Genomic DNA, 57,459 nt, shown 5'->3' with positions numbered 1-57,459 from the left:
GTTGATTGCGCCACTGAGGGCTGCTGGGTTTGAAATTGAAGAACAGCTTGGCGGCCTGCCTACGGCGTTTCGCGCGACCTTTGACAGCGGCAAGCCGGGGCCGGTGATTTCGCTGCTGGCGGAATACGATGCGCTGGTTGATCTCGGGCATGCCTGCGGTCATAACCTGATCGGCACCGCGTCGGTCGCTGCCGCGCTGGCGCTGAAACAGGTTTCCCCCCTGCTGACCGGCAAGCTCGAAGTGGTGGGAACGCCGGCGGAAGAAGAGGGCGGCGGAAAAATCATCCTCAGTGACAAAGGATTTTTCGACCACGTTGACGCGGTGATGATGTTCCATCCGCGCGACAAAACGATGGTGGTGCGTGGCGGTCTGGCCTGCGTCGATGCGGTGTTTAAATTCTATGGCAAAGCTGCGCATGCGGCGTCGGCACCGCAAAACGGGATAAGCGCACTGGATGCTGTGATCCACACCTTCAACGGCATTAACGCCTTGCGCCAGTTATTCACCGACGACGTGCGTGTCCACGGCATTATCTCCGACGGCGGCAGCGCCACCAATATCGTTCCGGCTTACAGCGAAGCGAAGTTCCTGATGCGTGCCAGTACGGTCAGAGGGCTGAGCATCGTTAAACAAAAAGTGTTTGATGCTGCGCGGGGCGCCGCGCTGATGAGCGGAGCACGTCTGGAAATCGAAGAGGGGCTGACTTACGCCGAACGTAATAACAATCTGACGCTGGCGGATTACTTCAAACAGAATCTCGAAATTCTCGGTGTGGAAGTGGTACCACCACCGAAAAGCGGCGGTATTGGTTCTTCAGATATCGGTAACGTCAGCCAGATTACGGCGGCCATCCACCCTTATATCCGCATTGGCGATGTATTACCGCACACACCGGAATTTGCGCAGGCCGCTGGTTCCCAGGCTGGTTTGCAGGCCATGTTGCAGGCGGCAAAGGCGCTGGCGATGACGACGATAGATTTGTGTCAGGACCAGGCAAAACTGTCGGCTGTGCGGGAAGAGTTTTTAGCCTGGAAGTCTCGTTTTAACTAAACAATCAAAATAATAACTTTGGGTGAGAGGACAACATTATGATGATAACAACACTGATGAAGAAGACACTGACGGCTGCCGTTCTGGCACTGACGTTTGGCAGTGCGCTGGCGCATGCCGAAGGGGAAACTTTGCGTGTGGCGGCAGATTTAGGTTATCCGCCATTCCAGTACCGTGACGCTGCTGGTATGCCAACCGGTTTTGAAATCGACGTAACCAACGCGATTTGCAGTGAGATGAAAGTAAAATGTGAATTTGTGGTCAGCAGTTTTGATGCCGAGATCCCGTCGCTTATCGCCAAAAAAGTCGATTTTATTTCACCGCAGGGCGCGACAGAAAAACGCCGTAAAGTGATCGACTTCAGCGATTTTGTCTATCACATTCCGACCAAACTGGTGGTGGCAAAAGGCAGCCCGCTGCTGCCGACGCCGGAATCGTTGCAGGGTAAACGTATTGCCGTGCAGCAGGGCTCGATTCAGGAAATGTACGCCAATACGTTCTGGCAGCCGAAAGGCGTGGAAGTGGTGGCTTACGCCGATCAGGACACCATTTATCAGGACCTGATTGCCGGACGTCTGGATGCGGCACTGAGCCCGGCGGTTGCCGTTACTTTCGGTTTCCTCAACAAACCGGAAGGCAAGAATTTCACCCTGACCGGCCCGGAAGTGCGTGACGACAAACTGTTCAGCATCGGCTCCTCTTACGGTCTGCGTAAGGGCGACGATCACATCAAAAAACTGCTCAATGACGGTCTGGCAAAAATCATCGCCGACGGTACCTGGGATAAGATTAAGACCAAATACTTTGGTCAGCTGGATATTTCAGTACATCAGGAGAAGGCCCAATAATGCTGCTGCGTCCGCCGGTTCGTGAACATTTATTGCCGCTGATGGACGGCCTGCTGCACGAGTTTTCCTCGCTGCACCGGCTTTCCGGTTGCGAGGATGCGGAACAGGCGGCGCGGCACCTGCTGTCTTTATTACAGGAACAGGGGCTGGACGCCCGTCTGATGCATTGCCCGCTGTACCTTAGCGATCCGCTAGCCGGACGTTTACGTTTGCCGGAACATCCTCAATGGCAGTGCGAAGCCAAAACCCGTTCATTCTCGGCACACTGTCCGCAGGGCATGGAAGGGCGCGCATATTACGATGCCGGAGCCTGTGAACCGCGCACAGATCTCGAATGGAAAAGCTGGGCGCAGGACGTAAGAGGCAAAATTGTGATCGCCGGGCAGGGCTTGGAAGATTACGTGCAACGCTTATGCGCGGCGGGCGCCACGGGGCTTATCCATATCTGGGGCTCGGCGGAAACGGCGCTGCATGAAGAAACTGTCGGGCCGGTCTGGGGCACGCCGGAACCGGACGATTTTTTGCGGTATCCGCGACTGCCGGTGATTTCCGTCAATCAGCAGGACGGCGAACGCTTGCTGGCGCAGTTGCAGCAACACCCGCTAATGACGCTGGAAATTGCCACGGAACTGAATTTTCACGTCGCCGAATGCAGTATGCCGGTGGTGGATATTCCCGGCGCCACGTCGGAATTCGTGCTGCTTTCTTCGCATTACGATTCCTGGCACGAAGGCGTCACGGACAACGCCACGGGGAATGCGCTGTGTCTGGCGATGGCGATCCATTTCCATCAGCAGCCACAAAAACTGCTGCGCGGCCTGCGGATTATCTGGTGGCCTGGACATTCCAACGCCCGCTACGGCGGCTCGACGTGGTACGCCGACAATTACCGCCAGCAGCTGAAGCAGCATTGTGTGGCGCACATCAACGTCGATTCGCCCGGTTGTCTTGATGCCGTGGACGTAGTGCTCAACGCCAGCGGCGCGGAATCGCACGTGTTTCTCAATGCCGCCGTGGAAGCCGTGACCGGTGAACCGGCGAGACGTATCACGCCGCTGGGCAAAGGCGGCGATCAGTCATTCTGGGGCTGTGGTTTGCCGCTGCATTTTGCGTTTCGCGAAGTGCCGCTGGAGAAAACCAGTCAGTCGCCGGGCAGTGGCGGAGGCTGGTGGTGGCACACCGAAGCGGATACTTACGATAAAGTGGATCTGAATATTCTCTGGCGCGATACGAAGATCCACGCGCACTGGCTGGAAAGTCTGCTGACGCAGCCCGCGCTGCCGCTGGATCCGCTGGCGTATCTGAACAGCTTGCAGCAATCACTGACAGAACTGATGCGCACTATTTCCTCTGAGTTTGATCTGAGGCCTGTGGCTGAAAAATTACAGCAATTGCAGCCCCCTCTGGCAGAACTGACAGTGAACTGGCAGGCAGATCCCCTGGCGTGGCAGCCGCAGCTGAAACAGGTGGTTGCCGGTTTGCATCGCCTGAGATACAGCTCGGTGGACGATTTTCATTATGACCTGAGTTATCGCGGTGGTGCGTTTCCCGGCTTTCAGGAGCTGGCCGCCCGGCGCGAAGATACCCCTGCACAAATGTGGCTGATGATGACCACGCGGTTTTGTCGTCAGCGTGATCGTGCCCTGTCGTTACTCGAAAATGTGGCGGTTATTTGTCGCTCATGACCAGCAGATACCGGCAGGCCAGATCACCCGTATTACTGAATGTGATGGGCAGGTCGACGCCAAAAGTCAGTGCATCGCCTGCCGACAATGCGTAATGATCCGCGCCACATCGACAGCATGACCTCCTGGTTTGCCACTAAACTGACCAATAACTTTCCGGTTGTCGGGCTGGAAGACGAACAAGGGACGCTGCTGGGTTTTGCCAGTTACGGCACGTTCCGCGCCTGGCCTGCGTATAAATATTCGGTCGAACATTCCATTTATATTCATAAAGATCATCGTGGAAAAGGGCTGGGTAAAGTCCTTCTGAACGCGCTGGTGAAGGCCGCCCGTGAGCAGGGCGTGCATACGCTGATTGGCGCGATTGACGCGGCCAACAGCGGCAGTATTGCTCTGCATGAAAAAAACGGATTCAGTCATACTGGTACAATTAAGCAGGCGGCATTCAAATTTGATCGCTGGCTGGATCTGGCCATTTATCAGATGATCCTCGACACGCCGTTAAAACCGGTGGCAGGCTGAAAGTCCGGCGCTGAATGAGAAAGCAAGGGCCGGAGGGCACACGGGATAATGGCGGCTTATGCTGACAGTCATCCAGTCGGGAAATGTGAGGCAGAAAAATGTCAGGTAAAACACAAGTCATCAATAATACGGCAGCGGTAAACTCATCCTGTGTGCAGAGTCAGGATCCGCGCTGGCAGGCGGTTGTCAGCTGTGATGCGAAAGCAGATGGCAGGTTTGTCTATGCTGTAAAAACGACCGGTATTTACTGCGCACCTTCGTGCCCGTCGCGCCAACCGAATCCGGAAAACATTCTTTATTTTGATAACCCCGAATTGGCTGAGCAGGCAGGATTTCGTCCGTGTAAACGCTGCCGCCAGGGGCTGATTTCACTGGCGCAGTTTCATGCTCAGCGCGTGACGCAGGCCTGCCGGTTGCTGGAAGAATCCGCCGAAATGCTGACGCTCAATCAGCTGGCTGCCGAAGTGGGCATCAGTGCTTATCACTTTCATCGTCTGTTTAAAGCGCAAACCGGAGTGACACCCAAAGAATACCAGCAGGCACAGCGCGCACGTCGTGTCCGTGAAAAGCTGGCAGATTCTGCAACGATCACCGAGGCTATTCACGCGGCGGGATATCCTTCTGATGGCAGGTTTTACGAAACCTCCGCTGCGATGCTGGGCATGACGCCGCAGAATTTCCGTTCCGGCGGAAGATATGTACGCGTCTGGTTTGCCATCGGCAAATCATCACTTGGCGATATTCTGGTTGCCGAAAGTCAGCGTGGGATCTGCGCCATTTTGCTGGGTGACGATCCTGAAAAGCTGATCAGTGAGCTGCAAAACAGTTTTCCACAGGCGGAATTACTGGGCGGCGATCCGGATTTCGAACAGCGAATTGCCTCAATCGTCGGCTTTGTGGAAGCACCACAAATCGGGCTGGATTTGCCACTGGATATTCGTGGTACGGCCTTTCAGCAGCGCGTGTGGCAGGCTTTGCGAGATATCCCGCCGGGGGATACCGTCAGCTATGCTGAGATTGCGAATAAAATTGGCTCACCTAAATCAGTCCGTGCCGTAGCCGGAGCCTGCGCTGCAAACCTGCTGGCGGTCGCTATTCCCTGCCATCGGGTGATTAAAACCGACGGTAATATTTCCGGTTACCGCTGGGGCGTGGAACGAAAACGCAGTTTGCTGGCGCGGGAAGAGAAAGGCTGACTATACTCAGCTGACTTTATGATTTTACAAACATTTTAATGATGAGGGATGCCGTGCCAGCCTGCACTTTACGGATTGCTGAACCAAAAGATATCGACTCACTTGCCCGGTTACACGTCGCCATCTGGCGCGATACGTATCATGAACTGGCACCGCCGGAAGCCTTTGCTGCGCTTGATGTTCCGCGCCGTAAATCCTTCTGGCAGGATAAGTTTGCGCATCCCGCCGCCGGTCAGGGCATTTTTATTGCGGAAGTCGATGGGGAATTAGCCGGGTTCAGTCTGGCTTCTGCTTCCTCAAATCCTGAATTTGGCGAGATGGCCGAAATCAAATTCTTGTATGTTTCGCCGGTATTTAAGCGTCAGGGGATTGGCAGATTACTGATTGCCAAAGCCGCAGCACATCTGGCGGAAGAAGGTTTCAAAAGTGCAGGATTGGGGGTTGTTGAAGGCAACGCATCTGCAATTGGGTTCTACAGTGCTTTGGGTGGCCGCGAAGCAGGACGCTATACCGACGCAGGTCCGCTCTGGCGTTCGCCAAATATTATCTATGCATGGCCTGATATAACGGTGTTGTCTGCGCTGAATTCCTGAGCCGCTGTTATCAAGGAATAAAGTCTGCCTGCGTCAGTGAATAACGCAGGCAATATGCATTAGCGCAGTTCTTCCAGACGTTGCTTCTGCTGACCTTCCGCACTGAAATTATCTGCACTTAACCAGCGGTCAAACGCTGCCTTAGAGGCTGGCCATTCGTGGTCGAGAACCGAGTACCAGCAGGTGTCGCGGTTGTGGCCTTTGTTAATGATGGCCTGACGGAACATGCCTTCATATTCAAATCCGAAACGTTTAGCTGCCAGTTTTGACGGCTCATTCAGACTGTGGCATTTCCATTCGCAGCGGCGATATTCCAACGTATCAAACAGATAACGTTGCAGCAGGTAAATGGCTTCGGTGCCAAAACGTGTGCGTTTCATCAGCGGTGACCAGTTCACCCAGCCAATTTCGGCGACGCCATTTACTGCATCAATACGCATCAGAGAAACACTGCCCACTGCACGCTGTGTTTCGTTATCGACAACAGCAAAAAATAAAGGGTCCTGACTTTTTTCCTGCTGGGAAATAAACATGTCGCAATCTGCCTGAGTGGCAGGGCGATCGACGGCAAGATAAGTCCAGTCACGGTTGTCATCAATGCTGTGCCAGGCGTTAAATAAATCCTGACTGTGACGTTCACAGGACAGTGGCTCAAGATGACACCAGATGCCATCAAGCTGCACGTGTTCAGGGCGCTCACGGGGTTGCCAGTCGGGAAGGGCGTCACCAATGGGTTGGCCAAAGTGGTTAAGGGTGGTCATAGCAGTTTCCATTTTACTATTAATGAGGTTCCATAAAATCAGAATGGAATAGCAGCCGCAACCCGCACATTAATAAAAATCCGGAAAGCGGGCTCCGGCCCGCTTCATTAATACAGGCTGATTATAAGCGCCCGGCACTTCCGCAGATCCTGATTTTTTCTTCCACGACTTTTTGCATCGCGAGTTTCCCCGGCACGATGTATTTTCGCGGATCGTTAGCGTCCGGATGTTCTGCAAAATACTCTTTCACAGCACCTGCAAAGGCAATTTTCAGTTCGGTGGCGACATTCACTTTGCAGATGCCCAAACCGATAGCCCGGTGGATCATCTCCTCCGGAATACCTGAAGCGCCGTGTAAAACCAGTGGAATATCGACCTGCTGACGGATTTGCCCAAGACGGGTGAAATCCAGTTTAGGTTCTCCCTGATACAAACCGTGGGCTGAACCAATGGCGACCGCCAGCGAATCAATTCGAGTGGCTTCAACAAAGTGTTTCGCCACGACCGGATCGGTAAAGAAGCTGTCGCCTTCTTTCACCACCAGATCGTCTTCCTGCCCCCCCAGACGCCCTAACTCTGCTTCGACACTGACATCAAAGCCATGACAAAGCCTGACGGCTTCGCACACCTGTTTGATATTGTCTGCCAGCGGAAAATGTGAGGCGTCGATCATGACGGAGCGGATCCCAGCGCGGACTTTACCTTCAATGTCAGCATGATCCTCATGATGATCCAGATGCAGAGCCAGCGGAATACGGTACTTACGCGCGGCTTCCTGGCATATCGAGATCAGATAGTCTGTTCCTGCATAGCTGAAAGTGCCTGGCGTGCCTGCCAGAATGACTGGCGAATTCATGGCTGCTGCGGTTTCAGCCACCACTTGCACAGTTTCGAGATTGTGGACGTTGAAAGCCGGTACTGCATAGCCTTCGCGCTGAGCGGCAAGCAGCATTTCCCTGTTTGAAATCAGATACATTTTTTCAGCTCCCTGTCATATCCAGTAAAATTTTACCTGTCATCGGCTTCCCTGCGAGTGCCGTAACTTCCCTGACAAATTCTTCCGGGGCTCCAACACTTGCAATCAGCGCTTCCAGATTTATCTTTTCCTCTGCAAAAAGTTGTGTCGCTTGCTGCCATTCACTGCCCGGCCAGGGAGCAGAATAATTCATCCAGCTACCCAGCAATGTCAGTTCTTTGCGCAAGATATGGCTGAATGTAGAGACGTCCAGGGTAAGGTCTTTGTGCAATGTTCCCACAAGCGCTATCTGAGCTTTTGGGCCCGCAATATCGAGGGCAAGTGCGACCGTTTGCGGTGTACCCGCTGTTTCTATGATCAGCTGGTTAAAGCGTCGTTCCTGCGTTTTCTGACGAATATCGTCGGCGCTCAGCGTCGCGCTGTTGAAGGCATGACTGGCTCCGGTTTCCAGCGCAAGGGCCAGACGCTGAGGGTTGATATCAATGGCTGTGACCGATTTTGCACCCAGCGCACTTGCCGCCTGAATGATGAGTTGTCCGATGGTGCCTGCGCCAATCACTATGACCTCTTTGTCCTGACAACCCCCGGCCAGTTTAAGGGCATGTAAACCAACTGTGATGGGCTCCAGGAATGCACCCTGCAAAAGGGTGGCATTTTCCGGCAATTTGAATAAATTTTTGCGGGATACTACCGCATATTCAGCATGCCCTCCCTCGCGGCGGGAGCCAATAAAGTCGTAATGTTTGCACTGTGAATAGGCCGCTTTCTTGCACTCTTCACATTCAAAGCAAGGGAGTAATGGTACACAGGCCACGGCATCTCCTTCCTGCAAATCGTGAATGTCTTGTCCGATACTGACGACATGACCGCTAAATTCATGCCCAAGAGTGATGGGATAAAAATGTGAGCTGTTGGCGAATATTCGCGGGATATCTGATCCACAAAGCCCGGAATAGGCGATACGAACCAGCACATCACCGGAACCCTTGAGTGCCGGCACCGGACGTTCTTCAATCCTCATCTTCCCGCCGGTGTGTACCACAACAGATTTCATAGTCAGTTTCCTTGAGCGGGGTGATCCCCCGCTGAGATGATGTTAAGCATTGGCCTGTGCAATAACTGCCAGTTTTTCTGCCTGAGTAAACTGACGGGCACGACGCCATGTCAGGAAAACTCCAATGGCGTATATGACGCCGATGACACTCAGTCCTGCGATATTCTTCAGTGTGCAAAGCTGGATCAGCAGATAGGTGATGGGTGAACCGCCCTGATCCATAGACGCCACTCTTCCACCTGCGGTAAGCGCACCGGCATTGGCTGCCAGCTGTGTATGCAGATCGATAGTCTGAGTCGCAATCCACAACGTGATGCTCATGATGATGCAGCCGGAGATAAGGGTGCGGAACAAGTTGCCCTGATGCACGGCGACAGCAATGGCAACGAAGAAACCGATGGTGGCGAGATCCCCAAACGGCAGGACCTGATTACCGGGTACCAGTACGGCAATTAAAATGGTCAGTGGAATGAAGATCAGGCTGGCAGAAACCACCGCGGTATGACCGAGCAGAAGGGCGGGATCCAAACCAATCAGGAATTCCTGTCCGCCAAAGCGGGCTTGCAAACGGGTACGGGCATGGCGGGCGATGGGCGTTAAACCATCCATAATCGGTTTGATGACTCGTGGCATCAAGAGCATCACTGCCGCTGTCTTCACGGCCAGTTGCAGTACGCTTTTAACGTCGTAACCGGCGAGGAAACCAATAATCAGTCCCATGACAAAACCGACGGTGACCGGTTCCCCAAAGGGGCCGAAACGTTTTTGAACATCGTCAGCGCTGAAATGAATTTTGTTAAGGCCCGGGATTTTTTCGATAATCGTATCGACCAGCACAGCAATCGGGCCGAGATAGGCCGAAGAACCGTGCGGGATCGCAATGCCATCAAGATTAAAGAAATCTCTGGTATCTTTCGCAAACCAGTCGCCCAACTTGTAGACAAACGCTGCATGTACCACAACACCCATTATTCCCAGCCAGTAAGAACCGGTGGCCAGATGCAACATGGCACCCGTAAAAGTCATGTGCCAGATGTTCCAGATATCTACATTCACAACACGTGTCATGCGGGTCAGTAACATCACAATATTCACTCCGATGGCAATCGGAATGGCAACCAGCGCAATTTGTGAAGCCCAGGTCATTGGGGATGAGCCCGGCCAGCCAATATCAACCACCTGCAGGTTGATTTCAAAATGCTCAGCCATCGCTTTCGCTGCGGGCCCGATGGAGTCGAGCATCAGGCCGATCACTAATCCGATACCGACAAAACCTATGCCGATGTGAATTGCCGATTTAAAAGAATCCCCCAGTTTCATCCCCAGTATCAGAGAGAAAACGATGATGACGCCGGGCAACATCACCGTCGGCCCGAGATCGAGGATGTAGCGCATTATTTCAGTAAACATGGCTTACTCCTGTAACAGGGTCAGTATTTGCTGGCGCAATGTATCCATGCCCACACCCGAGATAAAAGGCATTCCGTGGACGACCGGAATGTTGCCGAATGTCCGGTCAACTTTGGCAGTGGTACAGATCAGATGAGCGACGTGCATATAGGTTTCGATCTCCGTTACGCGACACTGCACGAGATCCACTTGTATGCCGTGCGCTTCACACAGTTCTTTGATTTCTTCTGCTGCCAGCGTAGATGTGGCTACGGCTCCGCCACAGGCGACAATAATTTTTCGCTTCACGTTAAGGTTCCTTAATAGATTGTTTTTGATATTATTTTTTAGATAAGACGTCAGATTCAATGCTGAGAATACGTTCAGGTGCAAACTGCGGATCGCTTCTCCGGTGGTGAGATAAAGATGTGTTGTTGAAACAGTTCAGAAAGCTGCGCTTCGGGTACGGTCAGTAAGCTTTCACAAAAAACGGGATCCTGTAGCTGGCCGAATAACTGGCGTAATAACTTCAGCTGTTCGGACGGATGCGTGACTATCAGAGCAATGATCAGTGATGCCGGGATGGTTCCGTCGTCATCGGCCTGAAAAAATTCCACCGCGGTATCAGGCCGGATCAGATAAATGGCAGGGCTGCGGGCATGTGTCGCTTCGCAATGTGGAATGGCGACCGCGTGATGTTCCAGTTGGATCCCCGTTGGAAATTCCGCTTCGCGATTGAGCAGCGCTTGCGGATACGATGTTTCCACTATGCCTTCGAGAACCATTCGTTCACCGATATGCGTCAGCGCCTCGTGATGATCCGCAAAACTGATGCCTGTTTTGACGAAAATCTCGCAGTTATGCATGGCAGGAACCTTCCTGAACGGTTTGCTGAGGCGTGCAGCCAAAGTGATAGGCACGTAAAACATCCTGAATTTTATCGATGATAAGTTCGTGCGGGCAGCTGACGAGTTCGCCGCTCATCACCCGTTCAAACTGAGCAGGAAGGTACTGGCTCAGTAAGCCCAGAGGGATTGTCACTGATTGCAGGTTGGCGATTAACACCTCCATCGCCCTGTTAATGCGCGCATGAGGCCAGTAGTAGCGAATACGGTCGGACAGGCTGAAATGCAGGTCGATGATCGAGAGGCTGAATGTCGGGTGGTAATATTTTTTCCAGTAACCAGGTTCATCCAGCATGACGCTGTCGATAACCGTCAGGATTTGGCTGCGCGACTCAGGCGCAATCAGTACCTGTTCAATGTTTGCCAGTGCAAAAACGGCTTCCCGCAGTGCAAACGTCAACGCGGGACCGACTTTCAAGATGGCGAAGTGATCATTGACCAGACTTCGGTAGGAATCGCGGGTCTGGTAATCGGTGGAATGTGCCTCGTAAATTAGCGTGGTAGTCTCAATATAAGCGGACAGATCCCGGGCGAGTTCGGGCTGGTAGTGGATAACACGGCTATGATCGAACTCAACACCTGGCTGAACGACGACCGCGATGATCCTGCCAATTGCATCATCCAGTCCGAGCTCACAAAATGCCTGATGGTGCATATCGAGAGTTGCTTTGGCGTCTGCGGCTTTAGTGATATGAACATGCTCAATGGCGGAAGACTCACCGCCGGGCACCGGAACCTCTGTACCAATGACATAGGTCAGCAGCTTCTTCTGTTGTGGCGTTGCTACCCTTTCTGCAACCTGGCATAAACGCGCTGCGCGCTGAGCCACCATGAAGGGATCCAGAGGGACAGGATCGTCCGCGCAGGACATAGACGCATCCAGATGAATTTTGCTGAACCCGGCTTCGACATAGCGGGCAATCAGCACCTCGGCTTTTGCCATCGCACTTTCGGCGCTTTCGTTCTGCCAGCAGTTAGGCCCCAGATGATCCCCGCCTAAAATCAGACGATGTACCGGGAATCCCATTTTCTCGGCTATCGTGAGAACGAAATCGCGAAAATCCATCGGCAGCATGCCGGTATAACCGCCAAACTGATTGACCTGATTAGAAGTGGCTTCGATCAGCACTTTGCGATCCGTATGCAAATCTTCACGTAATGCCGCTTCAATCACCAGCGGGTGTGCAGAGCACACTGAACAGATGCCAGCCCTTTCACTTGTCTTGTGTTTAGCAATAATGTCTTTCATTTTATGCCTCCGTTTATTTTCGATGAGGATCGTACCTTTACGAAAGGCAAACAATAGCGTTTTCTGCATTATGTGATGGTGATCGAAATGTTTCGTAAGTCTATTGCATTCGTTTGCTTTCGTTTGAGGTGGCTTGTCGGAAAATGAAAAGATACAATAGGGTTCAGCAGTGCAGGGACGTCGGGAGTTGCTATGATTCACATCGCAGGGAATTTTTACTCCTCATTAAGGTGCCTTTTGTTTACACTGTGAGGAAGATGACCTTTCGGATTACTCATAATGAATACATATGAACGTCGTAATAAAATCATTGATTTAGTGAATGAGAATGGCAGTGTTCTTGTGACGGAACTTTCGAGTGCTTTCGAAGTTTCGGAAGTAACCATTCGTTCGGATCTAAGTTTGCTGGAACAAAAAGGAGCATTGAGCCGCTTTCATGGTGGTGCGGCAAAATGGACTGCGAAGGAAGCTTCCGGTCACGAAAAACAGCCGGGAGAATTGGTTTTAGAAGAGCGCTATCTTCAGGCCAGCGACCCCAAAAAACGTATCGCACAGGCCGCGGCTGCCATGGTTAAGCCCGGAGATACGGTGATCCTCGACAGCGGAAGCACAACGATGCTTCTGGCCGAAGAGCTTGTAAAATCAGGCGATATAACGGTTATCACTAATAATCTCCCCGCGGCTTTTGTTTTGTCTGAAAATCCAGACATCACACTGGTGGTTTGTGGTGGAACGCTGCGGCATAAAACCCGATCATTACATGGCAATATCACTGAATATGCGTTGCAGGGCATTGTGGCCAACCTGATGTTTGTGGGGGCTGATGGTCTGGATGCGGCCACTGGGATCACTACTTTTAACGAAGGCTACAGCATCAGCGGAATCATGGCCGATGCAGCACAGCACGTTGTCGTTGTGACGGATTCCACTAAATTTGGGCGCCGCGGTTACAACCTTGTTCTGCCGATGGAAAAAATCGACACCATCATCACAGACAGCGAAATAACGGAAGATGCTTGTACAGCTTTGAAACGGACGTCAACTAAACTCATTCTTGTATAGCCTTTTAAGCGTTGGCATAAGATGGCGCTGACTATAAACTTGCTTTGAAAGAGAGGATATGGGGTGTTTCGATGGTTGCGTAGTATCACGCAGATAATGTGATGCTTTACAGTAACGGGGATCTGGTAGTGGAAGATTGCTCGCGGGAAATGCCTGTTGCAGAGCGCGGGTCATACGACAGGCAAAGGTGATGTCAGGACTTTTTGTTGTACACCTCAAAGGTGAAATATTTCTTTTCCAGCTTTTCGAAGGTGCCGTTTTTGTGGATTTCAGCGAGCGCATTATTAATTAATGAGAGATGCGTCTGGTCATCTTTACGCAAACCAATTGCAGTTCCTTCCCCTAAATAGCGGGTATCAGTTAAAGGCTCACCAGCGAACGCATAATCAATGCCTTCCCTGGTTTTTAGAAAGCCAGTCTCAGCCGCGGCAGCGTTAGTCAACGTGACATCGATACGTCCAGATGCCAGATCCTGATTCACAAAATCCTGATTCTGATAGGAAACTACACTCACACCTTTCTTCTGCCATTCACCTTGCGCGTAAGCTTCCTGAGTGGTGCCCTGAGCCACACCGACAGTTTTACCTTTCAGCGAATCTGCCGTGGGTTGTAGGTCACTGCCTTTCTTTGCAATCAAAATACTCGGCACGTGATAAAGCATGTCGGAAAAATTGACCTGCGTTTTACGTTTTGGCGTCATCGACATTGCCGAAAGTACCGCATCAAATTTTTTGGCATTCAGCGCCGGGATGATGCCGTCATAGGCGGTTTCAACCCATTCACATTTCACTTTTGCCTGCGCGCAAATCGCGTTGCCTAAGTCGATATCAAAACCGACCAGCTGGCCGTTGGGCGCTTTAGATTCAAAAGGTGGGAAAGAAGGATCGACACCAAAGCGCAGCGTGGTTTCTGCGTGTGCCATGCCGCTGGTGGTGCATAATGCTGCGATGGCCAGCAAGGTGCTTTTTTTCACAAGTGTTCTCCGGTGGTACCCAATAAAAACAACCCCCCGTCCGGTTGCGGCGAGGGTAAAAGAGTTATGTCTGTTTTGAATATGACGACTAGGCTCATTATGGTCAAGCGACAAACTTGTGTTCAAAACGGGCAGCAGTGTGAGATAGGGATGATTGGTTTTTGGGCAGAACAAGTCAGGGGATAAAAACGGTTATAGCAGGGTAAGTTCTGCTATGCATTTTAAAAACAACAGGATAGAAAGATATGGGAGCAGATAACAGGCAATAAAAAAGCCGCAAACCCTTGCGGGCTGCGGCTTTCTTTGCGGTAACGGTCTTATCTGGTAATAACCGAAACCTTGTTTGGTGGAGCTGGGGGGATTTGAACCCCCGTCCGAAATTACTACACCGTCGGCACTACATGCTTAGTCCAATCTTTACATTCGCCGGTTAGCTGCGGATGGACACGCCACTAACAAACTATCCTGATTGGGTTTAACGCTTTCACCCCAGGCAAGGTGTCCACGCGATCTCTTTTGGGTTTGACCTCTCTTGATCCCCGTCCTAAGAGCGGAGGCTAGGGAGAGAGGGCTCTTAGCAGGTTATTAAGCTGCTAGGGCGTAGTTTTCGTCGTTTGCGACTATTTTTTTGCGGCTTTTTACGAGGCAAACCGCCCCTCGGCATGCTCCTTGGGCTTCGCAAATCCCGTCGAATCCAGAATCAGCCCCAAGTACTATTACGCAGTATACCAGAAAAAGAACATGCTAAGCCAGAGACTTAGCGGTTTGAGTTCTTCATGATACGTGCTTTGTCTACTTTCCATTCACGATCTTTAATGTCATCGCGCTTATCGTGCTCTTTCTTACCTTTAGCCAGGCCGATTTTCACTTTTGACCAGGCGTTTTTCCAGTACAAAGAGAGTGCAACGACAGTGTAACCATCACGACTGACTTTTCCGAACAGCGTTTCTAATTCACGCTTTTTCAGCAGTAATTTTCTTGTACGGGTTGGGTCGCAGACGATATGACTCGACGCCACGTTAAGAGGTTGAATGGTTGCGCCGAATAAATAGGCTTCACCGTCGCGGAATGTGACATAGCTGTCAGAGATGTTTGCTTTACCAGCACGCATCGATTTGACTTCCCATCCCTGCAAAGCAAGCCCCGCCTCGATTTCATCTTCAATGAAATATTCATGGCGAGCGCGTTTGTTCATCGCGATAGTCGCGGAACCGGGTTTATGTGCTTTTTTCTTTGTCATAGTGATACTTATTATACTGTAAGCGATGCCGATTGAAATCCCCACGCTGTCAGAGTGGGGTGTTTTTCCTGTTTGTGGCGACCTGTGCTTCGTAGTTTTTATTACCGCGCGGATAAATGGTATTATCTGTACGTTTTATGACACCTGGAAAATGATATGCCACAGATAAGTCGTTCTGCGCTTGTACCGTTCAGCGTGGAACAGATGTACACCCTGGTTAATGATGTCGATGCCTATCCGCAGTTTCTGCCCGGTTGTACCGGCAGCCGCATTTTAGAAAACAGCGATACGTCCATGACCGCCGCCGTTGATGTTTCGAAAGCGGGCATCAGTAAGACTTTTACGACCAAAAATACGTTAATCAGCAATAAGCGCATTGATATGCAACTGGTCGATGGTCCTTTCCGCAAACTGACGGGAGGATGGGATTTCATCGAGCTTAGCCCCGATGCCTGTAAAGTTCAGCTTAGCCTTGATTTCGAATTTACCAATAAATTGATTGAGTTAGCATTCGGGAAAATCTTTAAAGAACTTGCAGGCAGCATGGTTCAGGCGTTCACGCTGCGCGCAAAAGAGGTTTACAGTGTCTGAGATCCGCGTTGAAGTGGTATACGCGCTGCCAGAACGTCAGTATCTGCGCACGGTAAAACTGGAAGAAGGAAGCAGCGTGGAGCAGGCCGTTAAGGCTTCCGGGTTGCTTGATTTACGTAGTGATATCGATTTAAAACAGAACAAACTGGGTATCTACAGTCGTCCGGTAAAGCTTGCTGATACAGTGAATGACGGAGATCGTATTGAGATTTACCGGCCATTAATTGCTGACCCGAAAGAGCTGCGGCGGATACGCGCCGAACGTTCTAAAAAATAAGGCGCCTCAGGCGCCTTATTTTTTTACCCTGAAAGATGATTTTTGGCAGTCACCAGAGACCATCACACCGGGGCGATTTATTTTTGATCGCTCAGCTTCGGTTTGTTGTCGATATTAGTCAGCTCACCCGCCTGGTTGAAGGTCAGCGTTAACGTTTGCTGTGTTATACCTTCGTGGCCTGGCTCCTGACGGAACACGTAATACCAAACATCATTGCCAAACGGGTCATGCAGCATCGGCGTGCCAAGAACATAAGCAACTTGTTGTTTAGTCATACCGGTATGAATTTTTTGAACGTCAGCAGGAGATAAGTAATTCCCCTGGTTGATATCAGGCCGATAAACCACCTTTTCCAGAGTGGAACAGCCCGCAGTAAGCATTACAAGAGCTACAGCGGCGGCAGTTAGCGTTTTACAGCGCATAGTCATTACATTCCTTTAGGGCATAAGATGCCGATGATAATAGACCTTTCATCAGTTTGAAACCTTTGCGGGGCACCTGTATGACCGCTTAAATGTAAAAAAGTTGAGCTTTTTACGCAGCGAGCAGCTCTTTTGCATTGGCCAGCGTGTTTCGGGTGACTTCACTTCCGCCCAGCAGACGCGCCAGTTCCTGCAAACGCGCCTTTTTATCAAGCCGGTTCATTTGCGTTTCTGTCACTTCGCCGTCGGTTTCTTTGCTGACAAAATAATGCTGATGTCCGCAACCTGCAACCTGCGGCAGGTGAGTTACGCACATAACTTGTGTTGATTCACCTAACTGGCGCAGCAGACGGCCGACAATGGCTGCCGTTGGTCCGCTGATACCGACGTCCACTTCATCAAAGATAAGCGCAGGTGTTTCCATTTTTTGTGCCGTAATCACCTGGATTGCCAGCGCGATACGGGAAAGTTCACCGCCTGAGGCCACTTTAGCCAGCGCCTGGAGAGGTTGTCCCGGGTTGGTGGTGACCTGGAATTCAAGACGGTCAGCGCCTTCCATATTCAGGTGTTCCGGTTCGAACTGGACCTGAATTTTGAATTTACCGTGCGGCATGGAAAGTGCCTGCATGCTTTGGGTGATCAGATGCGTTAGCTCATCGGCGAAATACTGGCGTTTCTCGTGCAGCTGTTCGGCAATTGCTACAGCCTGCTGATAATGACGCTGTACCGCTTCGCTCAGCTCTGCCTGGTTAGTTTCCTGATCATCCAGTGCCTGTTGTTCTTCGAGTAACTGACGGTGCAATTCAGGCAGTTCTTCTGCGCTGACATGATGTTTACGCGCCAGATTCATCTGGCGGGACAAGCGCTGCTCCAGCTCATATAAACGGTTTGGATCCATATCCAGGCGTTCGCTGTAATGGCGCAGTTCATCGCTGGCTTCGCTGACCTGAATGGACGCGTCATCCAGCATTATAATCAGATCGTTCATTTTGCTGTCGAGTTCAGCCAGTTCGGTCAGCTGATTACGGGCGGTGTAAAGCAAGCGCACGATGTTTTGCTCCTCACCATCTGCCAGAAGGTACAGGGCGCTCTGGCTCAGTGAAAGCAGTTGCCCGCTGTTTGCCAGACGTTTGTATTCTTCATCGATTTGTTCGTACTCACCGGCCTGAGGAGCGAATTCGTTTAGCTCTTTCAGCTGATACTGCAATAGCTGACGGCGCGACTCACGCTCGCTGACTTGTTGCTGATATTGCGCCAGCTGACGGCAGCTGTGATGCCAGTTTTGGTAAGCTTTGCGCATTTCTGCCAGCAGCACAGGTTGGTCGGCATAAGCATCGAGCAAATCTTTCTGATGCTCAGGTTTAAGCAGAAGCTGATGGGCGTGTTGTCCGTGAATTTGGATCAGATGCTGGCCGAGTTCACGAAGCTGTGACAGGGGAACGGGTGTGCCGTTAATAAAACCACGGGAACGACCGTCGCTGCTGATGGTACGACGCAGCAGGCAATCCTGTCCTTCGTCGAGCTGGTTTTCTGACAGCCAGTGTTTTGCGGAAGGCGTATCAGCCAGAGTGAAGCGTGCGCAGATATCGGCACGACTGGCCCCCAGACGCACCATGCTGCCGTCTGCCCGACTGCCGAGACAAAGTCCGAGCGCATCAATAGCGATGGACTTGCCGGCACCGGTTTCGCCGGTGATTGCCGTCATACCGGCATGAAAATCGATTTCTAATTCGCGGACAATGGCAAAGTTACTGATAGTTAATTGCGCCAGCATGATCACCTTCCTGTACATAACAACAGACCTGTAATTACATACAGTATAAACTGGTTTTATATACAGTAAAGGGGCTGGCGAATTATTTTTATCTGATCAGAAGAGTTTTTTTGACCATCCAAGTTTCGTGCTTAATGTATTGAAATAGCTGTAGTCTTTCGGGTGGATCAGATTCAGATGGAACTCACTGCGGCGGATTACCACTTCTTCACCCGGCTGAATAGGCAGGGCAATCTGGCTGTCACAGCTGATTTCCAGATCATTGCTCATATGTGAGAAGCGCAGACAAATCGTACTGCTGCTGTTGATGACCAGCGGGCGCGCAGAAAGTGTGTGCGGGAACATCGGCACCAGCGCGATAGCTTCCAGGGTTGGTGTCAGGATCGGGCCGCCACCTGAAAGCGAATACGCGGTAGAGCCGGTCGGTGTCGAAATAATCAGACCATCTGACCGCTGGGAAAAGGCAAATTTGTCGTCAATATAGACTTCAAATTCAATCATATGCGCTACTTTTCCCGGGTGAAGGACAACTTCATTAATGGCGGTGCTCACGCGGCATTGCTGGTCTTTGCAGCGTACCATCGCCTCCAGCAGGAAACGTTGTTCGCTGATGTATTCGCCCTGCAGAACGTCATCGAGTTGCTGTAAAGCGTTGTCCGGATCCAGATCGGTCAGAAAACCGAGATTGCCACGGTTGATGCCGATGACTTTGATGTCATAGCGCGCCAGAACGCGTGCGGCGCCCAGCATATTACCGTCACCGCCGACAACAACGGCCAAATCAGCCAGTTTGCCGATTTCCGCCAGACTGCCCGTGGTGGCGCCTTCCAGAGCTAAATCCTGCGCCACCTGTCGCTCAACAATGACCTGATAACCTTTTGAGATTAACCAGTGGTAAAGCATTTCATGGGTGGCAAGTGCCGAAGGATGGCGAGGATGTCCGACAATCCCAATGCACTCAAATTTTTTATTCATCGCTGTGGTTATCCTCAGCAGGTTGTGATGACTCCTGCATTATGACCGGTTTCATTAAAAACCAAACCTTGAAACCCCGGTTTTGATCCCCATAATAAGCCAACTAGCAAGATTAATGCTAAAACGCGGAGAGATTCATGAGTAGTAAAGAACATAAGACACCTGACGAGCAAGTCTCTGAAGAACTGAATCAGGAACAAGAGCTGCATGCGCAAGCGGAAACTCAGGCGGCAGATGTCGTTGACCCGCGCGATGAACGTATTGCTGAATTGGAAGCACAGCTGAAAGAACTCCAGCAGCGTGAGCGTGACAGCCTGCTGCGTGCGAAAGCGGAAGTGGAAAACATCCGCCGCCGCACCGAACTGGATATCGAGAAAGCGCATAAATTCGCTCTGGAGAAATTCTCCGGCGAGTTGCTGCCTGTTATCGATAATCTGGAACGTGCTCTGGATCTGGCTGATAAATCCAATTCAGAACTGGCAGGTTTGATTGAAGGCGTCGAGCTGACCCTGAAATCTCTGCTGGATGCTGTGCGCAAGTTCGGTATGGAAGTGGTTGGCGATATCCACGTGCCTTTCAATCCTGAACTGCACCAGGCGATGACGATGATGGAATCCGAAGAGCTGGAACCTAATCACGTACTGATGGTGATGCAGAAGGGCTACACGCTGAACGGCCGTCTGTTACGCCCGGCAATGGTAGCGGTTTCCAAAGCCAAAGCCTGATTCTGTTTTTAGCAGACTGATATAACGAAAGAGGCACCTTAGCAGGTGCCTCTTTTTTATGCCTGTTCGGGGAGTACAGGCACCCAGTCAATTGGTGCCAGACCCTGTTGTTCCAGTAAGGCATTCGCCTGCGAAAAATGCTTGCAGCCCAGAAAACCCCGATGTGCAGAAAGCGGTGAAGGGTGCGGTGCTTTCAAAACATGGTGTCGGTTGCGATCGATAATATTGCCTTTCTTCTGCGCGTGAGAGCCCCAGAGCAAAAAGACAATCCCTTCACGATTTTCGTTCAGCGCGGCTATCACTTTGTCGGTAAAGGTTTCCCAACCGAGTTTCGCATGTGAATGTGCCTGGCCGCCTTCAACGGTTAAGACCGTATTTAGCAGCAGTACGCCCTGCTCGGCCCAGCTTTGCAGATAGCCATGAGCAGGGCGTTCGAAACCGGGAATATCAGTGACCAGTTCTTTATACATGTTCACTAAAGAAGGCGGTGCGGGAATGCCGGGCCGCACGGAAAACGATAATCCATGAGCCTGATTGGGGCCGTGATAAGGATCCTGACCCAGTATCACTACTTTGACGTCAGCCAGTTCCGTTGAGCGGAAGGCGTTAAAAACGTCGTGCTGCGGGGGATAGATTGTTTTGCCTGCCGCGCGTTCTGCCGCAACAAACTTCAATGTATCCACGAAATACGGTTTTTCTTTTTCCTGACCAATCACGTCATGCCAGGTGAGAGTAGTGGACATTGACGCTCTCCTTTTGAAGGTAATTTTAGCTGGCTGTAGCTTACCTGCTCATCCTGTTGAGTGAAACCCGTCTGAGCTTTTGCTGATGTTTATCTGCAACTTAACGTTCTATGCAAAATTTGTTGATAATTTACAAAAAAAATTTAACCAGGAGTCTTGGAAAAATTGATATAAAACATAAATATGCTGTGACGAAGAAATACCCACACTCCAAAGATTGATATTTATCAAAGAATGCAGGGTGCTCTGCTGTTATATCTGACATCAGGAAAACAGGTTGTGGTCTGGCCTGACATCAATCAATTGACAGTATCGTAGCCAACTTGGAGGCAACATATGATCACCGGGATCCAAATTACTAAAACCGACAACGAAGCGCTGAAAAACTCTTTCTGGCTGCTCGATGATGAAAAAGCAGAAGCTCGCTGTGTGTGTGCAAAAGCGGGTTTTGCGGAAGATCAGATTGTGGCTGTCAGCGATCTTGGCAAGTTTGAATACCGTGAAGTGCCGATGGAAGTTCAGCCGACGGTGCGCGTGGAAGGTGGTCAGCACCTGAATGTTAACGTGCTGCGTCGTGAAACTCTGGAAGATGCGGTTAAGCATCCTGAAAAATACCCACAGCTGACCATTCGTGTGTCTGGCTATGCGGTACGTTTTAACTCACTGACTGCTGAACAGCAGCGTGATGTGATTACCCGTACTTTCACTGAAAGCCTGTAATCTCTTCTGAGCCTTTGAGTTTTCAGATAGTAGCAGGAATAAAAAAACCGCCTTTCGGGGCGGTTTTTCTTTGCATCAAATCAGGCCAGATTAAGAGGCGTCTTTTGCCGCATCAGGCTTAACGCGGCGCTTGCCGACGTTTTTGCTGTCACGATGGCGAACTTTCACTTTCACCTTCGATTTTTCCTGCGTTGCTTTCTGCTTCTCTTTACGTTTTGCCAGCACTTTCTTCGATGGCTTACCGGTCACTTTTTCGCTAGGTGCTTTGGTCTTAGGACGGAAGCCTTCCAGCACGCGCGCTTTCAGTGGTTCGTTAAGATAACGACCGATTTTACCGAGCAGCAGATGGTCATGCGCTTCCACGAAGGAAATCGCAGTGCCTTTGCGGCCAGCACGACCAGTACGGCCAATACGATGCAGATAGATATCAGCGGTCAGCGGCAGGTCAAAGTTAAAGACGTGGCTGATATCGTTGATGTCCAGACCGCGCGCGGCGATGTCGGTAGCCACCAGCACGTTAACGCGGTCTTCGACCATACGTTTGACGGCTTCGGTACGTTTCACCTGTACCATTTCGCCTTCGAGATAGCAGGAGTTGATCCCTGCCTCGCGTAGCCAGGCAACCAGCTCATGCACACGCTCGCGCTTACGCACGAAGATCACCGATTTAGTAACGTCTTCCTGTTTCAGCAAGTGGATCAGCATCTGGGTTTTGTGCGCCAAATCGTCGGCTCGGTAATACCATTGCAGGATTTTTTTGCGTTCGCGACGTGACGGGTCGGCTTCGATTTCTACCGGCTCAGTCAGAATGCGTTCTGCGAATTCACGAATGGCTTCCCCTTCCAGCGTTGCGGAGAACAGCAACGTCTGTTTGCGCCAGCGTGCTTCAGCAGAAATCGTTTCGATGTCCTGAGCAAAACCCATGTCCAGCATGCGGTCGGCTTCGTCGAGGATCAGTGTTTCGATAGCGCGGCAGTCGAAGTTTTCTTCTTTAATGTATTGCAGCAAACGACCGGTCGTTGCGACAACGATATCCTGGTTTTCGCTGAACACTTCGGCGTGGTTCATATAAGCCACGCCACCAGTGATGGTCGCGATATCCAGTTCGGTATGTTTGGCTAACTCACGCGCCTGTTCAGCAACCTGCATGGCAAGTTCACGGGTTGGCGTGAGGATCAGAATACGTGGCGGACCAGATTTCTTACGCGGGAAATCCAGCAAATGCTGCAATGCAGGCAGCAGGAATGCCGCTGTTTTGCCGGTGCCGGTAGGAGCCGAACCCAACACATCGCGTCCGTCCATTGCTGGCGGAATGGCCTCTGCCTGAATGACAGTAGGACGGCTATAGCCTTTGTCGCCAAGGGCTTCAATCAGGCGTTCATCGAGTTCGAGTTCGGAAAAAGTGGTTACAGTCATGGTCTACCTCTACTTGGGGCGCCGATTATAGACGTGTTAGACGCGATCTTCACCTATTTAAGCGGTTTGCGTGGCTTTTACTCTGCTTCTATTTGCCCTATGCTACGACAGTTTTCGTTCCCGGCCCTGCTGGCTGGCGTTATTACGGTGATATGAGTGACAAAAGAAGTCAGTTCCGCACAGCCTTTACGGCGCAATGGTTTTACTTTTAAACAGTTCTTCGTCGCACACGACCGTTGCGCGATGAAAGTCGGCACTGACGGTGTACTGCTCGGTGCTACCGCGCCGGTCAGTCAGGCACGACGTGTTCTCGATATCGGCTGTGGCAGCGGTCTGATTGCCATGATGCTGGCACAGCGCAGCGAATCTCATACTTTTATCGATGCCGTGGAACTGGAATCTGCCGCCGCCGGACAGGCTGCTGAAAACTTCAGTGAATCAGTCTGGGCGCAGAGATTGTCTGTCCACGCGCAGGATATTAATGAGTTCGCGCAAAAACACTCTGCTCAGTATGATCTGATTGTCAGCAATCCGCCTTATTTTGAGTCGGCCGTTGCCTGTCGTGATGAAGCCCGCAATGCCGCCCGTTACACAGAAACCCTGACGCATGAGGCGTTGCTGGAATGCGCGCAGAAGCTGATTACGCCGCAAGGGTTGTTCAGCGTTGTTTTGCCGTATGACATCGGTCTGGCGTTTGAAACGCTTGCTCACCAGAAGGGCTGGTTCAGTTCATGGCGGATGTCAGTACGTGATCGGCCAGGAAAACCGCTCAATCGTTTACTGCTGACATTATCAAGGCAATCTGTTGAACGGATGAATGAGGAACTGGCTTTGAGAAAATCGGAAGGCGTTTACAGCGAAGAGTTCTGCGCGCTGATCACCGATTTCTATCTGAATTACTAAAGGGTCAAAGGGTGAGGGGCCGAAAAGTGCGTTCCTTCGCACTCTTTCGACACTAAAATTGCGAAAACTACGGCTGCAAAATAGTGGGCTGCGGGTTTTTCTGTAAATCAGGAAAATCGAGCGTGTAATGCAGGCCGCGACTTTCTTTGCGCTCCAGCGCACTACGGACAATGAGTTCAGCCACCAGCACCAGATTTCTCAATTCCAGCAGATTATTGGAAATACGGAAGTTGGCGTAATACTCGTCAATTTCCTGTTGCAGCGTCATGATGCGGCGCAGGGCGCGCTCCAGTCGTTTAGTTGTGCGCACAATTCCCACGTAGTCCCACATAAACAGGCGCAGTTCATGCCAGTTATGCTGGATGACAACCTGCTCGTCGGAATTGTCCACCCGGCTTTCATCCCACTGCGGAATGTTTTTCGCCAGTTTGGCGTGAGGCAGACGCTTAATGATATCTTCCGCCGCCGACCAGCCATATACCACGCACTCCAGCAGTGAGTTAGACGCCAGACGGTTAGCACCATGCAGACCGGTATAACTGACTTCGCCAATCGCATACAGCCCGTCGAGATCGGTACGCCCGTGCTGATCAACCATCACTCCGCCACAGGTGTAATGTGCTGCTGGCACAATCGGGATAGGCTGTTTAGTCAGGTCAATACCCAGTGATTGCAGTTTTTCATCAATCATCGGGAAATGATGTTTAATGAATTGCGGCGGACGATGGCTGATATCGAGATACATGCAGTCTGCGCCGAGACGCTTCATTTCATGGTCAATGGCCCGCGCTACCACATCACGCGGCGCCAGTTCGCCACGCTCATCAAAATCTGGCATAAAACGTGTGCCGTCCGGGCGTTTGAGCAGGGCACCTTCGCCGCGCAGGGCTTCGGTCAGCAGGAAGTTACGCGCCTGAGGATGATAAAGGCAGGTCGGATGAAACTGATTGAATTCCAGATTGGCTACACGACAGCCTGCACGCCACGCCATCGCGACACCATCGCCGGAAGAGATATCCGGGTTGGTGGTGTACTGATACACCTTGGCGGCACCGCCTGTTGCCAGTACCACGGCTTTGGCCCGCAGCGTTTCCACATGCTCTTTATCGCGGTTCCAGACATATGCGCCGACAACGCGCTGGGTGCCAGGCAATCCAAGCTTGCTTGAGGTAATTAAATCAACGGCATTATAGCGTTCTTTCACGCAAATATTGGCGTGTGCCCTTGCTTTCCCAACCAGCGTAGTCTCTACTTCTTTACCTGTAGCATCAGCAGCATGCAGGATCCTACGGTGGCTGTGACCGCCTTCGCGCGTCAGATGATAACGCTCTTCTGAGCTCGCGTTGGTTTCGGTATCAAACAGGACGCCCTGGTCGATCAACCACTGCACACAATGACGTGCGTTGCTGGCAATAAATTCAACAGCTTCTTTATCACATAAGCCTGCGCCAGCAATTAATGTGTCATCTACATGTGAGGCAATGCTGTCTGCTTCGTCGAAAACGGCGGCAATTCCGCCTTGTGCATAGAACGTAGAGCCTTCGTTGAGGGGGCCTTTACTGAGAACAGTGACGTGACAGTGGTCTGCAAGTCGCAAAGCCAGAGAAAGGCCCGCAGCGCCACTTCCGATTATCAATACATCGCTAACAAATTCAGATGAAGGTTGCATAACGTATGATGTTTGCAGAAGAAGAGGGAAATTCATGTTAGCCTAAACCTCCGTGCAAAAGCCACGGGCTTAAGACTTCAATAGAAAAAACAATGGCGATGTGGAACTTATTGTTTCACGTGAACTCCAAGCAGTACTTGCTCAGGAATATAATGATGAAAGCTGGCAGTACGATTCTAAGCGCGGAGATAGTTTTGGGGAGATTTTACCTCGGATGAGCGAGCAGTTAGCCGATCAAGTTCTGGTTGAGCGGGTCCAGAAGGGTGATCAAAAATCGTTCAATTTACTGGTTATTCGTTACCAGCATAAGGTAGCGAGCCTTGTATCCCGCTACGTGCCACAAGGCGATGTGCCTGATGTGGTTCAGGAATCTTTTATTAAAGCGTATCGCGCGCTGGAATCTTTCCGCGGCGACAGTGCTTTTTATACCTGGCTGTATCGTATTGCAGTCAACACAGCGAAAAATTATCTGGTTGCTCAGGGGCGTCGTCCGCCATCCAGTGATGTCGATGCGAACGAAGCCGAGAATTTCGAAAGTGGCGGTGCCCTGAAAGAAATTTCGAACCCTGAGAACTTGATGTTGTCTGAAGAGTTACGGCAGATAGTTTTCCGTACTATTGAAGCGCTTCCTGAAGATCTTCGCATGGCGATCACCCTAAGGGAGTTGGATGGATTGAGCTACGAAGAAATAGCCGCCATCATGGATTGTCCGGTGGGTACGGTAAGATCCCGTATATTCCGTGCCCGGGAAGCAATTGATAACAAGGTTCAACCGCTCATCCAGCGTTAGAGATGACGGACACAGGAAGGGTACTTAGGCATGCAGAAAGAAAAGCTTTCCGCTCTGATGGATGGTGAAGCCATTGATTCTGAACTGTTAAGTTCTTTATCAACTGATCCCAAGCTTCAACAAGACTGGCAGAGTTATCATTTGATCCGCGATACCTTACGTGGTGATATTGGGAATGTGGTGCATCTGGATATCGCAGACCGTGTGGCCGCAGCGCTGGCAAACGAGCCGGTTAAACTGGTGCCGGGTTCCGCAACAGAATCGCAGCCTCAGCCTCATACCTGGCAAAAAATGCCTTTCTGGCAGAAGGTACGCCCTTGGGCGAGCCAGCTGACCCAGGTTGGCGTGGCTGCCTGCGTATCGCTGGCTGTGATTGTGGGTGTGCAACATTACAACCAACCTGACGCATCGGGCGCCTCTCCGGAAACGCCAGCATTTAATACCTTGCCAATGATGGGGAAAGCCTCTCCGGTCAGCTTCGGCGTGCCAAATGAGGGTAATACCACCAGCGGGCAACAAAATGTGCAGGAGCAACGTAAGCGTATCAATGCTATGTTGCAGGATTACGAACTGCAGCGTCGCTTGCATTCTGAGCAGCTCCAGCTCGAACCTGTCACTCCACAGCAAGCTGCTGTTCAGGTCCCAGGAACTCAGTCATTAGGAACGCAAACGCAGTAATGAAGCAATTTTGGTTTGCCGCTTGTTTAGTGACGGGCAGCCTGCTTACTCCAAGTATCGCCTCGGCAGATCCCACTTCCGAGGCGTTATTACAAGGGATGGGCAAAGCCAGTCAGTCGCTGAATTATGAAATGGGTTTTATCAACATCACGAAGCAAGGGATTGATTCCTTTCGCTATCGTCATGCTGTCTCTAATCAATCCTCGCTCGCTCAACTGGTTCTGATGGATGGTCCCCGCCGTGAAATTGTCCAGCGCGGAAAAGACATTAGCTACTTTGAGACCGGGCTTCAGCCTTTTACGCTGGATGGCGATCATATCGTTGATTCCCTGCCTTCCATTGTATTCAGCGATTTCTCCTTGCTGTCAAAATACTATGATTTCATCGCTGTAGGTCGTGCGCGTGCCGCAGATCGCCTGAGTCAGGTGATCCGCGTGGTGTCGCGTGACGGTACAAGATTTAGTTATGTTATCTGGGTGGATGAGCAGACGAAATTGCCGATGCGTGTCGACTTATTAGACCGCGACGGTGAAACGCTGGAACAATTCCGGGTCATTAGTTTTGATGATGGTAAGCAAGTTATCGGGGCTCTTGCTGATCTCGCAAAAGCCAATCTGCCACCGGTGCTTTCATTACCAGCCTCGGATCAGGTGAAGTTTGGCTGGCAGGTAAAATGGCTTCCGGCGGGTGTTACTGAAGTGGCGAGCAGCCGCAGAAGCTTGCCAAATATGCCGGTCACGATAGAATCCCGGTTGTACAGTGACGGATTGTTCAGTTTCTCTGTCAATATCAGTGCAACAACGAATGGCCCTTCTGAGCAATTGATCAGGCAAGGGCGCAGAACCGTACAAACGGAAGTGCGTAACGGTAATGAGATTACTGTCGTCGGCGAGCTGCCACCTTCCACGGCAAAACGTATTACTGACAGTATTGTCTTCTCTGCAAAATGACTTTTGGCTAAAAAAATCTGGGTGATCGTATGATGAAAGAATGGGCCACTGTGGTGTCGTGGCAAAACGGTGTTGCATCATTGCGTTGTGAAACGCAGTCGGGTTGCAGTAGCTGCCATTCGCGTTCAGGTTGTGGTGCCCGTGTGCTGAATGAGCTGGGGCCACAAACTGGCCACAATCTTCAGGTCAGTTTTTCTGAGCCTCTCGAGCCGGGTCAAAAAGTTGAGCTTGGAATACCAGAAGGCAGTTTGCTGCGTTCGGCATTTCTGGTGTATATGACGCCACTATTTGGAGTGATTGCCGGAGGCGGTGTACTTCAAGCTCTGTTCAAAGCAGATATATATGCTGTCATCGGTGCGGTGCTGGGCGGCGGGCTGGGCTTTATCATCGCCAAAGCGCTCGCGGCAAAAGTCGACGGGAAATCCGGTTATCAGCCGGTCGTGTTGCAGGTTGGATTGCCTCCCAATGCATTTCGTTATTCCGAAGATAATAAGTTTCCTTCGTAATATCTGAATTAGTAAAAACGAATTGAATGCCACTGAGTCCGCGGGGTCAGTGGCATTTTTAATTTCTGACCGGGATCCGGTTTTGAATCATATGCTCAATCAGTGCGATGAAAAGATCGGCACTGGAGAGTGAAATATAAGCGACAGAGAACAAAATCCGACCGTGTTTATCGAGCAATCTGATTAACGGGCTGTTGCTTCCGCCACTGATAAACTGAATGTCCTCTACAGGTATTGTCTTCCCTTCTTCTGTGGTCAGCATTAATGCACTCAATCGGATCCTTTTTTCGTTCGTTGTCAAAAGGTTAGAGCCTATAAATCTTTTAAGTCCGCAATGTGAATTTACCATGCAGGTAAAAAGAATGTCTCCACCTTGCGCCAGCGTCTTTAATGCCCGTGGGCCACGGAACATCAACTGCTCATTCTTAATAACATCAATCAGACGTTCTGAATGAGCAATGTTTGGCGTGATCCGGTGCCATATTTTGCTATTTTCTTCTCTGAACATCATGGTATTTAAAATACGACGGGTATATTTACCCGTTCTGAAACGGTATATATCTGTGATTCTGTCAAATGGAATAAACCGGTTCTTTTTATCGAGTTGGCTTATAACTAAAATACCGTTTTCATGAAGTTGATAGACCTGGTTTGGTCGAATGAAACGCCTCAATAAAATAAGTACCAGTCCGAGCGCAATACTCAGCAGGGCAGAGACAGCAACACTGTGCAGCCCGTCTGCCGTATGGCCGAAAGCGAGGAAGAAAGCGATTTGTACGGCACCGCCCACCAGCAAAAGCACTGACAGGACCAGAGTGATCCAAGAGTTGGCTTTGGCAAAGCCATGCTGACTTAGCAGCCGCCCTTCATTGATCATATTGATAACCTTGTGACCGGATTGAATTAAAATAAAAAAGAATAAGGAAGAATTAGAATTAATACTTTATGGAATGAAATAATGTAATTTCTTTTATAACAATATATTAGGCGTGAGGGTTCATTTTTGTATATGGGCATTTTCCTAAAACCTGTACAGCCAGGATAACAAAAAGAAAATGCCAGGAAGCGGTCGACGGTGATGGAGGTAAAATCAGCCCAGGAATGAAAACAAATGAAAATGTGGGGATTTACCTCAGAAAAAGCACGCATAATCTGGAGTTAGGATGTACCGAGACTAGGTTTTCACGGTGCTGGCATGTAGAATGCTGCGACTTAGGCGAAAGACAGCCAACCTACAAACCGTCGCTGTATGTTCATGGCGAATGATTCAGAAATACCAAGGTAGAAAAACTTTTATAATGAAGCATATACGAAATTTCTCCATTATTGCCCACATTGACCACGGTAAGTCGACGCTGTCAGACCGTATTATTCAAATTTGCGGCGGCTTGTCCGATCGTGAAATGGAAGCGCAGGTTCTCGATTCTATGGATCTTGAACGTGAGCGCGGTATCACCATCAAAGCGCAGAGCGTAACGCTCGATTACAAAGCAAAAGATGGGCAGGTTTACCACCTGAACTTTATCGATACCCCCGGACATGTCGACTTCTCCTACGAAGTTTCCCGTTCACTGGCAGCCTGTGAAGGCGCATTGCTGGTTGTGGACGCGGGTCAGGGCGTAGAAGCACAGACGCTGGCGAACTGTTACACCGCGATGGAAATGGATCTGGAAGTGGTTCCGGTTCTGAACAAAATCGATTTGCCTGCTGCAGATCCCGACCGCGCAGCACAAGAAATTGAAGACATCGTGGGTATTGATGCAACGGATGCTGTCCGTTGTTCAGCAAAAACCGGCGTGGGTGTTCCTGAAGTTCTGGAACGTCTGGTGCGTGATGTTCCGCCACCGGAAGGTGATCCTGAAGCGCCATTACAGGCCTTAATCATCGATTCCTGGTTCGATAACTATCTTGGCGTAGTTTCTCTGGTCCGTATCAAAAACGGCACCATGAGAAAGGGTGACAAAATTAAAGTCATGAGTACCGGTCAGGTATATAACGCCGATCGTCTGGGTATCTTCACGCCTAAACGCGTTGATAAAGATATTCTGAACTGCGGCGAAGTAGGTTGGCTGGTTTGTGCAATCAAAGACATCCTTGGCGCACCAGTGGGCGATACCCTGACGCTGGCGCGTCAGCCTGCTGACAAAGCGCTGCCAGGTTTCAAAAAAGTGAAACCTCAGGTTTATGCCGGTCTGTTCCCGGTCAGTTCCGATGATTATGAAAACTTCCGCGATGCGTTAGGCAAACTCAGCCTCAACGATGCTTCCCTGTTCTATGAACCGGAAAGCTCAACCGCGCTGGGCTTTGGTTTCCGTTGTGGCTTCCTCGGCCTGCTGCACATGGAAATTATTCAGGAACGTCTGGAACGTGAATACGATCTGGATCTGATCACCACGGCACCGACCGTAGTGTATGAAGTTCTGACCACCGGCAATGAAACCGTTTATGTCGACAGCCCGTCTAAACTTCCGGCGCTGAATAACATTCAGGAATTACGCGAGCCAATCGCTGAGTGCCACATGCTGATGCCACAGGAATATCTGGGCAGCGTGATCACCTTGTGTATTGAGAAACGTGGCGTGCAGACCAACATGGTTTATCACGGTAACCAGGTTGCGCTGACGTATGAAATCCCAATGGCTGAAGTGGTACTCGATTTCTTCGACCGTCTGAAGTCAACGTCTCGTGGCTACGCGTCCCTCGATTACAATTTCAAACGTTTTCAGGCTTCTGACATGGTACGTGTTGATGTTCTAATCAACGGCGACCGTGTGGATGCACTGGCACTGATTACTCACCGTGGTAATTCACAGTTCCGTGGACGCCAGCTGGTTGAGAAGATGCAGGAACTGATCCCGCGTCAGCAGTTCGACATTGCTATTCAGGCGGCAATTGGTGCTCACATCATTGCCCGTTCCACCGTGAAGCAATTACGTAAAAACGTTATCGCCAAATGTTATGGCGGTGACGTCAGCCGTAAGAAGAAACTTCTGCAGAAGCAGAAGGACGGTAAGAAACGCATGAAGCAAGTGGGTAACGTAGAGTTACCACAGGAAGCGTTCCTGGCCATTCTTCACGTGGGCAAAGACAGCAAATAAAACCTCATTGATGTTGTAGGGAGTATGCATGGCTAACATGTTTGCCCTGATCCTGGCGGTTGCAACGCTGGTTTCAGGGATTATCTGGTGCCTTGATCGTTTCAAGCTGGCACCTGCACGCCGGGCTAAAGTTGCAAAAATTAAGGCGGAAACGGGCGGGGCGATTGACGATACAACGCTGAGTAAAGTCGCGAAGCAGCCAGGCTGGGTGGAAACCTGTGCTTCGGTTTTCCCGGTATTGTTAGTTGTGTTTGTGGTGCGTTCATTTATTTATGAGCCGTTCCAGATCCCGTCCGGTTCCATGATGCCAACGCTGCTTATTGGCGATTTCATCGTGGTTGAGAAATATGCCTATGGTCTGAAGGATCCTATTACCCAGACCAAGCTTATCCCGACCGGTGAACCCAAACGTGGCGATGTAGTGGTCTTTAAATATCCGCTCAATCCAAGTGTGGACTATATTAAACGTCTGGTCGGTTTGCCGGGCGACCGTGTGACGTACGATCCGTTCAGTAAGCAGGTGACAATTCAGCCAGCATGCGAAAGCGGTAAAAATTGCAACACGGCTCTGGCGGTGACCTATGATACCGGCGTTGCCAGCGATTTCGTACAGACTTTCGGTCAGTCTTCTGGTGGCGAAGCCAGCAGTGGTTTCTTTGAAACGCCACCGACCGCTAACGTTCCGCAGGACGGCGTCCGTCTGGTTCAGCGCAACGAAACGCTGGGCAACGTAACGCATCATATTCTGACCGTCCCGGGTGCGCGTGACCAGCTGGGTGCTTACTATCAGCAACCAGGTCAGCCGCTGGGGACATGGGTGGTTCCTGCTGGCCATTATTTCATGATGGGCGATAACCGTGATAACAGCGCTGACAGCCGTTATTGGGGCTTCGTACCTGAAAAGAATTTAGTGGGTAAAGCTTCTGCAATTTGGATGAGCTTTAAAAAACAGGAAGGTGAATGGCCTACCGGTGTTCGTTTGAGCCGTATCGGTGGAATTCATTAATTAATGGTGCCCGTTAGCGCAGCATTATATTTCCACACGTTGTAGAATATCCTTTCGGGCGATAAAAGTTGGCTCCCCTGATTTTACGTTTTATTTAAAACGAACGGGAGGAGCCACTGCAAACGAAACAGCTTTGGATTGGCTTAGGGCGAAGCAGGCCTGTTCCGTATGCTGAAGTTTTTGACGCATTCTTGATCTATTGGTAACTCATGAATCCCATCGTAATAAACAGGCTTCAGCGGAAGCTGGGCTACACTTTTCAACAGCAGGAGCTTTTATTGCAGGCACTGACTCACCGCAGCGCAAGCAGTAAACACAATGAGCGTTTAGAGTTCCTGGGTGATTCCATTCTTAGTTATGTGATTGCTAACGCACTGTACCAACGTTTTCCTCGGGTAGACGAGGGCGATATGAGTCGCATGCGTGCCACGCTGGTGCGCGGAAATACGTTAGCTGAAATGGCACGTGAATTCGATCTTGGCGAATGCTTGCGCTTAGGGCCGGGCGAATTAAAAAGTGGTGGTTTCCGCCGTGAGTCAATTCTTGCGGATACGGTGGAGGCACTCATTGGCGGCGTATTCCTGGACAGTGATATCCAGAACGTCGAAAAGCTGATTCTCGATTGGTACCGTAGTCGTTTAGACGAAATCAGTCCCGGTGATAAGCAGAAAGACCCAAAGACCCGTTTACAGGAGTTTTTGCAAGGTCGCCATCTGCCGTTGCCTTCTTATCTGGTTGTGCAGGTTCGCGGTGAAGCGCACGACCAAGAGTTTACCATCCACTGCCAGGTCAGTGGCTTGAGCCAGCCGGTTGTAGGAACCGGTTCAAGCCGCAGAAAAGCTGAGCAGGCGGCAGCGGAACAAGCGCTGATACAGCTGGAGCTTGAATGAGCGAAGAAAAGAATTACTGTGGTTTTGTTGCAATCGTAGGCCGTCCTAACGTCGGTAAATCTACCTTGCTGAATGAATTATTGGGGCAGAAAATCTCCATTACTTCCCGCAAACCGCAAACAACGCGTCACCGCATCATGGGTATCCATACCGAAGGGCCATATCAGGCTATCTACGTGGACACCCCTGGGTTGCACATGGAAGAAAAGCGGGCGATCAACCGCCTGATGAACCGTGCTGCCAGCAGTTCTATCGGTGACGTTGAGCTGGTTATTTTCGTGGTTGAAGGCACCCACTGGACGCCTGACGACGAAATGGTTGTGAATAAACTGCGCGATATTAAAGCGCCGGTTCTGCTGGCTATCAACAAAATCGATAATGTCACTGACAAATCGAAGCTGTTGCCACATCTGCAGTTCCTCAGTGAGCAGATGAACTTCATCGACATTGTGCCAATGTCTGCCGAGAAACGTATCAATGTAGATACCATCGCCAGCATCGTACGTAAGCGTCTGCCAGAAGCGATTCATCACTTCCCTGAAGATTATATTACTGACCGTTCGCAGCGCTTTATGGCATCAGAAATCATCCGTGAAAAACTGATGCGTTTCCTTGGCGAAGAACTGCCTTACTCTGTAACCGTAGAAATCGAACGGTTTGTCAGCAATGAACGTGGCGGCTACGACATCAATGGCCTGATTCTGGTAGAACGTGAAGGCCAGAAGAAAATGGTTATCGGTAATAAAGGCTCAAAAATCAAGACGATCGGTATCGAATCGCGTCAGGACATGGAAAACATGTTCGAAGCGAAAGTTCATCTTGAGTTGTGGGTTAAGGTTAAATCCGGCTGGGCAGACGACGAACGTGCGCTGCGTAGCCTGGGTTACACAGACGACTTATAAGGTCCGCGCCTATGGAAGGCTGGCAACGCGCATTTGTTTTGCATGGGCGACCTTACAGTGAAACCAGTCTCATGCTGGATTTATTCACTGAGGGACAAGGGCGGGTACGCATACTGGCTAAAGGTGCGCGTGGCCGCCGGTCCAATTTAAAAGGCTGCTTGCAGCCTTTTACGCCTTTACTGGTTCGCTGGAGCGGGCGGGGAGAAGTCAAAACCCTGCGCAATGCCGAGCCGGTTTCTCTGGCACTTCCCCTTTCTGGTCTGATGCTTTACAGCGGCCTGTACGTCAACGAGCTCGTTTCCCGCGTGCTTGAGCAGGAAGCCAATTACTCTTCGCTGTTCTTCGATTATCTCAATTGTCTGCAAAATCTGGCCAGCGCCAGCGGTTCTCCTGAATACGCTTTGCGCCAGTTCGAACTCGCGTTACTACATCATTTGGGTTACGGCGTGGATTTCCTGCATTGTGCAGGCAGCGGCGAAGAAGTCAGCGACACCATGACCTACCGTTACCGCGAAGAAAAAGGCTTTATCGCCAGTCTGGTCATTGATAATTCCAGCTTCACCGGGCGTGATTTGAAAGCGCTGGCCAGCCGGGATTTTCCGGATGTTGCTACATTGCGCGCTGCGAAACGTTTTACCCGTATGGCGCTGAAACCCTATCTTGGTGGCAAGCCACTGAAAAGCCGCGAGCTGTTCCGCCAGTTTCAGGTCAAAAAACCTGTCTCACCTTCTGACAATTCTTCCGGCTAATTCAGATTCGGGCTACACCTCGCCACTATCAAGGGTGTAAACTGCAGAAAATAGCTTTTCTGATCCACTCATAAATCAATTCATTCTCAAATCTGGAGCTGTTATGGCTGAGTTGCTGTTGGGCGTTAACATTGATCACATCGCGACACTGCGTAATGCACGCGGTACGGCTTACCCTGATCCGGTTCAGGCGGCATTTATCGCTGAACAGGCTGGTGCTGATGGGATCACCGTCCACCTGCGTGAAGATCGTCGTCACATCACCGACCGCGACGTGCGCCTTCTGCGCCAGACCATCCAAACCCGTATGAATCTTGAGATGGCAGTCACCGATGAAATGGTCGGCATTGCCTGCGAGGTTCTGCCGCATTTCTGCTGCCTGGTGCCGGAAAAGCGTGAAGAAGTGACTACAGAAGGCGGTCTGGATGTTGCCGGTCAGCTGGATAAAATGACCGTTGCCGTTTCCCGTCTCAGCGAAGCGGGCATTTTGGTTTCCCTGTTTATCGACCCGGATTTGCGACAGATTGATGCCGCTGTTGCGGTCGGTGCGCCATACATCGAAATTCATACCGGTGCGTATGCGGAAGCGAAAACTGATCTTGAGCGTCTGGCCGAGTTGGAACGCATCAAACAGGGCGCGGCTTACGCAGCAGGCAAAGGCCTGAAAGTGAATGCCGGTCACGGGCTGACTTATCATAACGTTCAGCCAATTGCGGCGCTGCCGGAAATGCATGAGCTGAATATCGGCCACGCTATCATCGGTCAGGCAGTGATCGACGGTTTATCCGGTGCAGTACGTGAAATGAAAAACCTGATGAGAGAAGCCCGCCGGTAATGAGCATTCTAGGTTTAGGTACGGATATCGTAGAGATTTCCCGTATCGAAGCAGTGATTGAACGCAGCGGCGACCGGCTGGCAAAGCGTATTTTATGCGCGAATGAATGGGCTGTTTATCAGCAGCATCAGCAGCCGGTTCGTTTTCTGGCGAAGCGGTTTGCCGTTAAGGAAGCCGCGGCTAAAGCGCTGGGAACCGGTATTCGTAACGGTCTGGCGTTTGAGCAATTTGAAGTGGTCAATGATGCGCTTGGTAAACCGGGGCTGGTTTTTCATGCCCGGGCAGCAGAAATGGCGGCACAAATGGGCGTGAAATCGGTACATGTAACGCTTGCCGATGAACGCCGTTATGCCTGCGCGACAGTAATTATTGAAAACTGATTTTTTGTATCACGCCGTCACTTATACGACGTGATGCAATACCACAAACTTATCCCAAAGCTGTTCGTTGGTTTCAGTATGTTGCGGATTGATGATGATCGTATTGTCGATCGGGCAGACGCTCTGACAGGTCGGCTTGTCGTAATGCCCGACACATTCCGTGCAGCGATCGCTGTCAATTTCGTAAATCTCATTACCCATCGAGATCGCCTGATTCGGGCACTCCGGTTCGCACATATCGCAATTAATGCATTTGTGTGTGATCAGCAGGGCCATGGCGTTTTCTCGTATCGTTCAGTCATCAGGGCGCGCAGTATAGCAGAATTGCGCTGGTGTAGGTTCTGCCTCGCAGCCTTTCCACCCCTCAAATGATCCTGATCAAACCAGCTTTTTCACCAGTTCTTCGCTGTGTCGGATCCGCTCCGGTGCATGTTCGGTATCCTGCTGAACCAGCGCGACAAATAGCAGATCGGTCAATGAATACTGTGCTGTGGTCGCCGACAGTGCGGCTCCGCGTGTGGCCGGTAATTCTGCGACCGTGTACAAACAGTGATCGGCCTGCTGTTGCAGGGTATTGGGCGAAAAACCGGTGATCGCCAGAACTTTAGCCCCACTTTCCCGGGCAACCCTCGCCGCCAGATTGATTTCACTGCGCTCACCGCTGAACGAAATCGCCAGCAGTAAATCTTCCTTTGAAAGCGCCTGTGCGGTAGCCACTAAAACGTGAGTATCCGATTCGGCAATGGCCGTGACGCCTATTTTCAACAGCTTAAATGCCAGGTCCCTTGCCACTAACCCGGACGCACCAATGCCGCTCAGCACAATTTTGCGGGCACTGCCCAGCATCGATAATGCAATTTGTAAACGGGGTTCGCTGTTGATATCGAGCGTTGCGCGTAAAGCCGATTGCTTTTCGGTAAGCAGTTTCTCGCCCACGACATGCAGACTGTCAGTGTTCAGGATCTGATTATGTACGGTGACCGGCTCGCTATTTTTCGGTGAGGCCAGCGATTCACTCATGGCGAGTTTCAATGCAGGGAAACCTTTATAACCGAGTTTCTGCGCGAACTTCACCACGCCAGACTGACTGACACCCGCCATTCCAGCCAGTTTTTGTGAGCTCATATGACGCGCTTTTTCCGGCTGAGCCAGTAAAAAATCAGCTAACTTGCGGTCATTTTGTGCCAGTGTCGGATATAACTGGCGGATACGGATCATACAACTCATGGTGGCTTATCCCGGCTTCTCAGAATACATAGGTCACGTTTTACGGATTATCTTATCTAAAATAGCAAATATCTCTCGCATTGATGAATAAAATATTCAAATATTGAGTGATAAATTTGAATTAAAAATTCAGGAGACAACCATGACCCCTCAGATGAACTTAGGCACGCTCATTTCCGAAACCCGTAACCCTGATACTTTGAATCTCGATGAGATGTCTACGGCAGATCTCGTGGCCTGTTTTAACCGCGAAGATTACAAAGTGCCGGAAGCGATAAGTAAAGTTCTTCCTCAGATTGCACAAGCGGTAGATAAAGCCGCCACCTCATTTAAAGCCGGTGGTCGTCTGATTTATCTTGGTGCAGGAACCAGCGGGCGTCTGGGCGTACTGGATGCGTCGGAGTGTCCGCCAACGTTCGGAGTGCCACACGGTATGGTTGTCGGCCTGATTGCCGGCGGCCCCGGCGCATTGCTTAAAGCGGTTGAAGGGGCCGAAGACAGCGAATCGCTGGGCGTTGAAGATTTAAAAAACCTCAATCTCAGCGCGGATGACACTGTTGTCGGCTTAGCGGCGAGCGGCCGTACGCCTTACGTCATCGGCGCATTACGCTATGCCACAGGACTGGGCTGCGCCACGATAGCGATTTCCTGCAATCCTGATTCGCCGATTGCACAGGAAGCGACGATCGCGATTTCTCCCGTAGTCGGGCCAGAGGCTCTGACCGGATCAACCCGTCTGAAATCCGGCACTGCACAGAAACTGGTACTGAACATGATTTCTACCGGTGCGATGGTGAAAACCGGCAAGGTCTATCAGAACCTGATGGTCGATGTGAAAGCGACCAACGTCAAACTGGTGGATCGTGCCTGCCGCATTGTGGTGGAAGCTACGGGGGCAGCTCGCACTGATGCGGAACTGGCGCTTTCTCAGACTGAATTTGAAGTAAAACCGGCCATTCTCATGTTACTGGCGGGCATCGATGCGCCACAGGCGAAAGCACGTCTGGAGCGGCATAACGGTTTCCTGCGCGCGGCACTTGCTGGCTAAATCAGGAGAAAAGTATGGCGACAGCAATGGATAAAACTCACCTGCTGGCTTCTAAAATATTGCAGGGTGTGGGCGGCGAAGGAAATATCAGCAAGCTGGAAAACTGCATGACCCGTGTGCGCGTCGAAGTTTATGACGATGCACGTCTGGACCTGACCAGCCTGAAAACGCTGGAAGGAATTAAAGGTTATCTGAAGCAGGGCGAGCAACATCAGTTTATCGTCGGCCCTGGCGCGGCGGCCAAAGTAGTGGATGCCATGCGTCTGTTACTAAGCTCTGCCGGTACCGCCACAGCGGCGGGTGAAGGCGATATTGCCCGCAACAAAGCCGGTGCGAAAGCCAAATACTCTGCGCCGATGAGTGGCGCACTGCGCAAACTGGCGGATGTTTTCATTCCGCTGATCCCGGCGTTTATCGCCTCAGGTCTGATTATGGGCATTATCAATCTGCTCAAACGGCCTGATATTGCCGGTTCGATTGCCACTGATTATCCCAATATCCTCGGTCTGCTGGCGATTTTCGGTGGTGCCGTTTTTGCCATCATGAATATTCTGGTCGGTGTGAATGCTGCCCGTGTATTTGGCGGTTCGCAGGCGATGGGCGGCGTGATGGCTGGGATCCTCTCCAGTCCGGCGCTGGCACAAATTACGCTGTTTGGCGAAACATTACAGCCGGGGCGCGGCGGGGTGATTGCGGTCCTGCTGGTTGTCGCGCTGATGTGCTGGCTCGAAAAAAGGCTGCGTCAGTGGCTGCCGGAATCGGTCGAGCTGATCCTCAATCCGCTGATCACCACCCTTATCACCGCGACGCTGGCGATTGTCATCCTCCAGCCGCTCGGCGGTTTTATCTCGGACGGTATCGCGCATGGCGTCAATATCGCGATTGATAAAGGTGGATTACTGGTCGGTGCAGTGCTGGCAGGAACTTTTCTTCCGCTGGTGCTTTCAGGATTACATCAGGGGCTGGTGCCTATCCACGTTGAGCTGATTCAGGCGCATGGTTCCAATCCGCTGCTGCCTATTTTGGCGATGGCAGGTGTCGGACAGGTGGGAGCGGCGATTGCGGTTTACATGAAAACGCGTAACGCGCGGCTGAAAAAGCTGATTAAAGGTGCGTTGCCGGTGGGGATCCTCGGCATCGGCGAACCGTTGATTTTCGGGGTGACGCTGCCGCTTGGCCGGCCATTTATTGGCGCGTGTTTAGGCGGCGCCGTCGGCGGTGCGCTAATCTGTTACTGGAAAGTCGCTACGGTCATTACCTTTGGTATTTCCGGACTGCCGCTGGCCCTGACTATTATTTCTGGCAAAGTGATGTTGTATCTGGCCGGTTTAGTCATTACCGTATTAGCAGGTTTTATTTTTACCTGGCTGATGGGGTTCAACGATCCCGAGGAGTAATGGATTGAATACTAAGCCTGACCGACGGGTGGTATTTTTTGATCTCGATGGAACGCTGCATCAGCAGGATATGTTCGGGAGTTTTCTGCGGTTTTTGCTGCGGAGAATGCCGCAGAACCTAATTCTGGTGGTGCCGGTGCTGCCGCTGATTGGAATGGGATTATTCTTTCAGGGACGCGCAACACGCTGGCCAATGAGCCTGTTGCTATGGGCCATTACCTTTGGTCACAGCGAGGCGCGTCTCAAAGCGCTGGAGCTGCAATTTGTTACCGCATTTCGCGAAAAAGTGGTGGAGTTTCCTGTGGTACAACGCCGGTTACGCGAATATCTGGACAGCGACGATACCGAAGTCTGGCTGATCACCGGCTCACCCGAAAATCTGGTGCAGCAGGTTTATAACACTTCGCTGTTTTTACCGCAGGTGCGTCTGGTCGGCAGCCGTATTGCGCGGAGCAAAGGTGGCTGGGTGTTGCCTCTGCGCTGTCTCGGGGAAGAGAAAGTCGTACAGCTGGAAAGCCGGATTGGCTCACCGCTTAAACTTTACAGCGGTTACAGCGACAGTAAGCAGGACAACCCGCTGTTGTTTTTTTGCGAGCACCGTTTTCGCGTGAGTAAACAAGGCGAATTACAGCAGCTGGAATAATTTCCACCACCGTCAGCAGATAAAAAAACAGGCCATTTCTGGCCTGTTTTTATTTGGGCATATCAGTGGGGATCAATAAAATCAGCAGCCATCAGAACGCGGCTTTAAAAATCCCAACCACATCAGCATGCGTACCCTGAATCGGATTAGTCAGCGCGCAGGCATCTTTAAGCGCATTCGTTGCCAGGGTATTAAAATCTTCTTCCTTCACATTGAGATCGCGTAAACCTGCGGGGATATCCACATCGCGTGCCAGCTGACGGATAGCATCGATACAGGTTTTTGCACCCTGCGCATCAGTCATCGCAGAAACATCAATGTGCATGGCGGCGGCGACGTCTTTCAGACGCGGACTGGCCACGCGGGCGTTATATTCCTGAACAAAAGGCAGTAATACGGCATTACAGACACCGTGTGGCAGATTATAGAAACCGCCTAACTGGTGCGCCATGGCGTGAACATAACCAAGAGACGCATTGTTAAATGCCATCCCGGCAAGAAACTGCGCGTAAGCCATGTCTTCACGGGCCTGCATATTTTTACCGTCTTTCACTGCAGTGCGCAGTGAGTCAGTGATCATGGTGATCGCTTTCAGCGCACAGGCATCCGTAATCGGGTTGGCCGCGCTGGAAACATAAGCTTCGATGGCGTGCGTCAGGGCATCCATCCCGGTCGCTGCGGTCAGGCCTTTTGGCATGCCGACCATCAGGTGCGGATCATTTACGGACATCAGCGGCGTTACGTTTTTGTCCACAATAGCCATTTTGATGTGACGTTCTTCATCGGTGATAATGCAGAAACGGGTCATTTCTGAGGCGGTACCTGCGGTGGTATTGATGGAAATCAGCGGTAGCTGAGGTTTATCAGAACGATCAACGCCTTCGTAATCTTTGATGTCACCGCCGTTAGTGGCCAGTAACGCAATACCCTTAGCGCAGTCATGTGGTGAACCACCACCGAGTGAAATCACGCAATCGCAGGCATTTGTTTTCAGGATCTCCAGACCTTCCCGGACATTGCGGGTGGTTGGGTTAGGATGGGTTCCATGATAAACGCTGCTTTGCACATCGCTTTTTGCCAGTAATTCCTGAACCTGTTTAACCACACCGATATCGAATAACACTTTATCCGTAACGATCAGGGCGTGGCGGAAACCATGCTGTGCGATAGCAGTGGCCGCATCATTAAGCGCGCCAGAACCAATAACATTAACGGACGGGATAAAGAAAGTTGCAGTAGCCATAATCGTTTTCCTTGTTGTCAGCTCTAAGTAGGGTCAAGGAAACCTTATTCTTGTTACCGGTAACATCAATTGATCTGGCGCAATAATTCACGTATTAATCGGGCTAATTTCATTCCATAATCATCTTGAAATACAAGGTTATTATCCGATTCTATAAGCAATTCAGGCTATCAGAACGTTTGGTACCAATCATATTAGCAATATTACCTATTACCCCCAATGAACTGTATGCATGCTGGTAATTATGCCCCGTGGGCGGGCGGCGCTAACAAAGGTATAATGACGGCGGATTAATGACTGAGGTTGAAGTGGCTGTGACAGAATTAGCAGATGTGAACGATGACGAACGCTGGATGGAATACGCAATGACTCTGGCGCTGAAAGCGCAGGAGGAGGGCGAAGTGCCGGTGGGCGCCGTGCTGGTTCTGGACAATCAGGTGATTGGTGAAGGCTGGAACCGTTCTATCGGACACCATGATCCGACGGCGCATGCGGAAATTATGGCGCTGCGTCAGGGCGGCAACGCAGTGCAAAATTACCGCCTGCTGGATGCCACGCTGTATGTGACTCTGGAACCTTGTGTGATGTGCGCGGGTGCCATGATCCACAGCCGGATCCGTCGCGTGGTCTACGGCGCAGCCGATGCGAAAACGGGTGCCGCCGGTTCCCTGATGGATGTTCTGCGCCATCCCGGCATGAATCATCAGGTGGAGATCACGTCGGACGTTCTGGCTGATGCCTGCTCTGAACAGCTGAGCGCTTTCTTTCGTTTTCGCCGAAGTCAGAAGAAAGCGCTCCGGTTGGCAGAACGCGCGGCGCAGGCTGGGGACGTCACTTTCGGTAAAACAGATTCAGGGAATGCAGAAGAATAAGGCTGTTCAGGCCTTATTTCCCCAACGCTTCCTGTGCATCCACCACCGGATATCCCTGACCCAGCTGTGCCTGGAGCGCGGCTTTCTGGGCCTGCTGTTTCTCTTTTTCCATCAGATATCCCACCAGACTGAGCTGATAGCGGCGGATATTCTCCACGTAGTTGTACGCCTGCGTACCGCGTGCATAACCGTAAGTTGTCCGGCTGAAGAAGCGTTTCTGATTGAGCATCGGCAGGCGCTGCTTCACATCCACCCAGCTGTCCGGATTGCCCTTCTGCTGTGCGGTCAGTTTACGGGCGTCCAGCATATGACCGTAACCCATGTTGTAGGCTGCCAGCGCAAACCAGATCCGCTCATCCTGCGGAATAGATTCCGGCATTTTATCCATCAGATGCGACAGATACTGCGCACCACCACGGATACTTTGCTCGGCATCCGTCCGGTCATCGACATTCAATCCGCCAGCCGTCGCGCGGGTCAGCATCATCACGCCACGTACGCCGGTCGGTGATTTCGCCTGCGGATCCCAGTGGGATTCCTGATAAGCGATGGCCGCCAGTAAACGCCAGTCAATATTCTGGGCGTATTTTTCAAACAGCGGCTGTAAATCCGGCAACGTGCTGTCGATGGCGTTAAGGAAGGTCCGTGTATCGACATAATCGAAATCACCGACGTGCCCGAGATATTTTTCCTCCAACTTTTCCAGCGTACCGTCTTCTGAAATCTGACTGAAGAAATCCAGCATGGCGGCAGAAAGGCTGTCGTCATCAGGTTGTTTGCGGTAGTACCAGGTGACAGGCTCGTCGTCAGTGGCATCAAAAGCTACGGCGAGGCGCGGATAGACGCGTTGCATCAGGGCGATGGTGACTGAATCTCCCAGCGTGTAATCCAGTTTGCCGTTTTCGACTTGTTGCAGCAGGTCACGCGGTGACAACTTGTCGGTAGTGGACCAGGTGAGATCAGGATATTTTTTGCTGGCGGCTTCCAGCGTGGCGATATGGGCGCTGCCCGCAGACACCACCAGCGAACCTTTGATATCGGCAAAACTTTTCGGGCGCACGGCCCCCTGCCGGTAAACCAGCTGCTGGGAAACGGAATAGTATTCCGGGCCGGCACGATAGTTTTTCAGACGCTCATTGTTGTACACCAGACCGGAAGCCAGCATGTCGGCTTTATCATGGTCAAGATCGTCGAACATGCTCTCGATGGTGGTGTGCTGAGAAATCACCAGCTGTACGCCCAGATAATCTGCGAAGCGTTTGGCCAGTTCATAATCGAAGCCCAGATTGCCTTCAGGGGAGTCCATAAAAGTCAGTGGAGAATTGAGCGTGCTGACGCGCAATTCTCCACGGGATTTTATCTGATCCAGCTGATCACCTTCACCCCTGTGCCACGGCACCGCAGGCCATAAGGCCAGTGCCAGTAACAGGGCGGCGATCCCCATCAGAACATAATTAATTTTTAGTCGCGTCAAATAGTTATCTCGCTGCGGCGCTCTTGTTTTTTTACGCTATGCTGTGCAGGTAGTATGGTTATATCCCCAGTGCTGACGCATTTTGCTCAACAAAACGGCAGTCTGCAACTTTATTCATAATAGCCATGAAGTTTGCATGGGTATAAAGGAATGTGAAGTTTCCCGACGCAAACGGTTTCGTCGGACGCAAGCTTTCTTTATAATAGCCCGCGTTTTCCCCCTGTTGCGCCCAATGAAGCACTGTGGTCAGTGTCTTCGAAGACGAGAGATCTGTGATTATGGAAATACTGCGTGGTTCGCCCGCTTTGTCGGCTTTTCGCATTAACAAGTTATTGTCCCGTTGTCAGGAAGCGCGCCTTCCGGTCAGTGATATCTACGCCGAATATGTACACTTTGCCGACGTCAGCGCACCGCTGAATTCGGACGAACAAACCAAGTTACAACGCCTCCTCAAATACGGTCCTTCTCTCGCTGAACACGCTCCTTCTGGTCGTTTACTGCTGGTCACCCCGCGTCCGGGCACTATTTCTCCGTGGTCTTCCAAAGCCACCGATATCGCGCACAACTGCGGTTTGTCACAGGTTCTGCGCCTCGAGCGTGGTCTGGCATTTTATGTGCAGGCGCCGCAACTGACCGAAGCGCAGTGGAATGAGCTGGGCGCATTGCTGCATGACCGCATGATGGAAACCGTCTTTACCCGTCTGGAAGACGCCAGCGCGCTGTTCGCGCAGCATCAGCCCGCGCCGGTGCAGCATGTTGATATCCTCGGCGTTGGCCGTGGCGCACTCGAAGCCGCCAATACTAAATTAGGTCTGGCGCTGGCGCAGGATGAAATTGATTATCTGATGGAAGCTTTCACGTCGTTGGGGCGCAACCCGACGGACATCGAACTGTATATGTTCGCACAGGCCAACTCAGAACACTGCCGCCATAAAATCTTCAACGCAGACTGGATTATCGACGGCGAAACACAGCCGAAATCCCTGTTCAAGATGATTAAGAACACTTTCGAACAGACGCCTGATCACGTGCTGTCCGCGTATAAAGATAACGCCGCAGTAATGGAAGGTTCACAGGTCGGTCGTTTCTACGCTGATGCGAAAGACGGTCTGTACGATTTCCATCAGGAACAGGCGCATATCCTGATGAAGGTTGAAACCCATAACCACCCGACGGCGATCTCTCCGTGGCCGGGTGCGGCAACCGGCTCCGGCGGTGAAATCCGTGACGAAGGCGCAACCGGTCGTGGTGCAAAACCGAAAGCCGGTCTGGTCGGTTTCTCCGTTTCCAACCTGCGTATTCCTGGCTTTGAACAGCCGTGGGAAGAAGATTTCGGTAAGCCGGATCGTATCGTTACCGCGCTCGATATCATGACTGACGGCCCGCTGGGTGGCGCAGCATTTAACAACGAATTTGGTCGTCCGGCGCTGCTGGGCTACTTCCGTACTTACGAAGAAAACGTCAACAGCCATAACGGTCCGGAGCTGCGCGGTTACCACAAGCCAATCATGCTGGCGGGTGGTATCGGTAACATCCGTGCCGATCACGTGCAGAAAGGTGAAATCACCGTTGGCGCGAAACTGATTGTGCTCGGCGGTCCGGCGATGAATATCGGTCTGGGCGGCGGCGCGGCGTCTTCTATGGCATCTGGGCAGTCCGACGCGGATCTGGATTTTGCTTCCGTACAGCGCGACAACCCTGAAATGGAGCGTCGTTGTCAGGAAGTCATCGACCGCTGCTGGCAGCTGGGCGAAGCCAACCCGATTCTGTTTATTCATGACGTAGGTGCGGGTGGATTATCGAATGCCATGCCTGAACTGGTCAGCGATGGTAACCGGGGCGGTCGTTTCCAGCTGCGTGACATTCTGAATGACGAGCCGGGTATGAGCCCGCTGGAAGTCTGGTGTAACGAATCTCAGGAACGTTACGTACTGGCGGTTTCGCCTGCACAACTCGAGCAGTTCGATGCTATCTGTCAGCGCGAGCGTGCACCTTATGCGGTCATTGGCGAAGCCACTGAAGAAATGCATCTTTCTCTGGAAGACAGCCATTTCGACAACCAGCCAATTGATATGCCGCTGGACGTTTTGCTGGGCAAAACTCCGAAAATGACTCGCGACGTCACCACGCTGAAAGCCAAAGGCGACGAACTGAATGCGGAAAATATTCAGATTGCGGAAGCGGTAAAACGCGTTCTGCATCTGCCTGCTGTGGCGGAAAAAACTTTCCTGATCACCATCGGCGACCGCACTGTCACCGGTATGGTTGCGCGCGACCAGATGGTCGGACCGTGGCAGATCCCTGTCGCTGACTGTGCGGTCACTACCGCCAGCCTCGACAGCTACCACGGCGAAGCGATGTCTCTGGGCGAACGCGCACCGGTGGCATTGCTGGACTTCGCCGCTTCCGGACGCATGGCCGTTGGCGAAGCGCTGACTAACATTGCTGCGGTCGAAATCGGCAGCCTGAAACGCGTTAAGCTTTCTGCAAACTGGATGTCTGCGGCCGGTCACCCGGGCGAAGATGCCGGTTTATATGCAGCGGTGAAAGCGGTGGGCGAAGAACTTTGTCCGGCGCTGGGCATCACCATTCCGGTGGGTAAAGACTCCATGTCGATGAAAACCCGCTGGCAGGAAGGCAACGAGCAGCGTGAGATGACCTCTCCGCTATCGCTGGTGATCACCGCCTTTGCCCGCGTCGAAGACGTGCGCCACACCGTAACGCCTCAGTTGCGCACAGATAAAGGTGACTCTGCGTTGTTGCTGGTGGATTTAGGTGCCGGTCACAACGCCCTGGGTGCAACTGCGCTGGCGCAGGTTTACCGTCAGCTCGGCAACACGCCGGCTGACGTGCGCAGTGCTGAGCAGCTGGGCGGCTTCTTTAACGCCATGCAGGTGCTGGTCTCTGAGCAGAAATTACTGGCCTACCACGACCGTTCCGACGGCGGTCTGCTGGTGACGCTGGCTGAAATGGCCTTCGCCGGACATTGCGGTCTGACCGCAGATATCGCGGCGCTGGGCAGCGATTCACTGGCGGCATTGTTCAACGAAGAACTGGGCGCGGTGATTCAGGTGCGTGCATCGGACCGCGAAGCGGTTGAGAAAACGCTGGCTGATTTTGGTCTGGCAGATTGCACGCATTATCTCGGCACGGTTGAAACCGGTGACCGTTTCATTATTTCCTCGGGCGACAAGCCGGTGTACAGCGAAAGCCGCACCACGCTGCGCACCTGGTGGGCGGAAACGACCTGGCAGATGCAGCGCCTGCGCGATAACCCTGAATGTGCTGATCAGGAACATCAGGCGAAAACCAACGATCTGGATCCGGGTCTGAACGTCAAACTGACATTTGCCCCTGACGAAGATGTCGCTGCGCCGTACATTGCGAAAGGTTCGCGTCCGAAAGTGGCGGTACTGCGCGAGCAGGGCGTTAACTCCCACGTTGAAATGGCGGCTGCTTTCCATCGCGCTGGTTTCGATGCAGTTGACGTCCACATGAGTGATCTGCTTGCCGGTCGCCGCGATTTGCAGGATTTCCACACGCTGGTGGCGTGCGGCGGATTCTCTTACGGAGACGTGCTGGGCGCGGGTGAAGGCTGGGCGAAGTCTGTCCTGTTTAACGACCGTGTGCGTGACGAGTTCGAAGAATTCTTCCACCGACCGCAAACATTGGCGCTGGGTGTGTGTAACGGCTGCCAGATGATGTCAAACCTGAAAGAGCTCATCCCGGGCGCAGAGCACTGGCCGCGCTTTGTGCGCAACCTGTCTGACCGCTTTGAAGCGCGTTTCAGCCTGGTAGAAGTGACAGCAAGCCCGTCAATGTTCATGCAGGGGATGGCCGGTTCACGTATGCCAATCGCCGTTTCCCACGGTGAAGGCCATGTCGAAGTGCGTGACGCAGCGCACCTGGCGCAAATCGAGCACAGCAATCTGGTGGCGCTGCGCTTCGTGGATAACAACGGTCAGGCGACCGAAGCCTATCCGGCCAACCCGAACGGTTCACCGAACGGGATCACGGCGGTCACCAACCTGTCCGGTCGCGTTACCGTAATGATGCCGCATCCTGAGCGTGTTTTCCGTACCGTCAGTAACTCCTGGCATCCGGAAGAGTGGAGCGAAGACAGCCCGTGGATGCGCATGTTCCGTAATGCGCGTAAGCAGCTGGGCTAATCGTTAAACAGCTCTGGTAATTAAAGTCCGCAGTGCGAAAGCCTGCGGATTTTTTTATGCCTGAAAATCAGGAAATAAAAGCAGTCGTCGTCTGCGTGGGTAAATGTAAAATAATATGTCAGCTCGGTCTTCTGGCGAAAATGCTAACTCTCTGTTTTTTGATGAGTAAGCGACTATTGCATTCAGTTGGTTTATTTTTACTTAATGTATCATTAACTATTCATATGTATTAGGCGTCATATAATGCTCAGGTCAACTCAACAGGGCTTATATGCCAATGAAAAATATACTTCTCGCGAATTCTCGTGCGGCACTCTCATATTTGATTATTGCGCTCTCATTATTAGTGTCCATTAATGTACAGGCGCAGGAAAAAGTTATTAACCCTCAGGAACAGAATATTTCTTCTCAGAATAATGATGAAGGACTGTGGGCTTCTTTTAAAAACAACATAACTGAAACCTGGGATGCGCCGCAAAATCACGATCTCTTTCTTCCTGTACTAACACGCCATAACCGGCATACACACAGTAAAAAACAAATTGAAGGATATAACGAGCATCCCTGGGGTGGCGGTTATGGTATTTCACGTTATGATGAAAAGGGCAACTGGCACGCACTTTATGCCATGGCCTTTAAAGACTCCTTTAATAAATGGGAACCGGTTGCGGGATACGGATATGAAAAAATATGGCAACCGCTGGATGATAAAGAGTTCCGCTTAGGTGTCGGATATATCGCCGCCGTCTCGGCGCGTGATAATTATGATTACGTGCCGTTTCCGATGGTATTGCCGCTGGTTTCCGCGGGGTATTCCCGGCTGACTTTCCAGGCCACTTATGTTCCGGGAACCAGCACAAAAGGGAATGTCCTCTTCGGCTGGTTCCGCTGGGATTTTTAAGACCTGTCTGTAAGATATTTCTGTAATAAAGTGTCTGAGGAATTTAAATTTATCGTAAATGCCTCACAGATAATTCCGATAAATAAAAACCCAATCACTGTAATTTCATATAATTATAGTATGCAACTGTTTTTTGTTATGCCCGCGTTTAACTTCTTCTACCATGCTTTGTATATGATAAAGCTTAAAAAAAGAAGTGAGAATAATTATGCGGTTGAAAAATTTCATAGGGAAAAATCAGTTTTTATGTATCGCTTTATTTAGTCCGGTTGCTTGGGCGACAAATAGCGGAGTCAGTCCCATAACTACGCCTGAAAGCCAGCAGCAGGGATTCAGTTTTTCTGACACCTGGTCAGACTTTAAAGATAAAGTCTCGACGACCTGGAATGATTCAGATTCACAAGATCTCTATCTGCCGGTCATTACCTGGCATAACCGTTTAACTTACGATAAAGAGAAAACAGACCGATACAACGAGCGTCCGTGGGGCGGGGGTTATGGTATTTCCCGCTACGATGAAAAAGGTAACTGGAACGGCATCTATTTTATGGCGTTTAAGGATTCTCATAATAAATGGGAACCTATCGGTGGCTATGGCTGGGAGAAAATATGGACGCCTGCGGAAGATAAAAACTTTCGTTTAGGTTTAGGATATACCGCGGCGGTGACAGCGCGTGATGACTACGCCTATATTCCGATCCCCATTGTTTTACCGCTGGCATCCATCGGTTATGACAAACTGACATTTCAGGCGACGTATATTCCCGGAACCTATAACAACGGCAACGTTTTCTTTGCCTGGTTGAGGTATCAGTTCTGAGCCGCTTTCTTTGTGACTGAACAAAGACCAGATTCAGGATGTGAACCTGATCCCTCCCTTTTGATGAATATTCCACTATGCTGAAAATTCACCGCAAGAATCAATCTGTTGGTTTTTGTGGTGTTTTTTGTTTTCAGGGAATCTACAAAACTATTCATTAAGAGGATCACTTGTGAAAAAAGCATCCCGTTATCTTGCGTTGTCTGCACTTGCCTGCGTTTTACCGCTTTCGCTTCCAGCCGCTCAGGCGGCTCAGTCTGACAATTTAGAGCTCCAGCAAGTTCTGGTACTCAGCCGTCACGGCATCCGCGCGCCGCTTGTCAATTACGGTGACGTGCTCGCCGAATCCACGACGCATACCTGGCCGGTGTGGAAAACCGAAGGGGGCTTGCTGACGCCAAAAGGCGGCCAGAATTCAGAACATATGGGCCGTTACTTCCGCGCCTGGCTGGCGAAGGATAAATTGCTGCCTGCTACCGGTTGCCCGGCAAATGCACAGGTCTTTACCTATGCCAACAGCTTGCCGCGCACCATTGATACCGCGAAACATTTCTCCACGGGGGCTTTTCCGGGTTGTGATGTATCCGTTATTAACCGCGTAGAAATCGGCAAAATGGATCCGGTGTTTAACCCGATTATCACCGCAGATGTGAACGAGACTTTCAAAACCAACGCACTGAATTCTGTTAACCAGCACGCAGGTGAGGGCGGTCTGGCGGGGCTGAATCAGCGCCTCAAGCCAAACTACCAGCTGCTGGAAAGTATCCTCGATTATAAAAACAGTAAAATCTGCAAAGAAAAACAGCAGTGCGATCTGGCTTCTCAGCCTTCAGACGTCGTACTGACGCAGGGTAAAGAACCAGGTATTACGGGGCCGCTACGTATGGCGACCGGCGCGGCTGATGCGTTTATGCTGCAATATTACGAAGGTTATCCGATGAAAGACGTGGCGTGGGGCAAAATCACTACGCCAGAGCAGTGGAAGAAACTGGAGGATATCAAAAACCTTTATCACGAAACGCTGTTTGGCTCACCGGCGATTGCTGCCAATGCGGCTAAACCGTTGCTGACCTTTATTTCTGGCGTGCTGGATCCAAAACTGGCGACGACCGCAGATCAGAAAGCGGCACAACAGGCAAAACTGGCGGTGCTGGTCGGGCATGATTCGAATATCGCGTCACTGCTTGCGGCGCTGAAAACTCAGGATTACCAGCTGCCGGGTCAGTACGAACGCACGCCAATCAATGGAACCGTGGTCTTCCAGCGCTGGCACGATAAAAAGACGGATAAAGATCTGATGAAGATTGAGTATGTTTATCCGACGGCCCGTCAGCTGCGCAACAATGTGGCGCTGAGCCTGAAAAATCCACCGGAACGCGTCACGTTGCAAATCGAAGGTTGTGCCGTTGATAAGCAAGGTTTCTGCCCGATGGAGCAGTTTAATCAGGCCGTGCAAAAGGATTTACAGGGTTGATGCCTTAAGCCGCTAACTGGCAATAGATAGCGTTTAAAGTTAGTTAGCGGCGGCTTTTCTCTGCCAGATAATGTGCCAAAGGTTTCTTACTCTGGCACATTATGGCGTCCTCCTCGTTTTACCTCAACGCCCGTCAGCGGGCAGACATTGCTGCACGCTCCGCCCGTTTCTGGTGGCGGCTGGAAATCCCTACCTGGACACTGATCGCTACGGTTTATGGCGGCTGGTTTGCGCTGGTGTATTTCTGGCACGACATCACTGCGTGGATTGCCACGCCTGCGCTTATCTGGTTCACGACCTGGTATATGTCGCTGCTACACGAACTTATTCACGGACATCCGACCCGCAAACCCTGGCTGAATCAGCTGCTCGGCACGCTGCCACTGGCGGTCTGGTATCCCTACGGCCTGTATCGCGACACGCATTTACAGCATCACCGTAATGAACATCTGACGCTGCCCGGCGACGATCCTGAGGCTTATTATTTCAGCCGTGCCAGCTGGGAAAGCCTGTCACCGGCGATGAAAGCAGTTGTCCGTTTGCGTAACACACTGCCGGGACGGATGCTGATCGGGCCGTTGCTGGATATTTCCGCCACGCTGACCGGCGCGCTGTCTGCGATATTTCACGGGGACTGGCGCACGGTGGGAATGTGGATATTCCACGGGGTTTTGCTGACAGGGTTGTTGTACTGGATGTCGCTTCGCGGCCTGTCAGCCGGGTATTTCATTCTGGCGGTGAGTTATCCCGCGCTGAGCCTGACTAAAGTCCGCTCCTTTTATGAGCATCGCGCCGAGCATTCGCCGCAGGCACGCTCAACGTTGAATGAAGCCGGTTTTATCTGGCGACTACTGTTTCTTAATCTCAATTATCATCTGGTACATCACGATTTACCGGGCGTACCCTGGTATGCGCTGCGTCAGGTGTATTTTGCCGAACGCGACGTTTACATTGCGCGCAGCGAGGGATTTGTGGTGAAAGGGTACCGGCAGTGGTTCCGGCACCACACGCTGAAACCGGTCTGTGTGGAAGCGCATCCGTTTGCCAGCACCGGTGAGTCTGTGCAAACCGCGCGCAGCGACTATGATTATCAGCAGGAAACCCCCTGACGGAGTGGTCGCATGATGCTGATGTCTTTACCGATGTATGCTGTCTCTGAACCGGACGTGGAAGCTTTCGCCGATGTTCTGCGGGAAAAGCTGAAGCGTTCAGGTCTGAATGTCACACCGCAATCACTGAGCTGGCCACAGGATTTGTTTACGCACTGGCAGCAGCCGGATCTGCTGCTGAGTCAGACTTGTGGCTTTCCGCTGGTAGAAAGTCTGCCGGATGTTCAGGTGGTGGGCACTTTCAGTTACCGGGCGCCGGGCTGCGACGGTTATCGTTACCGCAGTTTTTTGCTGGCGCGTGAGGAAGATGCAAAGTTGCATTTGTCTGATTTTCGTCACAGGCGTCTGGCGTTCAACAGCACCGATTCGCAGTCCGGCTACAACAGTCTGCGGGCGCTGGTGGCACCGCTGGCGCAGTGCGGGCAATTCTTCTCTCAGGCCACCGCTACCGGCAGTCACCATGGATCCCTGCATTATGTTCAGCAAAACCGGGCAGACCTGGCGGCGATTGACTGCGTGACGTTGGAGCTTTTGCACCGCCACGAGCCGTCAGCACTCAGCGGTCTGGTGATTATCGGCCAGACAGCGGCAGTGCCGGGTTTGCCGCTGATCACCTCGGCAAAAACTTTGCCGGAACATCTGGCTATTTTACGTCAGGCACTGCATGAAATTGCGCACGAACCGGTCAGTAAGCCGCTGCTGATTGAAGAGTTTAGTGAAGTGCCGCGTCAGGCGTATGGCGTAATTACATTGATGAAAAACATTGCTCAGGAGTTTGGCGTCCGTGAACTGACCACGTCATGAGTCCCTGAAATAGGCATAAAAAAACCGGGCCTGAGGCCCGGTGAAGATTTCTGACGTACAGTAAATTCAGTGCGTTTCGATAGGGAAATCTTCGTTCACATCGCCCCATTCAGCCCACGAACCGTCGTAAAGCTGCACATCTTTCACACCCAGAGAATCCAGTCCGAACGCCAGTGCCGCTGCGGTCACACCGGAACCACAACTGGTGATCACCGGTTTATTGAGATTAACGCCCAGTTTTTCAAACGTAGCTTTCAACTCCGTTGGCGATTTCAGGTGTCCGTCCTGCGTCAGCTCGGTAAAAGGTACACTCAGGCTGCCGGGAATATGGCCGCCATGCAGCCCCGGACGCGGTTCCGGAGCTTCGGCTTTAAAGCGCGCCAGCGAACGGGCGTCGATAATCTGCACTTTGCCGAGCGCGTCTTTGACCTGTTCTGCACTGACGACGACCGGACGCACCAGTTTCGCGTTAAACGTTGAGGGTACGCGGGTGTGCTCACCGCTTTGGGTCGGTTTACCTTCGGCAATCCACGCATTCAGGCCGCCATCCAGCACGCGCACGCTTTTCGCGCCGAAGCTGGTCAGCATCCACCACACGCGTGGCGCGGAGAACAGATCGCCTTCATCATAAAGCACGATGGTTTGCGTATCCGCGACGCCTAAACGGCTCATCGACGCAGCGAATTCCTCTGCGGTTGGCATCATATGCGGCAGGCCGGTTGTGCAGTCGGAAATGCTGTCGACTTCCACATAAATCGCATTCGGAATATGCGCTTCAAGATATTTGCCGTGAAAATCCACCGGTGGCGTAATGCCCGGCTTCGATTTACGGCAATCGATAATGACGACATCCGGTGAGTTCAGATTTTTTGCCAGCCATTGAGTAGAAACGGTATGGGTAGAAAAAGTCATGTTCTGTTGCCTTATCTTTTTTGTGGAGCCAGCCTCAGAGATCGCCAGGGATCAAAGAATACACCCAGGCATCACGCGGCTGGCCGTGATAATAAAGCCGGTTACGGTGCAGTCCTTCGGACGTCGCCCCCGCTTTTTCTGCTACCCGGCGGCTGCGCTCATTGTCGTCCATCACCACGATTTCCAGACGGGTCAGTTCCAGTTCGGTAAACGCAAAACGCGCTGCGGCTCTGACAGCCAGCGTTGCCAGTCCCCGGCCGGTATAACCGGTACGGATCCAGTAGCCGAGATTTGAAAATTTATATTCCTGAACGATGCGGTTGATGCCTACGCTGCCAATAAGATTACCGCCGGAACGTTCAAAAACACAGAAATTGAATTCTACGCCGCGATGACGTTTTTGCTCACTGTCGGTGAGATATTTGCGGCTGTCATCAAGAGAATATTTATCGGAACACCAGCTTTCCCATGCGCCAATTTCATTGACCGAGGCCTGAACGGCGGCAAAGTGAGTGATGGCTTCCAGCTCTGTAGCGGCGCGGATCTCAATCTCATCATCCTGATAAATCTGGCGTGTCAGCATGGGCATTATCCTGTCATTGAGGAAACCAATAGTTTAGGAAACCAAAAAGTCAGCCTCACATATCTGGCATCAATCTGTCAATTGGCGAAAATGCCGCTAAGCCAGAAAAAATAAGCGAGAAAAAACAGCGAGCTGCCTGTTTATGATTTTATTCTTCCGGCAGCAGCATCACCAGTTTGCATTCTGCATAGCCTGCCGGGAAAAATGTCTGTTGCCGGTAGCGGATTTCACCGCTGAGCGGATGGTTAAAGCGCCTTTCGCCACCTTCGCGCGCCAGCACCTCCTGCTGCGTCCACCACTGACTGAATTCGTTGCTGCGTTCCCGTAACCGGAGCACCGACTGACGGACCGCCTCTGAATGCGGGTAATGGCTTGTTTCGGCGCGAAATTCTGCCACCACTCGCTTGGCGCGTTCCGGCCAGTTGGTCACCAGCTGGCGGGCCAGCGGATGCAGAAACATAAAATCCAGCAAATTAGGATGTTCATCCACGCCGAGCCAGCCGCTGAAAAGCGCACCGGCCTGCGGATTCCAGGCCAGCATATTCCAGCAACTGTCGAGCAAATAACCGGGGCAGGTCAGCTGATTGACATACTCTTTTAGGCCCGCGTCCGGCGCGGCGGAAGAGGGCAACGCTTGAGGATCTTTCACCGACGCGAGGCTGAATAAATACTCGCGTGCGGCAGGCTCCATACGCAGTGATTTCGCCAGACGGTCAAGCGTGGAGGCTGATATCGACACATCCCGCCCCTGCTCAATCCACGTATACCACGTTGCGCTGATACCGCTGATTTGCGCCAGTTCTTCACGCCGCAGCCCGCTGGTTCTGCGGCGCGGTGAGCCCGGTAAGCCCACCATTTCCGGTGTCACGCGTTCGCGGTGCGTGCGTAAAAATGTACCCAGCGCCTTCGGCCCGCTGAGCGACTCTGCGTTATCAATCATGCCGTCCTCTTAAACTGGAGTTCTGAAACTAAAAGTTTTTAAACAGGGAGTAATTTATACCAGTATAAATGCTCATATTGTACCCGTATAAAACTATGCCTATAGTGATTTTGAGGTCATTTGAAACCCGCGTTCTTCCCTAATAAATCAATAAAAAAACAAGACAGACAGGAGCAATGATGAACATGAAAAATACCCATACTCAGGCCGTTGATAAGCAATTTGGTTCGCAGGCAAAAGATTATCTGACCAGCGCCGTTCACTCGCAGGGCGCTGATCTGCAACGTCTGGCGACGCTGCTGACGCCTTTCCCGGATGCGCAGGTGATTGATCTGGGGTGTGGCGCAGGGCACGCCAGCTTTGTGGCTGCTCGGGTCGTCAAAAGTGTGATTGCTTACGATTTATCGTCGCAGATGCTGGAAGTGGTGGCGCAGGCGGCAAAAGATAAGGATTTGAATAACATCACGGTACAGCAGGGCGTGGCGGAGTCACTGCCGTTTGACGACCACAGCGCAGATATCATTATCAGCCGCTATTCTGCGCACCACTGGCATGATGTCGGGCAGGCGTTGCGCGAAGTGGCCCGCGTGCTGAAGCCGGGCGGTAAATTTATCATGATGGATGTGGTATCGCCGGGCCATCCGCTGCTGGATATTTATCTGCAAACCATTGAAGTGCTGCGCGACACCTCTCATGTCCGCAATTATTCGCCGGGCGAATGGCTGAACATGGCTTCTGAAGCTGGCCTGATATCCCGCGAAGTCACCACCGACCGCCTGCCGCTGGAATTCACCAGCTGGATAGCACGTATGCGAACGCCGGAGCATTTCGCTGTTGCTATCCGCGAGCTGCAAAATGTGATGTCTGAGGAAGTCGTAAAACACTTTGAGATCCAATCCGACGGCTCATTTACCAGCGATATTATGATGCTGGTGGCGTCGAAAAACTAAGTGATTGCGCCCTCCGGTGAACGGGGGGCGCGAAGGGATTTTTCTATTATTTCTTACCGAAGATCTTTTTCCCGATCATCACCAGCGCCAGTACGGCGGCGCCGACCACCAGACCGACAACCAAATCGGTCGCACCGGTAATCAGCGTATTCACCCAGCTCTCATGCCCGTGAGTCAGCGGCTCAATCAGGCTATGCATGAACGGTAAACCGTGGCTGATAATGCTGCCACCGACCAGGAACATAGCGATGGTGCCGACAACCGACAATATCTTCATCAACCAGGGGGCAAGATTCACGATGCCGCGGCCAAAAGCGCGCACTGCGTTCATTATGCCGCTTTCGCCGTTCAGCTTACTCAGGTACAAACCGGCGTCGTCAATTTTGACAA

Annotated in this window: 58 protein-coding genes and 1 other RNA gene (2 of these 59 cut by a window edge); 34 read left to right on the top strand and 25 right to left on the bottom strand. The window is 51.6% G+C overall.

What is annotated here, in order from left to right:
* The 6 genes from J1784_RS24940 to J1784_RS24915 form a co-directional block, all read left to right on the top strand.
* Positions 1-1,051, top strand: partial view of a M20 family metallopeptidase gene (locus tag J1784_RS24940; RefSeq protein WP_217151405.1) — the 3' portion only. It extends 155 nt beyond the left edge of the window; only the last 1,051 of its 1,206 coding nucleotides appear in the window; the start codon falls outside the window, past its left edge; its stop codon occupies positions 1,049-1,051.
* A gap of 53 nt (positions 1,052-1,104) precedes the next feature.
* Positions 1,105-1,899, top strand: coding sequence for a transporter substrate-binding domain-containing protein (locus tag J1784_RS24935; protein ID WP_217151637.1), 795 nt, complete (start codon positions 1,105-1,107; stop codon positions 1,897-1,899).
* Positions 1,899-3,584, top strand: a complete 1,686-nt coding sequence (locus tag J1784_RS24930) for a M28 family peptidase (RefSeq protein WP_217151404.1) — start codon at positions 1,899-1,901, stop codon at positions 3,582-3,584. The genes J1784_RS24935 and J1784_RS24930 overlap by 1 nt, the downstream gene beginning before the upstream one ends.
* An 87-nt stretch (positions 3,585-3,671) precedes the next feature.
* Complete coding sequence (locus tag J1784_RS24925) at positions 3,672-4,106, top strand: GNAT family N-acetyltransferase (protein ID WP_238485699.1); 435 nt, start codon at positions 3,672-3,674, stop codon at positions 4,104-4,106.
* A 98-nt stretch (positions 4,107-4,204) separates the two neighbouring features.
* Complete coding sequence (ada, locus tag J1784_RS24920; RefSeq protein WP_217151403.1) at positions 4,205-5,302, top strand: bifunctional DNA-binding transcriptional regulator/O6-methylguanine-DNA methyltransferase Ada; 1,098 nt, start codon at positions 4,205-4,207, stop codon at positions 5,300-5,302.
* 53 nt (positions 5,303-5,355) lie between these two features.
* Complete coding sequence (locus J1784_RS24915) at positions 5,356-5,895, top strand: GNAT family N-acetyltransferase (protein ID WP_217151402.1); 540 nt, start codon at positions 5,356-5,358, stop codon at positions 5,893-5,895.
* Positions 5,896-5,954: 59 nt separating this feature from the next.
* Here J1784_RS24915 and J1784_RS24910 read toward each other — a convergent pair whose 3' ends face one another.
* The 7 genes from J1784_RS24910 to gatZ all read right to left on the bottom strand — a co-directional run bounded on the left by J1784_RS24910 (position 5,955) and on the right by gatZ (position 12,229).
* Positions 5,955-6,656 (bottom strand): GNAT family N-acetyltransferase, encoded by a 702-nt coding sequence (locus J1784_RS24910; protein ID WP_217151401.1) that lies wholly within the window; start codon positions 6,654-6,656, stop codon positions 5,955-5,957.
* 121 nt (positions 6,657-6,777) lie between these two features.
* Positions 6,778-7,632 (bottom strand): tagatose bisphosphate family class II aldolase, encoded by an 855-nt coding sequence (locus tag J1784_RS24905; RefSeq protein WP_217151400.1) that lies wholly within the window; start codon positions 7,630-7,632, stop codon positions 6,778-6,780.
* Between the two features lie 4 nt (positions 7,633-7,636).
* Positions 7,637-8,686, bottom strand: coding sequence for a galactitol-1-phosphate 5-dehydrogenase (gatD, locus tag J1784_RS24900; RefSeq protein ID WP_217151399.1), 1,050 nt, complete (start codon positions 8,684-8,686; stop codon positions 7,637-7,639).
* Positions 8,687-8,728: 42 nt separating this feature from the next.
* On the bottom strand, positions 8,729-10,096 hold the full coding sequence (locus J1784_RS24895; RefSeq protein ID WP_217151398.1) for a galactitol-specific PTS transporter subunit IIC: 1,368 nt from the start codon (positions 10,094-10,096) through the stop codon (positions 8,729-8,731).
* Positions 10,097-10,099: 3 nt separating this feature from the next.
* Positions 10,100-10,384: a PTS galactitol transporter subunit IIB gene (gene gatB / locus J1784_RS24890; protein WP_217151397.1), complete on the bottom strand. Its 285-nt coding sequence runs from the start codon at positions 10,382-10,384 to the stop codon at positions 10,100-10,102.
* A gap of 74 nt (positions 10,385-10,458) precedes the next feature.
* Entirely contained in the window at positions 10,459-10,941 is a 483-nt protein-coding gene (gene gatA / locus J1784_RS24885) for a PTS galactitol transporter subunit IIA (RefSeq protein ID WP_217151396.1), read from the bottom strand.
* Positions 10,934-12,229 carry a tagatose-bisphosphate aldolase subunit GatZ gene (gene gatZ, locus J1784_RS24880; protein WP_217151395.1) on the bottom strand — a complete coding sequence of 432 codons (1,296 nt, stop codon included), beginning with the start codon at positions 12,227-12,229 and terminating at the stop codon, positions 10,934-10,936. Before gatZ ends, gatA begins: the two co-directional genes overlap by 8 nt.
* A 279-nt stretch (positions 12,230-12,508) precedes the next feature.
* Here gatZ and J1784_RS24875 point away from each other — a divergent pair, with 279 nt between their 5' ends.
* Positions 12,509-13,291 (top strand): DeoR/GlpR family DNA-binding transcription regulator, encoded by a 783-nt coding sequence (locus tag J1784_RS24875; RefSeq protein ID WP_217151394.1) that lies wholly within the window; start codon positions 12,509-12,511, stop codon positions 13,289-13,291.
* A gap of 193 nt (positions 13,292-13,484) precedes the next feature.
* Here the strand turns inward: J1784_RS24875 and J1784_RS24870 are convergent, their stop codons facing one another.
* The 3 genes from J1784_RS24870 to smpB all read right to left on the bottom strand — a co-directional run bounded on the left by J1784_RS24870 (position 13,485) and on the right by smpB (position 15,504).
* Positions 13,485-14,264, bottom strand: coding sequence for an ABC transporter substrate-binding protein (locus J1784_RS24870; RefSeq protein ID WP_217151393.1), 780 nt, complete (start codon positions 14,262-14,264; stop codon positions 13,485-13,487).
* Between the two features lie 344 nt (positions 14,265-14,608).
* Positions 14,609-14,972: a transfer-messenger RNA gene (gene ssrA, locus J1784_RS24865) on the bottom strand.
* Positions 14,973-15,021: 49 nt separating this feature from the next.
* Positions 15,022-15,504 (bottom strand): SsrA-binding protein SmpB, encoded by a 483-nt coding sequence (gene smpB / locus J1784_RS24860; protein ID WP_112288217.1) that lies wholly within the window; start codon positions 15,502-15,504, stop codon positions 15,022-15,024.
* Between the two features lie 156 nt (positions 15,505-15,660).
* On the opposite strand from smpB, the gene J1784_RS24855 reads away from it, so the two are divergent.
* Together J1784_RS24855 and J1784_RS24850 are read left to right on the top strand one after the other, a co-directional pair.
* A complete protein-coding gene (locus J1784_RS24855; protein ID WP_013576738.1) occupies positions 15,661-16,095 on the top strand; it encodes a type II toxin-antitoxin system RatA family toxin in 435 nt (144 codons plus the stop codon).
* Complete coding sequence (locus tag J1784_RS24850) at positions 16,088-16,372, top strand: RnfH family protein (protein WP_217151392.1); 285 nt, start codon at positions 16,088-16,090, stop codon at positions 16,370-16,372. The genes J1784_RS24855 and J1784_RS24850 overlap by 8 nt, the downstream gene beginning before the upstream one ends.
* Before the next feature lie 77 nt (positions 16,373-16,449).
* On the opposite strand, the gene bamE is transcribed toward J1784_RS24850, so the two are convergent.
* The 3 genes from bamE to nadK form a co-directional block, all read right to left on the bottom strand.
* Positions 16,450-16,794, bottom strand: coding sequence for an outer membrane protein assembly factor BamE (gene bamE / locus J1784_RS24845; RefSeq protein ID WP_217151391.1), 345 nt, complete (start codon positions 16,792-16,794; stop codon positions 16,450-16,452).
* Positions 16,795-16,906: 112 nt separating this feature from the next.
* Entirely contained in the window at positions 16,907-18,568 is a 1,662-nt protein-coding gene (gene recN / locus J1784_RS24840; protein ID WP_217151390.1) for a DNA repair protein RecN, read from the bottom strand.
* A 96-nt stretch (positions 18,569-18,664) separates the two neighbouring features.
* Positions 18,665-19,543 carry an NAD(+) kinase gene (gene nadK, locus J1784_RS24835; protein WP_217151389.1) on the bottom strand — a complete coding sequence of 293 codons (879 nt, stop codon included), beginning with the start codon at positions 19,541-19,543 and terminating at the stop codon, positions 18,665-18,667.
* 137 nt (positions 19,544-19,680) lie between these two features.
* Here nadK and grpE point away from each other — a divergent pair, with 137 nt between their 5' ends.
* Positions 19,681-20,268 (top strand): nucleotide exchange factor GrpE, encoded by a 588-nt coding sequence (grpE, locus tag J1784_RS24830; protein ID WP_217151388.1) that lies wholly within the window; start codon positions 19,681-19,683, stop codon positions 20,266-20,268.
* Between the two features lie 56 nt (positions 20,269-20,324).
* Here the strand turns inward: grpE and ung are convergent, their stop codons facing one another.
* The gene (gene ung / locus J1784_RS24825; RefSeq protein WP_217151387.1) at positions 20,325-21,011 is read right to left on the bottom strand and encodes a uracil-DNA glycosylase; all 687 of its coding nucleotides are present in this window, start codon (positions 21,009-21,011) and stop codon (positions 20,325-20,327) included.
* Between the two features lie 336 nt (positions 21,012-21,347).
* Between ung and grcA the strand changes: the two genes are divergently transcribed.
* Entirely contained in the window at positions 21,348-21,731 is a 384-nt protein-coding gene (grcA, locus tag J1784_RS24820; protein ID WP_112288177.1) for an autonomous glycyl radical cofactor GrcA, read from the top strand.
* Positions 21,732-21,821: 90 nt separating this feature from the next.
* On the opposite strand, the gene srmB is transcribed toward grcA, so the two are convergent.
* Positions 21,822-23,147 (bottom strand): ATP-dependent RNA helicase SrmB, encoded by a 1,326-nt coding sequence (srmB, locus tag J1784_RS24815; RefSeq protein ID WP_120133607.1) that lies wholly within the window; start codon positions 23,145-23,147, stop codon positions 21,822-21,824.
* Between the two features lie 156 nt (positions 23,148-23,303).
* Between srmB and trmN the strand changes: the two genes are divergently transcribed.
* The gene (gene trmN, locus J1784_RS24810) at positions 23,304-24,050 is read left to right on the top strand and encodes a tRNA(1)(Val) (adenine(37)-N(6))-methyltransferase TrmN (protein WP_420803997.1); all 747 of its coding nucleotides are present in this window, start codon (positions 23,304-23,306) and stop codon (positions 24,048-24,050) included.
* Between the two features lie 67 nt (positions 24,051-24,117).
* On the opposite strand, the gene nadB is transcribed toward trmN, so the two are convergent.
* Positions 24,118-25,719, bottom strand: a complete 1,602-nt coding sequence (gene nadB / locus J1784_RS24805; protein ID WP_217151386.1) for an L-aspartate oxidase — start codon at positions 25,717-25,719, stop codon at positions 24,118-24,120.
* Positions 25,720-25,933: 214 nt separating this feature from the next.
* On the opposite strand from nadB, the gene rpoE reads away from it, so the two are divergent.
* From rpoE to rseC, 4 genes are read left to right on the top strand one after another with little or no spacing between them, the layout of a single operon-like run.
* A complete protein-coding gene (rpoE, locus tag J1784_RS24800; RefSeq protein ID WP_037040184.1) occupies positions 25,934-26,509 on the top strand; it encodes an RNA polymerase sigma factor RpoE in 576 nt (191 codons plus the stop codon).
* A 30-nt stretch (positions 26,510-26,539) separates the two neighbouring features.
* Entirely contained in the window at positions 26,540-27,187 is a 648-nt protein-coding gene (gene rseA, locus J1784_RS24795; protein WP_217151385.1) for an anti-sigma-E factor RseA, read from the top strand.
* The gene (gene rseB / locus J1784_RS24790) at positions 27,187-28,137 is read left to right on the top strand and encodes a sigma-E factor regulatory protein RseB (RefSeq protein WP_217151384.1); all 951 of its coding nucleotides are present in this window, start codon (positions 27,187-27,189) and stop codon (positions 28,135-28,137) included. The genes rseA and rseB overlap by 1 nt, the downstream gene beginning before the upstream one ends.
* Positions 28,138-28,166: 29 nt before the next feature.
* Complete coding sequence (rseC, locus tag J1784_RS24785; protein ID WP_217151383.1) at positions 28,167-28,643, top strand: SoxR-reducing system protein RseC; 477 nt, start codon at positions 28,167-28,169, stop codon at positions 28,641-28,643.
* 58 nt (positions 28,644-28,701) lie between these two features.
* On the opposite strand, the gene J1784_RS24780 is transcribed toward rseC, so the two are convergent.
* A complete protein-coding gene (locus J1784_RS24780) occupies positions 28,702-29,520 on the bottom strand; it encodes a DUF6585 family protein (protein WP_217151382.1) in 819 nt (272 codons plus the stop codon).
* Between the two features lie 421 nt (positions 29,521-29,941).
* Between J1784_RS24780 and lepA the strand changes: the two genes are divergently transcribed.
* The 7 genes from lepA (at position 29,942) to acpS (ending at position 36,503) form a co-directional block, all read left to right on the top strand.
* Complete coding sequence (gene lepA / locus J1784_RS24775) at positions 29,942-31,741, top strand: translation elongation factor 4 (protein ID WP_217151381.1); 1,800 nt, start codon at positions 29,942-29,944, stop codon at positions 31,739-31,741.
* Between the two features lie 28 nt (positions 31,742-31,769).
* The gene (gene lepB, locus J1784_RS24770) at positions 31,770-32,747 is read left to right on the top strand and encodes a signal peptidase I (RefSeq protein WP_217151380.1); all 978 of its coding nucleotides are present in this window, start codon (positions 31,770-31,772) and stop codon (positions 32,745-32,747) included.
* Between the two features lie 209 nt (positions 32,748-32,956).
* The gene (rnc, locus tag J1784_RS24765) at positions 32,957-33,637 is read left to right on the top strand and encodes a ribonuclease III (protein ID WP_056770851.1); all 681 of its coding nucleotides are present in this window, start codon (positions 32,957-32,959) and stop codon (positions 33,635-33,637) included.
* Positions 33,634-34,539: a GTPase Era gene (gene era, locus J1784_RS24760; protein ID WP_112164246.1), complete on the top strand. Its 906-nt coding sequence runs from the start codon at positions 33,634-33,636 to the stop codon at positions 34,537-34,539. Before rnc ends, era begins: the two co-directional genes overlap by 4 nt.
* Before the next feature lie 11 nt (positions 34,540-34,550).
* A complete protein-coding gene (gene recO, locus J1784_RS24755; protein ID WP_217151379.1) occupies positions 34,551-35,288 on the top strand; it encodes a DNA repair protein RecO in 738 nt (245 codons plus the stop codon).
* Positions 35,289-35,391: 103 nt separating this feature from the next.
* On the top strand, positions 35,392-36,123 hold the full coding sequence (gene pdxJ / locus J1784_RS24750) for a pyridoxine 5'-phosphate synthase (RefSeq protein ID WP_217151378.1): 732 nt from the start codon (positions 35,392-35,394) through the stop codon (positions 36,121-36,123).
* Positions 36,123-36,503: a holo-ACP synthase gene (gene acpS / locus J1784_RS24745; RefSeq protein ID WP_217151377.1), complete on the top strand. Its 381-nt coding sequence runs from the start codon at positions 36,123-36,125 to the stop codon at positions 36,501-36,503. The genes pdxJ and acpS overlap by 1 nt, the downstream gene beginning before the upstream one ends.
* Before the next feature lie 21 nt (positions 36,504-36,524).
* Here acpS and J1784_RS24740 read toward each other — a convergent pair whose 3' ends face one another.
* Positions 36,525-36,779, bottom strand: a complete 255-nt coding sequence (locus tag J1784_RS24740; RefSeq protein WP_217151376.1) for a YfhL family 4Fe-4S dicluster ferredoxin — start codon at positions 36,777-36,779, stop codon at positions 36,525-36,527.
* 102 nt (positions 36,780-36,881) lie between these two features.
* Complete coding sequence (locus J1784_RS24735) at positions 36,882-37,730, bottom strand: MurR/RpiR family transcriptional regulator (RefSeq protein WP_217151375.1); 849 nt, start codon at positions 37,728-37,730, stop codon at positions 36,882-36,884.
* Positions 37,731-37,884: 154 nt separating this feature from the next.
* Here J1784_RS24735 and murQ point away from each other — a divergent pair, with 154 nt between their 5' ends.
* The 3 genes from murQ to yfhb are packed head-to-tail and all read left to right on the top strand — an operon-like array spanning position 37,885 to position 40,818.
* Positions 37,885-38,778: an N-acetylmuramic acid 6-phosphate etherase gene (gene murQ, locus J1784_RS24730; protein WP_217151635.1), complete on the top strand. Its 894-nt coding sequence runs from the start codon at positions 37,885-37,887 to the stop codon at positions 38,776-38,778.
* A gap of 26 nt (positions 38,779-38,804) precedes the next feature.
* The gene (locus J1784_RS24725) at positions 38,805-40,175 is read left to right on the top strand and encodes a PTS transporter subunit EIIC (RefSeq protein WP_217151634.1); all 1,371 of its coding nucleotides are present in this window, start codon (positions 38,805-38,807) and stop codon (positions 40,173-40,175) included.
* Between the two features lie 4 nt (positions 40,176-40,179).
* Positions 40,180-40,818, top strand: a complete 639-nt coding sequence (gene yfhb / locus J1784_RS24720) for a phosphatidylglycerophosphatase C (protein WP_217151374.1) — start codon at positions 40,180-40,182, stop codon at positions 40,816-40,818.
* A gap of 91 nt (positions 40,819-40,909) precedes the next feature.
* On the opposite strand, the gene yiaY is transcribed toward yfhb, so the two are convergent.
* Positions 40,910-42,061 (bottom strand): L-threonine dehydrogenase, encoded by a 1,152-nt coding sequence (gene yiaY, locus J1784_RS24715; protein ID WP_217151373.1) that lies wholly within the window; start codon positions 42,059-42,061, stop codon positions 40,910-40,912.
* A gap of 293 nt (positions 42,062-42,354) precedes the next feature.
* Between yiaY and tadA the strand changes: the two genes are divergently transcribed.
* Complete coding sequence (gene tadA / locus J1784_RS24710) at positions 42,355-42,933, top strand: tRNA adenosine(34) deaminase TadA (RefSeq protein ID WP_217151372.1); 579 nt, start codon at positions 42,355-42,357, stop codon at positions 42,931-42,933.
* Between the two features lie 13 nt (positions 42,934-42,946).
* Here the strand turns inward: tadA and mltF are convergent, their stop codons facing one another.
* Positions 42,947-44,407 (bottom strand): membrane-bound lytic murein transglycosylase MltF, encoded by a 1,461-nt coding sequence (gene mltF, locus J1784_RS24705; protein ID WP_217151371.1) that lies wholly within the window; start codon positions 44,405-44,407, stop codon positions 42,947-42,949.
* Positions 44,408-44,682: 275 nt separating this feature from the next.
* Between mltF and purL the strand changes: the two genes are divergently transcribed.
* From purL to J1784_RS24675, 6 genes are all read left to right on the top strand, one after another.
* Complete coding sequence (purL, locus tag J1784_RS24700; RefSeq protein WP_338019947.1) at positions 44,683-48,576, top strand: phosphoribosylformylglycinamidine synthase; 3,894 nt, start codon at positions 44,683-44,685, stop codon at positions 48,574-48,576.
* Positions 48,577-48,853: 277 nt separating this feature from the next.
* Positions 48,854-49,477: a lipid IV(A) palmitoyltransferase PagP gene (gene pagP, locus J1784_RS24695; RefSeq protein WP_217151633.1), complete on the top strand. Its 624-nt coding sequence runs from the start codon at positions 48,854-48,856 to the stop codon at positions 49,475-49,477.
* A gap of 208 nt (positions 49,478-49,685) precedes the next feature.
* Positions 49,686-50,297, top strand: coding sequence for a lipid IV(A) palmitoyltransferase PagP (gene pagP, locus J1784_RS24690; RefSeq protein WP_217151369.1), 612 nt, complete (start codon positions 49,686-49,688; stop codon positions 50,295-50,297).
* A 172-nt stretch (positions 50,298-50,469) separates the two neighbouring features.
* Positions 50,470-51,771, top strand: coding sequence for a bifunctional glucose-1-phosphatase/inositol phosphatase (agp, locus tag J1784_RS24685; protein WP_217151368.1), 1,302 nt, complete (start codon positions 50,470-50,472; stop codon positions 51,769-51,771).
* 101 nt (positions 51,772-51,872) lie between these two features.
* Positions 51,873-52,880 carry a fatty acid desaturase gene (locus tag J1784_RS24680; RefSeq protein ID WP_217151367.1) on the top strand — a complete coding sequence of 336 codons (1,008 nt, stop codon included), beginning with the start codon at positions 51,873-51,875 and terminating at the stop codon, positions 52,878-52,880.
* Positions 52,881-52,892: 12 nt separating this feature from the next.
* A complete protein-coding gene (locus tag J1784_RS24675) occupies positions 52,893-53,684 on the top strand; it encodes a phosphate/phosphite/phosphonate ABC transporter substrate-binding protein (RefSeq protein ID WP_217151366.1) in 792 nt (263 codons plus the stop codon).
* A gap of 66 nt (positions 53,685-53,750) precedes the next feature.
* Here J1784_RS24675 and sseA read toward each other — a convergent pair whose 3' ends face one another.
* The 3 genes from sseA to J1784_RS24660 form a co-directional block, all read right to left on the bottom strand.
* Positions 53,751-54,596: a 3-mercaptopyruvate sulfurtransferase gene (sseA, locus tag J1784_RS24670; protein ID WP_217151365.1), complete on the bottom strand. Its 846-nt coding sequence runs from the start codon at positions 54,594-54,596 to the stop codon at positions 53,751-53,753.
* 34 nt (positions 54,597-54,630) lie between these two features.
* Entirely contained in the window at positions 54,631-55,179 is a 549-nt protein-coding gene (locus J1784_RS24665; protein WP_217151364.1) for a GNAT family N-acetyltransferase, read from the bottom strand.
* Positions 55,180-55,327: 148 nt separating this feature from the next.
* Positions 55,328-56,119 (bottom strand): helix-turn-helix transcriptional regulator, encoded by a 792-nt coding sequence (locus tag J1784_RS24660; RefSeq protein WP_217151363.1) that lies wholly within the window; start codon positions 56,117-56,119, stop codon positions 55,328-55,330.
* A gap of 179 nt (positions 56,120-56,298) precedes the next feature.
* On the opposite strand from J1784_RS24660, the gene J1784_RS24655 reads away from it, so the two are divergent.
* Complete coding sequence (locus tag J1784_RS24655; RefSeq protein ID WP_217151362.1) at positions 56,299-57,069, top strand: class I SAM-dependent methyltransferase; 771 nt, start codon at positions 56,299-56,301, stop codon at positions 57,067-57,069.
* Between the two features lie 46 nt (positions 57,070-57,115).
* On the opposite strand, the gene J1784_RS24650 is transcribed toward J1784_RS24655, so the two are convergent.
* On the bottom strand, positions 57,116-57,459 hold the 3' end of the coding sequence (locus tag J1784_RS24650) for a DUF808 domain-containing protein (RefSeq protein WP_217151361.1). The gene runs 574 nt beyond the window's last position; only the last 344 of its 918 coding nucleotides appear in the window; its start codon lies off the right edge, out of view; the stop codon is at positions 57,116-57,118.

The sequence above is a fragment of the Rahnella ecdela genome (assembly GCF_019049625.1).
In the GTDB taxonomy this organism is placed as follows: Bacteria; Pseudomonadota; Gammaproteobacteria; order Enterobacterales; family Enterobacteriaceae; genus Rahnella; species Rahnella ecdela.
The sequence above is the reverse complement of the archived record's forward strand: the minus strand, read 5'-3'. Positions and strand labels throughout refer to the sequence as shown.

Coding starts and splice junctions, on each gene's coding strand:
- J1784_RS24930 (WP_217151404.1), top strand. CDS start 1,899: ATGCTGCTGCGTCCGCCGGTTCGTGAACATTTATTGCCGCTGATGGAC.
- J1784_RS24925 (WP_238485699.1), top strand. CDS start 3,672: ATGCGTAATGATCCGCGCCACATCGACAGCATGACCTCCTGGTTTGCC.
- ada (WP_217151403.1), top strand. CDS start 4,205: ATGTCAGGTAAAACACAAGTCATCAATAATACGGCAGCGGTAAACTCA.
- J1784_RS24910 (WP_217151401.1), bottom strand. CDS start 6,656: ATGACCACCCTTAACCACTTTGGCCAACCCATTGGTGACGCCCTTCCC.
- J1784_RS24905 (WP_217151400.1), bottom strand. CDS start 7,632: ATGTATCTGATTTCAAACAGGGAAATGCTGCTTGCCGCTCAGCGCGAA.
- gatD (WP_217151399.1), bottom strand. CDS start 8,686: ATGAAATCTGTTGTGGTACACACCGGCGGGAAGATGAGGATTGAAGAA.
- J1784_RS24895 (WP_217151398.1), bottom strand. CDS start 10,096: ATGTTTACTGAAATAATGCGCTACATCCTCGATCTCGGGCCGACGGTG.
- gatA (WP_217151396.1), bottom strand. CDS start 10,941: ATGCATAACTGCGAGATTTTCGTCAAAACAGGCATCAGTTTTGCGGAT.
- gatZ (WP_217151395.1), bottom strand. CDS start 12,229: ATGAAAGACATTATTGCTAAACACAAGACAAGTGAAAGGGCTGGCATC.
- J1784_RS24875 (WP_217151394.1), top strand. CDS start 12,509: ATGAATACATATGAACGTCGTAATAAAATCATTGATTTAGTGAATGAG.
- smpB (WP_112288217.1), bottom strand. CDS start 15,504: ATGACAAAGAAAAAAGCACATAAACCCGGTTCCGCGACTATCGCGATG.
- J1784_RS24855 (WP_013576738.1), top strand. CDS start 15,661: ATGCCACAGATAAGTCGTTCTGCGCTTGTACCGTTCAGCGTGGAACAG.
- bamE (WP_217151391.1), bottom strand. CDS start 16,794: ATGCGCTGTAAAACGCTAACTGCCGCCGCTGTAGCTCTTGTAATGCTT.
- recN (WP_217151390.1), bottom strand. CDS start 18,568: ATGCTGGCGCAATTAACTATCAGTAACTTTGCCATTGTCCGCGAATTA.
- nadK (WP_217151389.1), bottom strand. CDS start 19,543: ATGAATAAAAAATTTGAGTGCATTGGGATTGTCGGACATCCTCGCCAT.
- grpE (WP_217151388.1), top strand. CDS start 19,681: ATGAGTAGTAAAGAACATAAGACACCTGACGAGCAAGTCTCTGAAGAA.
- ung (WP_217151387.1), bottom strand. CDS start 21,011: ATGTCCACTACTCTCACCTGGCATGACGTGATTGGTCAGGAAAAAGAA.
- grcA (WP_112288177.1), top strand. CDS start 21,348: ATGATCACCGGGATCCAAATTACTAAAACCGACAACGAAGCGCTGAAA.
- srmB (WP_120133607.1), bottom strand. CDS start 23,147: ATGACTGTAACCACTTTTTCCGAACTCGAACTCGATGAACGCCTGATT.
- nadB (WP_217151386.1), bottom strand. CDS start 25,719: ATGCAACCTTCATCTGAATTTGTTAGCGATGTATTGATAATCGGAAGT.
- rpoE (WP_037040184.1), top strand. CDS start 25,934: ATGAGCGAGCAGTTAGCCGATCAAGTTCTGGTTGAGCGGGTCCAGAAG.
- rseA (WP_217151385.1), top strand. CDS start 26,540: ATGCAGAAAGAAAAGCTTTCCGCTCTGATGGATGGTGAAGCCATTGAT.
- rseB (WP_217151384.1), top strand. CDS start 27,187: ATGAAGCAATTTTGGTTTGCCGCTTGTTTAGTGACGGGCAGCCTGCTT.
- rseC (WP_217151383.1), top strand. CDS start 28,167: ATGATGAAAGAATGGGCCACTGTGGTGTCGTGGCAAAACGGTGTTGCA.
- J1784_RS24780 (WP_217151382.1), bottom strand. CDS start 29,520: ATGATCAATGAAGGGCGGCTGCTAAGTCAGCATGGCTTTGCCAAAGCC.
- lepA (WP_217151381.1), top strand. CDS start 29,942: ATGAAGCATATACGAAATTTCTCCATTATTGCCCACATTGACCACGGT.
- lepB (WP_217151380.1), top strand. CDS start 31,770: ATGGCTAACATGTTTGCCCTGATCCTGGCGGTTGCAACGCTGGTTTCA.
- rnc (WP_056770851.1), top strand. CDS start 32,957: ATGAATCCCATCGTAATAAACAGGCTTCAGCGGAAGCTGGGCTACACT.
- era (WP_112164246.1), top strand. CDS start 33,634: ATGAGCGAAGAAAAGAATTACTGTGGTTTTGTTGCAATCGTAGGCCGT.
- recO (WP_217151379.1), top strand. CDS start 34,551: ATGGAAGGCTGGCAACGCGCATTTGTTTTGCATGGGCGACCTTACAGT.
- pdxJ (WP_217151378.1), top strand. CDS start 35,392: ATGGCTGAGTTGCTGTTGGGCGTTAACATTGATCACATCGCGACACTG.
- acpS (WP_217151377.1), top strand. CDS start 36,123: ATGAGCATTCTAGGTTTAGGTACGGATATCGTAGAGATTTCCCGTATC.
- J1784_RS24740 (WP_217151376.1), bottom strand. CDS start 36,779: ATGGCCCTGCTGATCACACACAAATGCATTAATTGCGATATGTGCGAA.
- J1784_RS24735 (WP_217151375.1), bottom strand. CDS start 37,730: ATGAGTTGTATGATCCGTATCCGCCAGTTATATCCGACACTGGCACAA.
- murQ (WP_217151635.1), top strand. CDS start 37,885: ATGAACTTAGGCACGCTCATTTCCGAAACCCGTAACCCTGATACTTTG.
- J1784_RS24725 (WP_217151634.1), top strand. CDS start 38,805: ATGGATAAAACTCACCTGCTGGCTTCTAAAATATTGCAGGGTGTGGGC.
- yiaY (WP_217151373.1), bottom strand. CDS start 42,061: ATGGCTACTGCAACTTTCTTTATCCCGTCCGTTAATGTTATTGGTTCT.
- tadA (WP_217151372.1), top strand. CDS start 42,355: ATGACTGAGGTTGAAGTGGCTGTGACAGAATTAGCAGATGTGAACGAT.
- pagP (WP_217151633.1), top strand. CDS start 48,854: ATGAAAAATATACTTCTCGCGAATTCTCGTGCGGCACTCTCATATTTG.
- pagP (WP_217151369.1), top strand. CDS start 49,686: ATGCGGTTGAAAAATTTCATAGGGAAAAATCAGTTTTTATGTATCGCT.
- J1784_RS24680 (WP_217151367.1), top strand. CDS start 51,873: ATGGCGTCCTCCTCGTTTTACCTCAACGCCCGTCAGCGGGCAGACATT.
- J1784_RS24675 (WP_217151366.1), top strand. CDS start 52,893: ATGATGCTGATGTCTTTACCGATGTATGCTGTCTCTGAACCGGACGTG.
- sseA (WP_217151365.1), bottom strand. CDS start 54,596: ATGACTTTTTCTACCCATACCGTTTCTACTCAATGGCTGGCAAAAAAT.
- J1784_RS24665 (WP_217151364.1), bottom strand. CDS start 55,179: ATGCTGACACGCCAGATTTATCAGGATGATGAGATTGAGATCCGCGCC.
- J1784_RS24660 (WP_217151363.1), bottom strand. CDS start 56,119: ATGATTGATAACGCAGAGTCGCTCAGCGGGCCGAAGGCGCTGGGTACA.
- J1784_RS24655 (WP_217151362.1), top strand. CDS start 56,299: ATGAACATGAAAAATACCCATACTCAGGCCGTTGATAAGCAATTTGGT.